This is a genomic window from Reyranella sp., from assembly GCF_052439685.1.
Taxonomy (GTDB): Bacteria; Pseudomonadota; Alphaproteobacteria; order Reyranellales; family Reyranellaceae; genus Reyranella.
The window spans coordinates 1-53,457 of the sequence record NZ_JBQVQG010000009.1 but is presented as its reverse complement, the minus strand read 5'-3'; the positions used below and the strand labels follow the sequence as shown (position 1 = coordinate 53,457).

At 66.3% G+C, this 53,457-nt stretch carries 56 protein-coding genes, 1 tRNA gene and 1 pseudogene (1 of these 58 only partly in view); 27 read left to right on the top strand and 31 right to left on the bottom strand.

Going from position 1 to position 53,457, the window contains the following annotated elements; translation table 11 throughout:
* The 3 genes from mrdA to ACT6UX_RS13905 all read left to right on the top strand — a co-directional run.
* Positions 1–1,342, top strand: the 3' portion of a protein-coding gene (mrdA, locus tag ACT6UX_RS13915; RefSeq protein WP_444775753.1) for a penicillin-binding protein 2. It extends 554 nt beyond the left edge of the window; the window shows 1,342 of its 1,896 coding nt (coding positions 555–1,896); its start codon lies beyond the left edge, outside the window; it ends in the stop codon at positions 1,340–1,342.
* Positions 1,339–2,493, top strand: coding sequence for a rod shape-determining protein RodA (rodA, locus tag ACT6UX_RS13910; protein ID WP_444775752.1), 1,155 nt, complete (start codon positions 1,339–1,341; stop codon positions 2,491–2,493). The genes mrdA and rodA overlap by 4 nt, the downstream gene beginning before the upstream one ends.
* Before the next feature lie 97 nt (positions 2,494–2,590).
* Positions 2,591–2,666 (top strand) — tRNA-Lys (locus ACT6UX_RS13905).
* A 45-nt stretch (positions 2,667–2,711) separates the two neighbouring features.
* Here ACT6UX_RS13905 and ACT6UX_RS13900 read toward each other — a convergent pair.
* The gene (locus tag ACT6UX_RS13900) at positions 2,712–3,359 is read right to left on the bottom strand and encodes a TetR/AcrR family transcriptional regulator (protein WP_444775751.1); all 648 of its coding nucleotides are present in this window, start codon (positions 3,357–3,359) and stop codon (positions 2,712–2,714) included.
* A gap of 79 nt (positions 3,360–3,438) precedes the next feature.
* Here ACT6UX_RS13900 and ACT6UX_RS13895 point away from each other — a divergent pair, with 79 nt between their 5' ends.
* Together ACT6UX_RS13895 and ACT6UX_RS13890 are read left to right on the top strand one after the other, a co-directional pair.
* Positions 3,439–5,232 (top strand): sulfatase-like hydrolase/transferase, encoded by a 1,794-nt coding sequence (locus ACT6UX_RS13895; protein WP_444775750.1) that lies wholly within the window; start codon positions 3,439–3,441, stop codon positions 5,230–5,232.
* A 103-nt stretch (positions 5,233–5,335) separates the two neighbouring features.
* On the top strand, positions 5,336–6,910 hold the full coding sequence (locus ACT6UX_RS13890) for a metallophosphoesterase (RefSeq protein ID WP_444775749.1): 1,575 nt from the start codon (positions 5,336–5,338) through the stop codon (positions 6,908–6,910).
* On the opposite strand, the gene ACT6UX_RS13885 is transcribed toward ACT6UX_RS13890, so the two are convergent.
* Together ACT6UX_RS13885 and ACT6UX_RS13880 are read right to left on the bottom strand one after the other, a co-directional pair.
* Entirely contained in the window at positions 6,911–7,276 is a 366-nt protein-coding gene (locus ACT6UX_RS13885) for a hypothetical protein (protein ID WP_444775748.1), read from the bottom strand. It abuts the gene before it with no gap.
* A gap of 8 nt (positions 7,277–7,284) precedes the next feature.
* Complete coding sequence (locus ACT6UX_RS13880) at positions 7,285–7,797, bottom strand: DinB family protein (protein ID WP_444775747.1); 513 nt, start codon at positions 7,795–7,797, stop codon at positions 7,285–7,287.
* An 86-nt stretch (positions 7,798–7,883) separates the two neighbouring features.
* Here ACT6UX_RS13880 and ACT6UX_RS13875 point away from each other — a divergent pair, with 86 nt between their 5' ends.
* Positions 7,884–8,957, top strand: coding sequence for an ATP-dependent 6-phosphofructokinase (locus ACT6UX_RS13875; RefSeq protein WP_444775746.1), 1,074 nt, complete (start codon positions 7,884–7,886; stop codon positions 8,955–8,957).
* 141 nt (positions 8,958–9,098) lie between these two features.
* Here ACT6UX_RS13875 and prmB read toward each other — a convergent pair whose 3' ends face one another.
* Complete coding sequence (gene prmB, locus ACT6UX_RS13870) at positions 9,099–9,980, bottom strand: 50S ribosomal protein L3 N(5)-glutamine methyltransferase (RefSeq protein ID WP_444775745.1); 882 nt, start codon at positions 9,978–9,980, stop codon at positions 9,099–9,101.
* A 20-nt stretch (positions 9,981–10,000) separates the two neighbouring features.
* Here prmB and ACT6UX_RS13865 point away from each other — a divergent pair, with 20 nt between their 5' ends.
* Both ACT6UX_RS13865 and ACT6UX_RS13860 read left to right on the top strand, forming a co-directional pair.
* Positions 10,001–10,393 (top strand): hypothetical protein, encoded by a 393-nt coding sequence (locus ACT6UX_RS13865; RefSeq protein WP_444775744.1) that lies wholly within the window; start codon positions 10,001–10,003, stop codon positions 10,391–10,393.
* A 5-nt stretch (positions 10,394–10,398) separates the two neighbouring features.
* A complete protein-coding gene (locus ACT6UX_RS13860) occupies positions 10,399–11,538 on the top strand; it encodes a CaiB/BaiF CoA transferase family protein (RefSeq protein WP_444775743.1) in 1,140 nt (379 codons plus the stop codon).
* A gap of 27 nt (positions 11,539–11,565) precedes the next feature.
* Here the strand turns inward: ACT6UX_RS13860 and ACT6UX_RS13855 are convergent, their stop codons facing one another.
* The 4 genes from ACT6UX_RS13855 to ACT6UX_RS13840 form a co-directional block, all read right to left on the bottom strand.
* Complete coding sequence (locus tag ACT6UX_RS13855) at positions 11,566–11,922, bottom strand: thrombospondin type 3 repeat-containing protein (protein ID WP_444775742.1); 357 nt, start codon at positions 11,920–11,922, stop codon at positions 11,566–11,568.
* Positions 11,923–12,108: 186 nt separating this feature from the next.
* Positions 12,109–12,447, bottom strand: a complete 339-nt coding sequence (locus tag ACT6UX_RS13850; RefSeq protein ID WP_444775741.1) for a hypothetical protein — start codon at positions 12,445–12,447, stop codon at positions 12,109–12,111.
* A 164-nt stretch (positions 12,448–12,611) separates the two neighbouring features.
* A complete protein-coding gene (locus ACT6UX_RS13845; protein WP_444775740.1) occupies positions 12,612–14,135 on the bottom strand; it encodes an amidase in 1,524 nt (507 codons plus the stop codon).
* 22 nt (positions 14,136–14,157) lie between these two features.
* A complete protein-coding gene (locus ACT6UX_RS13840; protein ID WP_444775739.1) occupies positions 14,158–15,399 on the bottom strand; it encodes an amidohydrolase family protein in 1,242 nt (413 codons plus the stop codon).
* Between the two features lie 93 nt (positions 15,400–15,492).
* On the opposite strand from ACT6UX_RS13840, the gene ACT6UX_RS13835 reads away from it, so the two are divergent.
* The 4 genes from ACT6UX_RS13835 to ACT6UX_RS13820 are packed head-to-tail and all read left to right on the top strand — an operon-like array spanning position 15,493 to position 19,118.
* Positions 15,493–16,476: a Bug family tripartite tricarboxylate transporter substrate binding protein gene (locus ACT6UX_RS13835; protein ID WP_444775738.1), complete on the top strand. Its 984-nt coding sequence runs from the start codon at positions 15,493–15,495 to the stop codon at positions 16,474–16,476.
* A gap of 48 nt (positions 16,477–16,524) precedes the next feature.
* Entirely contained in the window at positions 16,525–17,685 is a 1,161-nt protein-coding gene (locus ACT6UX_RS13830) for a thiolase family protein (RefSeq protein ID WP_444775737.1), read from the top strand.
* Positions 17,682–18,116, top strand: coding sequence for a Zn-ribbon domain-containing OB-fold protein (locus ACT6UX_RS13825; protein ID WP_444775736.1), 435 nt, complete (start codon positions 17,682–17,684; stop codon positions 18,114–18,116). The genes ACT6UX_RS13830 and ACT6UX_RS13825 overlap by 4 nt, the downstream gene beginning before the upstream one ends.
* Positions 18,117–18,146: 30 nt before the next feature.
* The gene (locus ACT6UX_RS13820) at positions 18,147–19,118 is read left to right on the top strand and encodes a Bug family tripartite tricarboxylate transporter substrate binding protein (RefSeq protein ID WP_444775735.1); all 972 of its coding nucleotides are present in this window, start codon (positions 18,147–18,149) and stop codon (positions 19,116–19,118) included.
* Between the two features lie 85 nt (positions 19,119–19,203).
* On the opposite strand, the gene alkB is transcribed toward ACT6UX_RS13820, so the two are convergent.
* Positions 19,204–19,845 (bottom strand): DNA oxidative demethylase AlkB, encoded by a 642-nt coding sequence (gene alkB / locus ACT6UX_RS13815; protein WP_444775893.1) that lies wholly within the window; start codon positions 19,843–19,845, stop codon positions 19,204–19,206.
* Positions 19,846–19,892: 47 nt separating this feature from the next.
* Between alkB and ACT6UX_RS13810 the strand changes: the two genes are divergently transcribed.
* Positions 19,893–20,282: a c-type cytochrome gene (locus tag ACT6UX_RS13810; RefSeq protein ID WP_444775734.1), complete on the top strand. Its 390-nt coding sequence runs from the start codon at positions 19,893–19,895 to the stop codon at positions 20,280–20,282.
* 6 nt (positions 20,283–20,288) lie between these two features.
* On the opposite strand, the gene ACT6UX_RS13805 is transcribed toward ACT6UX_RS13810, so the two are convergent.
* From ACT6UX_RS13805 to ACT6UX_RS13790, 4 genes are all read right to left on the bottom strand, one after another.
* A complete protein-coding gene (locus tag ACT6UX_RS13805; protein WP_444775733.1) occupies positions 20,289–21,494 on the bottom strand; it encodes an MFS transporter in 1,206 nt (401 codons plus the stop codon).
* Between the two features lie 162 nt (positions 21,495–21,656).
* Positions 21,657–22,088 carry an ester cyclase gene (locus ACT6UX_RS13800; protein WP_444775732.1) on the bottom strand — a complete coding sequence of 144 codons (432 nt, stop codon included), beginning with the start codon at positions 22,086–22,088 and terminating at the stop codon, positions 21,657–21,659.
* Positions 22,085–22,813, bottom strand: a complete 729-nt coding sequence (locus tag ACT6UX_RS13795; protein ID WP_444775731.1) for a class I SAM-dependent methyltransferase — start codon at positions 22,811–22,813, stop codon at positions 22,085–22,087. The genes ACT6UX_RS13800 and ACT6UX_RS13795 overlap by 4 nt, the downstream gene beginning before the upstream one ends.
* A 4-nt stretch (positions 22,814–22,817) precedes the next feature.
* Positions 22,818–23,387: an NADPH-dependent FMN reductase gene (locus ACT6UX_RS13790; RefSeq protein ID WP_444775730.1), complete on the bottom strand. Its 570-nt coding sequence runs from the start codon at positions 23,385–23,387 to the stop codon at positions 22,818–22,820.
* An 85-nt stretch (positions 23,388–23,472) separates the two neighbouring features.
* Here ACT6UX_RS13790 and ACT6UX_RS13785 point away from each other — a divergent pair, with 85 nt between their 5' ends.
* A complete protein-coding gene (locus tag ACT6UX_RS13785; RefSeq protein ID WP_444775729.1) occupies positions 23,473–23,946 on the top strand; it encodes a hypothetical protein in 474 nt (157 codons plus the stop codon).
* An 11-nt stretch (positions 23,947–23,957) separates the two neighbouring features.
* Here ACT6UX_RS13785 and ACT6UX_RS13780 read toward each other — a convergent pair whose 3' ends face one another.
* The 7 genes from ACT6UX_RS13780 to ACT6UX_RS13750 form a co-directional block, all read right to left on the bottom strand.
* Positions 23,958–25,058: an ABC transporter permease gene (locus ACT6UX_RS13780; RefSeq protein ID WP_444775728.1), complete on the bottom strand. Its 1,101-nt coding sequence runs from the start codon at positions 25,056–25,058 to the stop codon at positions 23,958–23,960.
* Positions 25,059–25,063: 5 nt separating this feature from the next.
* Positions 25,064–26,197 carry an ABC transporter permease gene (locus ACT6UX_RS13775; protein ID WP_444775727.1) on the bottom strand — a complete coding sequence of 378 codons (1,134 nt, stop codon included), beginning with the start codon at positions 26,195–26,197 and terminating at the stop codon, positions 25,064–25,066.
* Entirely contained in the window at positions 26,194–27,921 is a 1,728-nt protein-coding gene (locus ACT6UX_RS13770) for an ATP-binding cassette domain-containing protein (RefSeq protein WP_444775726.1), read from the bottom strand. The genes ACT6UX_RS13775 and ACT6UX_RS13770 overlap by 4 nt, the downstream gene beginning before the upstream one ends.
* 7 nt (positions 27,922–27,928) lie before the next feature.
* Positions 27,929–28,933, bottom strand: a complete 1,005-nt coding sequence (locus ACT6UX_RS13765; RefSeq protein ID WP_444775725.1) for an efflux RND transporter periplasmic adaptor subunit — start codon at positions 28,931–28,933, stop codon at positions 27,929–27,931.
* Between the two features lie 69 nt (positions 28,934–29,002).
* The gene (locus ACT6UX_RS13760; RefSeq protein WP_444775724.1) at positions 29,003–29,404 is read right to left on the bottom strand and encodes a GNAT family N-acetyltransferase; all 402 of its coding nucleotides are present in this window, start codon (positions 29,402–29,404) and stop codon (positions 29,003–29,005) included.
* Positions 29,401–30,099: an alpha/beta fold hydrolase gene (locus tag ACT6UX_RS13755; RefSeq protein WP_444775723.1), complete on the bottom strand. Its 699-nt coding sequence runs from the start codon at positions 30,097–30,099 to the stop codon at positions 29,401–29,403. The genes ACT6UX_RS13760 and ACT6UX_RS13755 overlap by 4 nt, the downstream gene beginning before the upstream one ends.
* 11 nt (positions 30,100–30,110) lie before the next feature.
* On the bottom strand, positions 30,111–32,039 hold the full coding sequence (locus ACT6UX_RS13750; protein WP_444775722.1) for a potassium transporter Kup: 1,929 nt from the start codon (positions 32,037–32,039) through the stop codon (positions 30,111–30,113).
* A gap of 156 nt (positions 32,040–32,195) precedes the next feature.
* Between ACT6UX_RS13750 and ACT6UX_RS13745 the strand changes: the two genes are divergently transcribed.
* Positions 32,196–33,395, top strand: coding sequence for a cytochrome P450 (locus ACT6UX_RS13745; RefSeq protein WP_444775721.1), 1,200 nt, complete (start codon positions 32,196–32,198; stop codon positions 33,393–33,395).
* Here the strand turns inward: ACT6UX_RS13745 and ACT6UX_RS13740 are convergent.
* Complete coding sequence (locus tag ACT6UX_RS13740; RefSeq protein WP_444775720.1) at positions 33,379–34,158, bottom strand: HpcH/HpaI aldolase family protein; 780 nt, start codon at positions 34,156–34,158, stop codon at positions 33,379–33,381. The genes ACT6UX_RS13745 and ACT6UX_RS13740 overlap by 17 nt on opposite strands.
* 73 nt (positions 34,159–34,231) lie before the next feature.
* Between ACT6UX_RS13740 and ACT6UX_RS13735 the strand changes: the two genes are divergently transcribed.
* Positions 34,232–34,858 carry a glutathione S-transferase family protein gene (locus tag ACT6UX_RS13735; protein ID WP_444775719.1) on the top strand — a complete coding sequence of 209 codons (627 nt, stop codon included), beginning with the start codon at positions 34,232–34,234 and terminating at the stop codon, positions 34,856–34,858.
* Positions 34,859–34,947: 89 nt separating this feature from the next.
* Positions 34,948–35,922 (top strand): NAD(P)H-dependent flavin oxidoreductase, encoded by a 975-nt coding sequence (locus ACT6UX_RS13730; protein ID WP_444775718.1) that lies wholly within the window; start codon positions 34,948–34,950, stop codon positions 35,920–35,922.
* Here ACT6UX_RS13730 and ACT6UX_RS13725 read toward each other — a convergent pair.
* Positions 35,905–36,171: an usg protein gene (locus tag ACT6UX_RS13725; protein ID WP_444775717.1), complete on the bottom strand. Its 267-nt coding sequence runs from the start codon at positions 36,169–36,171 to the stop codon at positions 35,905–35,907. The genes ACT6UX_RS13730 and ACT6UX_RS13725 overlap by 18 nt on opposite strands.
* Positions 36,172–36,453: 282 nt before the next feature.
* Here ACT6UX_RS13725 and groES point away from each other — a divergent pair, with 282 nt between their 5' ends.
* From groES to ACT6UX_RS13710, 3 genes are all read left to right on the top strand, one after another.
* Positions 36,454–36,768, top strand: a complete 315-nt coding sequence (gene groES / locus ACT6UX_RS13720) for a co-chaperone GroES (RefSeq protein ID WP_296329370.1) — start codon at positions 36,454–36,456, stop codon at positions 36,766–36,768.
* Positions 36,769–36,813: 45 nt separating this feature from the next.
* Positions 36,814–38,454 (top strand): chaperonin GroEL, encoded by a 1,641-nt coding sequence (gene groL / locus ACT6UX_RS13715; RefSeq protein WP_422017293.1) that lies wholly within the window; start codon positions 36,814–36,816, stop codon positions 38,452–38,454.
* A gap of 157 nt (positions 38,455–38,611) precedes the next feature.
* Complete coding sequence (locus ACT6UX_RS13710; RefSeq protein WP_444775716.1) at positions 38,612–39,016, top strand: NUDIX hydrolase; 405 nt, start codon at positions 38,612–38,614, stop codon at positions 39,014–39,016.
* Here the strand turns inward: ACT6UX_RS13710 and ACT6UX_RS13705 are convergent.
* The 4 genes from ACT6UX_RS13705 to ACT6UX_RS13690 form a co-directional block, all read right to left on the bottom strand.
* The gene (locus ACT6UX_RS13705) at positions 38,968–40,026 is read right to left on the bottom strand and encodes a hypothetical protein (RefSeq protein WP_444775715.1); all 1,059 of its coding nucleotides are present in this window, start codon (positions 40,024–40,026) and stop codon (positions 38,968–38,970) included. The two genes, ACT6UX_RS13710 and ACT6UX_RS13705, sit on opposite strands and share 49 nt — an antisense overlap.
* Positions 40,019–40,312 (bottom strand): DUF1330 domain-containing protein, encoded by a 294-nt coding sequence (locus ACT6UX_RS13700; RefSeq protein WP_444775714.1) that lies wholly within the window; start codon positions 40,310–40,312, stop codon positions 40,019–40,021. Before ACT6UX_RS13700 ends, ACT6UX_RS13705 begins: the two co-directional genes overlap by 8 nt.
* Positions 40,313–40,326: 14 nt before the next feature.
* A complete protein-coding gene (locus tag ACT6UX_RS13695; protein ID WP_444775713.1) occupies positions 40,327–41,190 on the bottom strand; it encodes a sulfurtransferase in 864 nt (287 codons plus the stop codon).
* Between the two features lie 62 nt (positions 41,191–41,252).
* Positions 41,253–41,603: a hypothetical protein gene (locus ACT6UX_RS13690; RefSeq protein WP_444775712.1), complete on the bottom strand. Its 351-nt coding sequence runs from the start codon at positions 41,601–41,603 to the stop codon at positions 41,253–41,255.
* Positions 41,604–41,730: 127 nt separating this feature from the next.
* Between ACT6UX_RS13690 and ACT6UX_RS13685 the strand changes: the two genes are divergently transcribed.
* A complete protein-coding gene (locus ACT6UX_RS13685) occupies positions 41,731–42,669 on the top strand; it encodes an AEC family transporter (RefSeq protein WP_444775711.1) in 939 nt (312 codons plus the stop codon).
* A gap of 20 nt (positions 42,670–42,689) precedes the next feature.
* Positions 42,690–43,112, top strand: a complete 423-nt coding sequence (mscL, locus tag ACT6UX_RS13680) for a large conductance mechanosensitive channel protein MscL (RefSeq protein WP_444775710.1) — start codon at positions 42,690–42,692, stop codon at positions 43,110–43,112.
* On the opposite strand, the gene dapA is transcribed toward mscL, so the two are convergent.
* On the bottom strand, positions 43,109–43,996 hold the full coding sequence (gene dapA / locus ACT6UX_RS13675) for a 4-hydroxy-tetrahydrodipicolinate synthase (RefSeq protein WP_444775709.1): 888 nt from the start codon (positions 43,994–43,996) through the stop codon (positions 43,109–43,111). The genes mscL and dapA overlap by 4 nt on opposite strands.
* A gap of 72 nt (positions 43,997–44,068) precedes the next feature.
* Between dapA and ACT6UX_RS13670 the strand changes: the two genes are divergently transcribed.
* Together ACT6UX_RS13670 and ACT6UX_RS13665 are read left to right on the top strand one after the other, a co-directional pair.
* Complete coding sequence (locus ACT6UX_RS13670; protein ID WP_444775708.1) at positions 44,069–44,950, top strand: LysR family transcriptional regulator; 882 nt, start codon at positions 44,069–44,071, stop codon at positions 44,948–44,950.
* Between the two features lie 212 nt (positions 44,951–45,162).
* Complete coding sequence (locus tag ACT6UX_RS13665; RefSeq protein ID WP_444775707.1) at positions 45,163–45,747, top strand: GNAT family N-acetyltransferase; 585 nt, start codon at positions 45,163–45,165, stop codon at positions 45,745–45,747.
* Here ACT6UX_RS13665 and ACT6UX_RS13660 read toward each other — a convergent pair.
* From ACT6UX_RS13660 to ACT6UX_RS13645, 4 genes are all read right to left on the bottom strand, one after another.
* Positions 45,729–48,065 carry an Orn/Lys/Arg decarboxylase N-terminal domain-containing protein gene (locus tag ACT6UX_RS13660; RefSeq protein WP_444775706.1) on the bottom strand — a complete coding sequence of 779 codons (2,337 nt, stop codon included), beginning with the start codon at positions 48,063–48,065 and terminating at the stop codon, positions 45,729–45,731. The two genes, ACT6UX_RS13665 and ACT6UX_RS13660, sit on opposite strands and share 19 nt — an antisense overlap.
* Positions 48,065–48,988 (bottom strand): polyphosphate kinase 2, encoded by a 924-nt coding sequence (gene ppk2 / locus ACT6UX_RS13655; protein WP_444775705.1) that lies wholly within the window; start codon positions 48,986–48,988, stop codon positions 48,065–48,067. Before ppk2 ends, ACT6UX_RS13660 begins: the two co-directional genes overlap by 1 nt.
* A 94-nt stretch (positions 48,989–49,082) precedes the next feature.
* Positions 49,083–50,177 carry an NAD-dependent epimerase/dehydratase family protein gene (locus ACT6UX_RS13650; RefSeq protein WP_444775704.1) on the bottom strand — a complete coding sequence of 365 codons (1,095 nt, stop codon included), beginning with the start codon at positions 50,175–50,177 and terminating at the stop codon, positions 49,083–49,085.
* 30 nt (positions 50,178–50,207) lie between these two features.
* On the bottom strand, positions 50,208–51,203 hold the full coding sequence (locus ACT6UX_RS13645) for a Bug family tripartite tricarboxylate transporter substrate binding protein (RefSeq protein WP_444775703.1): 996 nt from the start codon (positions 51,201–51,203) through the stop codon (positions 50,208–50,210).
* 143 nt (positions 51,204–51,346) lie between these two features.
* On the opposite strand from ACT6UX_RS13645, the gene ACT6UX_RS13640 reads away from it, so the two are divergent.
* From ACT6UX_RS13640 to ACT6UX_RS13630, 3 genes and pseudogenes are all read left to right on the top strand, one after another.
* Positions 51,347–52,093 carry an SDR family NAD(P)-dependent oxidoreductase gene (locus ACT6UX_RS13640; protein ID WP_444775702.1) on the top strand — a complete coding sequence of 249 codons (747 nt, stop codon included), beginning with the start codon at positions 51,347–51,349 and terminating at the stop codon, positions 52,091–52,093.
* Positions 52,094–52,098: 5 nt separating this feature from the next.
* A complete protein-coding gene (locus ACT6UX_RS13635; protein ID WP_444775701.1) occupies positions 52,099–53,064 on the top strand; it encodes a D-2-hydroxyacid dehydrogenase in 966 nt (321 codons plus the stop codon).
* 111 nt (positions 53,065–53,175) lie between these two features.
* A pseudogene (locus ACT6UX_RS13630) lies at positions 53,176–53,457 on the top strand (caspase family protein); the annotation flags it as partial.

The window sequence follows — 53,457 nt, the reverse complement described above, 5'->3', positions numbered from 1 at the left end:
CGCCGGCCGGGACGATCCGGTGCTGCAGCTCGCGACCATGCGGTTCGGCAAGAAGGGCGTCGAGCGCTCGCTCGAAGACGAGCTGCGCGGCCGGGCCGGCGCCGTTCAGGTCGAGGTCAATGCCGTGGGGCGCGTCGTGCGCGAGCTCGACCGTACCGAGGGCCAGCCGGGCGCCAACGCGCTGCTCACGATCGATCTCGATATCCAGCGCTTCGCGGCCGAGAAGATGAAGGAGCACCAGAGCGGCTCGGTGGTGGTGCTCGATGTCATCACCGGCGATGTGATCGCCATGGTCTCGACACCCGGCTTCGATCCCTCGACCTTCGCCCGCGGCATCACGCAGGCGGAGTGGCGCGACCTGCTCGACGATCCCCAAAGGCCGCTGCACAACAAGGCGATCGCCGGCGTCTATCCGCCGGGCTCGACCTATAAGATGGTGACAGCGCTGGCTGCGCTCGAGGCCAAGGTGATCGACCCCTGGTCGCGGTTGCCGTGCCCCGGCTACCTCGAGCTGGGCAAGATCAAGTTCCATTGCTGGCTGAAGGGCGGCCACGGCTCGACCAACGTCTCCGAGGCGATTGCCATGTCGTGCGACTGCTTCTTTTATGAGGCGGCGCGGCGGGCCGGCATCGATCGCGTGAGCGACATGGCCCAGCGGCTCGGCTTCGGCAAGGTGAGCGAGCTCGGCTTGCCCGGCGAATCTGCCGCCAACCAGCCGACCCGCACCTGGAAGCAGGAGAAGATCGGCAAGGCCTGGCAGCACGGCGACACCTTCAACCTCGGCATCGGCCAGGGTTACATGACCGCAACGCCGCTGCAGCTCGCCATCATGACCGCGCGTCTGGCCAACGGCGGCTACGAGGTCCAGCCCAACGTGCTGCTGGCCAAGGCCACGTCACGCGAGGAGCTGGCGCCACCGGCACCGCGCACCAAGCCGACCGCACCGTCCCTGCGCCTGAACCCGCAGCATCTCGCGGTGATCCGACAGGGCATGTCGGATGTGGTCAACGCCGGCCATGGCACGGCCAATGCCCTGCGGGCCAAGCAGCCGGAGTTCACCTTCGCCGGCAAGACCGGCACCGCTCAGGTCAAGCGCATCACCGAGCGCGAGCGCGAGATGGGTATCACCCAGGCCTCGCTGCCGTGGCACCTGCGCCACCATGCGCTGTTCGTCTGCTACGGGCCGGTCGACAATCCGCGCTACGCCTGCGCGGTGATCGTCGAGCACGGACAAGCGGGCGGCGCCACCGCGGGTCCGATCGGCCGCGACGTCCTGATCGAGACGATGAAGCGCGATCCGTCGCGCCGCACCGACCGCTTCAAGAAGATGGCGTCGCGATGAGTCTCGCCTCGATGGGTAGCCCGGCGTCGCTCGACGCGCCGGCACCGATCGGCTTCGCCGAGAAGATCTGGCGCATAAACTGGGGCCTGGTGCTAGTCCTGACGGCGATTGCCGGCGTCGGCGTGCTGGCGCTCTATTCTGCGGCCGGCGGTCGCTTCGAGCCGTGGGCGGCGCGCCACGCGGTCCGCTACGGGTCGGCTCTGGCACTCATGCTGGTGGTGGCGCTTGTCCATCCAAAGGTCTGGCTGACGCTCGCCTGGCCGATCTACATCGTGTCCGTACTGATGTTGGTGGCCGTCGATGTGATCGGCAAGATCGGCATGGGCGCCCAGCGCTGGCTGGTCATCGGCCCGCTGCAGATCCAGCCCTCGGAGATCGCCAAGGTCGCGGTGATCCTGATGATCGCCCGCTACTATCACGGCCTGCGGCGCGAGCAGGCCGGGCAGTTCCTCTACACGCTGCCGCCGCTCGCCATGATCCTGGTCGTCGTCGGACTCGTCATGGTCCAGCCCGACCTCGGCACAGCCATGATGGTGCTGATGGGCGGCGCCGCCCTTCTGTTCGTGGCCGGCGTGCGGATCTGGATGTTCCTGGCGGCCGGCGTCAGCGCCGTGGCCTGCCTGCCGATCGCCTGGTCGTTGATGCATGAATACCAGAAGAAGCGGGTACTGACCTTCCTCGATCCCGACCGCGATCCGCTGGGCGCCGGTTATCACATCACCCAGTCCAAGATCGCCATCGGCTCGGGCGGCATGTTCGGCAAGGGCTTCCTGAAGGGGACGCAGTCGTCCCTGAACTTCCTGCCCGAGAAGCAGACCGACTTCATTTTCACGACCTTTGTCGAGGAGTGGGGCATGGCCGGCGCCCTCGTGCTGCTCGGCCTGTTTGCGCTGGTCGTTGTCTGGGGCTTTTCCATCGCCCTGCGCAGCCAGCATCATTTCGGTCGCCTGCTGGCGCTCGGCGTCACGGCGATGCTGTTCTTCTACATGTTCATCAACACCGCCATGGTGATGGGCATGCTGCCGGTCGTCGGCGTGCCGCTGCCGCTGGTCAGCAACGGCGGCACCGCACTCGTGTCGGTCATGTTCGCATGCGGCCTGCTGATCGGGGTCAACGTCTATCGCGATGCGCAACTGCCCCGGACCCGCTAGGCGGCCTGAAAAAATTCTCTCGAACGAGGCTATCGACAAGGCGGAACAGCCTTGGTATAGCCGCCGCCTTCCGGGCAATGACCCTGCTAGGCAGTGGGGGCGCATAGCTCAGTTGGTAGAGCAGCTGACTCTTAATCAGCTTGTCCCAGGTTCGAGCCCTGGTGCGCCCACCAATGCCCGTGAGTTCCCAAACCAGCGATCCCAGCCGGCTCCGCGCCTCAGAAGAGCGGCAGGGGGCCTGAGGCCGCGCCCCTCGCCTCTGCGGCGGGAACGCCCAGGGCCCGCAGGATCACCTCGGTCACCCGGGCCGCGTGGCCCTTGCGGGCCGTGCCGAGGGCAATGTTGCGCATCCCCTCCATGCAGGCGCCGATCACCAGGTCGAGCGCTGCCGCCGCATCGTCTACGGTGAATTCCCCTGACCGCAGGCCCTTGCGCAACTCCGTCGCCACGAAGCCCGTGATCGTTTTGCGAAAGCCGGGATCGATCGAGGCGACGTCGAGGATGAGCAGCGCCCAGCGCGGCGTGGTCTCGGCCAGCCCGAGATAGCGCCGGCAGCCTGCCGCCATCTGCTCCGTGGCGGTCTTGAGCTGGGCCCGGCCGGGCGCGCTGCGGGCGCGGATGGTTTCTGCCAGCGCAACGGCCACCGCGCTCACCAGGTCGGCCTTGCTGTGGAAATGATTGTACACGGTGCCGATGGTCACGCCGGCGGCCGCGGCGATCTCCGGCAGGGAGGTGCCGGCTACGCCGCGCAGCGAGAACGCCCCGATCGCCGAAGCGATCAGCAGCCGGCGCGTGCGCTCCCGCTTGGGAAGCCGCGTTCCCGGTGGCGCGGGCTGCAGGAGGTCGGGGAGGGGCTCTAGCTTCATTGAATTAATGTCACTTGTCGTTAAATTTTGGATGGGTCATACAATTTCGGGGGAGTTCCTTTCAGTATCAGGCGTAACCATGACATCTCACAAGGAACACAAGCCGGATCCGGCCCGCCGGGCTTTCCTCGCCGCCGCCTCCGGCGTCGCCGCGGCCTCTGTCCTGGGCCCGGCCCTGGCGGGCGTGGCACGGGCGCAGGGACACCCGGCCGCGCCGGCCGTCGTTCCCGCCTCGGGCAGCCGGAGCACCCGGCCCAACATCCTCTTCGTCTTCACGGATCAGGAGCGCTATCACGCCAAGTGGCCTCAGGGCCTGTCGCTGCCGGGGCATGACCGTCTCCAGAGCAAGGGAGTCACGTTCACGAACCACCAGTGCCCGGCGACGATGTGTACGTCGTCGCGCTCGGTGATGATGACGGGGCTGCAGACTCCGGACAATGGCATGTTCGAGAATCTCGACGTGCCCTGGATGCGGGATCTGCCGCTCTCGAATCCGACCCTGGGGCACATGCTGCGCAAGGCCGGCTACTACACCGCCTACAAGGGTAAGTGGCATCTCAGCAAGGCCACCGACACGCGCGAGATCGGCTCGTTCATGACGGCGGAGATGGAAAAGTACGGCTTCGCCGACAACTTCTCGCCCGGCGACCTGATCGGCCATACGCTGGGCGGCTACGGCTTCGACCATCTCACCGCCGGCAGCGCCATCAACTGGCTGCGCACCTCGGGCCGGCCGCTGTCGGATCAGGGCAAGCCGTGGTGCATGACGGTGAGCTTCGTCAATCCGCACGACGTCATGTACTTCAACACCGACGCGCCCGGCGAAAGCGTGCAGGACAGCGGCAAGCTGCGCCTGCATGCCGCCCGCGCGCCCGAGCATGCGCTCTACAAGAACAGCTGGGACGTGCCGGTGCCCGCGACCCTGCGCCAGCCGTTCGACGCGCCGGGACGGCCGGCGGCGCACCGCGAGTTCGATCGCGTCTGGGATTACATCCTGGGCGATATCCCGCTCGAGGACGTGCGCTGGAAGCGGTTCAACGACTACTACATCAACTGCATCCGCAACGTGGACCGGTCGATGACGGCGCTGTTCGCCGAACTCGACGCGCTGGGCCTGGCCGATTCCACCATCATCGTCTTCACCGCCGACCACGGCGAGATGGCCGGCGCACACGGGCTGCGCGGCAAGGGACCGTTTGCCTATCGCGAGACCAACCACCTGCCGTTTCAGATCGTCCATCCCGACGTGAAGGGCGGCCAGTCGTGCCAGGTGCTGTCGAGCCACATCGACATCGTGCCGACGCTTCTGTCGATGGCCGGGGTCAAGCCAGGCCAGGTGGGGGAACTGGCCGGCCGGGAGCTGCCGGGCCGCGACCTGTCCGCCGCGCTCGCCAATCCCGGCAGCCAGGCCGTGGATGCCGTGCGGCCGGCGACGCTGTTCACCTACAGCGGCCTCGCCAGCAACGATGCCGCCGTCTTCGACTTCGCGGCCAAGGCGGTGATGGCGGGCAAGGACCCGAAGGAAGAGGCCAAGCGCGAGGGCTTCAAGCCCGACCTCCGCAAGCGCGGTCACGTGCGGTCCACCTTCGACGGCCGCTACCGGTTCACGCGCTACTTCTCGCCGCTCGACCACAATAGTCCGAAGACCCTGGACGAGCTGTTCAAGTGGAACGACGTCGAACTGTTCGACCTGACGAGCGATCCGGCCGAGATGAACAATCTCGCGGTCGCCCGTACGGCCAATGCGAACCTGCTCGCGACCATGAACGGCAAGCTCGAGGCGGTCATCAAGCTCGAGATCGGCAAGGACGATGGCCGCGAGCTGCCCAACATCGCGGGCATCGACTGGGGAGTCGACAAGATCGATCTCTAGGGGTCGACGGTCGACACGGGAAAGGCCCCGCTCGGGAAGGCGGGGCTTTTTCTTGCTGCCGATCCACCCGGTAGGCTTGCTACAATGGGTCTCCGGAGCCCGTATGCGAATCGTTCAGCTTCTCCTCGCCCTCACGTTCGTCTGCTTCGGCGCCCAGGCACAGACTGCGGCGCCCGATTTTTTCGCTTTCGTGCTGCTCGCCGAGGGAAGCGATGGCCAGCCCCTACCGATGGTGCGCAGCGTCGCCGAACGCGCGATTGCCTGTCCAATGCTGCACACGGCGGCGGGCGCGACGATCCCCATGATGCCGCGGCGACGGCCACCGGGCGGTCATTTCGACGAGGTGACGGTCTGCGAGGCGCTTTACCCGGTGGGCCAGACCGCAAGCGTCCTGCTCGGCGATCGTCGAATCGATTTGCCGAAGGTCTCGCTCGGCACGCCCCGCCGGGTGGTTCTGATCGGCGACAGCGGCTGTCGGGGACCGGCCAAGGACAAGCCGCAGGAGTGCGACGGTGACGGCTTCGCCAAGGTCTGGCCCTTCGGGGTGTTGTCGGACGAGGAGGCAGACAAGCGTCCCGACCTGATCGTGCATGTCGGCGACTACAATTATCGCGGCACCGAGCGCGGCCTGGTGCTGCCCCCCAGCCTCACGGGCTATGCGGCCCCGCTCAGCGTCAACGTCTACGATACCGGCGATCTCGACGACGAGGACATCGCCAGCCTGCCGATCGGTGCGGCCTATTGGAGCCAGAACATCGAAGGCAGCCCGAACCCGGACAAATGGACGAACTGGCGCGACGATTTCTTCAGGCCAGGAGCCAAGCTGCTGGTTGCGGCGCCCTGGCTGATGAGCCGCGGCAACCACGAACTCTGCAGCCGCGGCGGTCCCGGCTGGTTCTACCTGCTCGATGCCGGTTCGACGCTGCTGGGGCCGGGCCACAAGCAGACGGAGTGCCCGACGCAGCTGCCGCCGGACTGGCGCCCCGGCGCGTGGCCCAAGCCGCCGGCACAGCCCTTCGCCGGCTTGCCCTTCCCGACCTACACGTCGGCACCGTTTCGCCTGAAGCTGGGCCGCCTCAACATCATCGCCGTCGATTCGGCGAACGCCGCGGACGCCGTGCTGTTCAATCTCGACACCTACATTTCGCAGTATCGCGAAGTGGCAAGGATGCTGGCCGAGGATTCGACTCCAACCTGGGTGGTGACCCACCGGCCGATCTGGGCGGTGGTGAAACGCGACAAGGGCGGCCCGATCGGGCTCACCGCCTACGGCTTCATCAACGAGACCCAGCGCGAGGCCATCGATCGCGTTTTCGGCCGCGGCCTGCCGCCTCACGTCACCTCCGTCATCGTGGGGCACATGCATCGCTTCCAGGCCATCGGCTTCGAGGGACCGCGGCCCCCTCATCTGGCCGTCGGTACCGGCGGCATGGAGCTGTCGCACGTGCAGCCGCCGCCTTCGCCGGACGATCCCAAGGCCCCCATTCGCGTCGAAGGACTGGACAGGAGCCCGGCCTGGGTCGTCGGCCTGCGCGACTTCGCGGCGATGATCGTGCGGCCCGTCGACGACGGAACCTGGACCAGCGTCCTCTACGGCACCGAAGGCGAGACGCTGGCGATCTGCGATTCGCGGTGGCCGGGTCCCGGCCGCAGGCGTTCGGTCTGTGAACTCAGATAGTCAGGGACAGTCGAAGCCCGTCCAGCGGTAGCCGGTGGCTGTGCCGTCCCTGACAGTCCATTCAACGACGCAGCCTCCCACGATTCCGAACGGCGAGTCGGCGATCGGCCGCGTCGTGCCGCCGGCGTACTGGTAGGGCAATAGCGCATTCGGCACGGCGTAGTTCATGTCGCGGCGCCATCGAAGCAGGCGGGCGCCGTCGTCGGTCCGCAGCTCGCCCGCATCCGGCGGCCGGCCCATGCCGGCGATGAGGGAGGCTTCGCCGCCGCCCACCAGCGGAGTCAGCCTGTCGTCGCTGGTCCGGGACGGGCCGGCGCAAGCGGCCAGCGCAACGAAGAGGGCGAAGGCGGCGACTCTGGAGATCATGCAAGTCCTCACGCGTGTCCGGCAGCGGCCTCCCGTTGATAGAAAAGCAGATCCAGTTCCGGCGCAACCTTGCCGAGGCCGGTCAGGATCATATGGGCGTGACCGCGATGATGGGTCTGGTGGTTGAACCAGTGATCCAGCGCCGGCATCAGCTCCTGCACGAACTCATCGGGACTCGAGACGCGGCGGTAGCGGATGACGCCGGCGAGGCCGCCGTCGTCGAGACTGTCGATCCAGGCCACGATGCGCCGGTCTTCCGCTTCGCGCGCCGTGCGCAATTCGGTGAATCCTTCATGCACGATCGCGTCGAGCCGGTCCGGCGCATCGCCTGCGCCGGTGAAGCGTTTCATCCAGATGCGATCGGTCGCCAGCAGATGATTGAGCGTGCCGTGCATCGACTTGAAGAAGGCGCCGCGATCGGCGCGATACTCGGCGTCGCGAAGGGTGGCCGCCGCGGCGTCGTAGAGCCGGCGGTTGGCCCAGGCGTTGTAGCTGGCGAAGGTGTGGTAGTGCTTCTTCATGTCGGCATCCTGCACCGGTCGCGTCGGTCTTCAAGATTGACCGGTTCTTTCAACCTGTCGTCCGCACGGCAGCCAGGAGTCTCCAGATGACGAAACGCATCGGTATTCTCACCAGCGGCGGCGATTGTGCCGGCCTGAACGCCACGATCCGCGCGGTGGCGCTGCGGGCGCATCATGGCCATGGCTGGACGACGATCGGGCTGCGCTACGGCACGCTGGGTCTGCTCGAACGCCCCGTGGAGGCCGTCACCCTCGATCCCGACCGGTTGAGCGCCGCACTGGCGCGCCAAGGCGGCACGTTCCTCGGCAGCACCAATCGCGGCGATCCCTTCGCCTTTCCGATGCCCGACGGCAGCCGCAAGGATCGTTCCGGCGAAATGGTCGAGGGGCTGAAGCAGCTAGGCCTCGACGGTCTGATCGGAGTCGGCGGCGACGGCAGCCTCGCCATCCTGCGCAAGCTGCTGGGTCCGTCGGGCATTCCCTTCGTCGGCATCCCCAAGACCATCGACAACGATGTCGGCTGCACCGAGCGCGCCATCGGCTATTCGACGGCGGTCGCCATCGCCACCGAAGCGCTCGACCGCCTGCAGCCCACCGGCACCAGCCACGAGCGCACGATGGTGCTGGAAGTGATGGGCCGCGATGCCGGCCACATCGCAATCGCCGCGGCCATCGCGGGCGGCGCCGACGTCGTTCTCATTCCCGAAGTTCGCTGGCGACTGGAGAACGTCGTCCGGCACATCGCCGGGCTGCGGGCGGTCGGGCGCACCTCGGCGCTGGTCGTCGTGGCCGAGGCCGCCGGCCAGTCGGACGAGGCGGTGGATCCTGCCACAGATGCGCCCGATCACGGCGTCGGCGACTGGCTGGCCAAGCGGCTGGCCAAGGCCACGGGGGCGGAAGCGCGGGCGACGGTGCTGGGGCACGTGCAGCGCGGCGCCATGCCGACGGCAGAGGACCGGCTGCTGGCCTCGGCGCTGGGCGTGCGGGCAATCGACCTGCTGGCGGAAGGAAAGGGCGACCACATGGTGGCCTGGTGGAACCGCCAGGTGATCGACGTGCCGCTGTCGCAGGTGGTCGGCCGGTCACGTACCGTCGATGCCGACGGCACCCTCATCCGCACCGCCCGCGCGCTGGGAATCTGCCTGGGCGACGCCGTCTAGCCGGCCGCGGAATTAGTCGGAGTCGGGCAAATAAACGAAACAAACGAAATAAACGAAACAATCGAAGCGAGAGTCGCACCCCTCCCCGATCCGGGGACTTGGCGGCCATATAATTTCGGAAAAGCCTTTTAAAACAATCCGCTAAGCGAGATCGCTGCGCGACAGCCAGAAGACCTCGCCTTCGCTCAGCTCGGTATCGAGCCAGATGAAAGGAAGCCGCGGATAGGCGGCTTCGAGCGGCGGGCGGCCGCGGCCGATCTCGCACACCAGGCCGCCGCTCTTCGTCAGATGGTTCGGCGCGTCGGCCAGGATGCGATGGAGGAGCTCCAGCCCATCGTCACCCGCTGCCAGCGCCATGCGCGGCTCGTGCCGGAATTCGGGTGGCAGCTTCGCCATGCCGCCGGCATCGACATAGGGCGGGTTGCTGATGATCAGGTCGTAGCGCTGGCCCTGCAGCGGCTTGAACAGATCGCCGCGATGCAGGGTGATGCGATCGCCGAGACGGTGCGTCGCCACGTTGCGCCGGGCCAGCGACAGCGCGCCGGCGGAGAGGTCGACGGCATCGATCTTCGCGCGCGGAAAGGCGAGCGCCGCGAGGATGGCGAGACAGCCCGACCCGCAGCAGAGATCGAGGATGCGGCGCGGCTTGGCGGTCGGCAGGGCACCGCCCGCCAGAAGATCGCCGATGAAGGAGCGCGGGATCAGCGCCCTTCGGTCGATGTGGAACCGCACGCCGTGCATGTAGGCGGCTTCCAAGAGATAAGGCGCCGGCATGCGCAGCCCGATCCGTGCCTCGATCAGGGTCATGAGGCGCGCCTTCTCGGGTGCCGTCGGCACGAGGTCGAGCCATGGATCGATCCGATGGATCGGCAGGCGCAGCGCCTCGAGCACCATGAAGGCGGCCTCGTCGACGGCATTGGTCGTGCCGTGGCCATAGGCCAGCCGCGCGGCGCGGAAGCGCGCGACGGCGAAATGGAAGAAATCACCCAGGGTGACGAGAGAGGATTTGGTCGCGCGTGCCATGCGGGCCTACATTAGCGGATATGAATCGCCGTGCGCTTCTTTTCGCCGGACTCGCTGTCGCGGCGGCCGCCGGCGCTCCGGCACGCGCGGTCCCGGCCGAGATCAGGGTGATCCTGATCGGCGGCCCGGACTGTCCGCCCTGCGTGCGCTGGAAGCGCGAGTATCGTGCCGCCTGGATCGCCTCGCCCGAGTTCCGTCAGGTCATCTGGGAGGAGGTTGAGGCGGCGCGTTTCCGCGAGGCCTACCAGGAGCGCTATTGGCCGGGCGACCTCGCGCCCATCCTGGCGCAGATCCCGCGAAAAAGCGGTGCGCCGCGCTTCCTGGTCATCCAGGCGGGCCGCATCGTGTCCAACCATCTCGGCGTCAGTAAATGGGCCAGCACGCTCGACGATCTCCGCAAACTTCTCGGGTAGGAAACATGGCAGGCGCGCTCGACGGTCTGGTCGTCCTCGACCTCACGACCCATCTCTCCGGTCCCTTCTGCGGCATGCAGCTCGCCGACATGGGCGCCGACGTCATCAAGATCGAAAGCCCGCAGGGGGATTCGATGCGCGGCGCGCCGCCGTTCCTCGAGGGCGAGTCGGCGCCCTTCATGTTGTGGAACAGGAACAAGCGCGGCCTCAAGCTCGACCTCAAGAACGAGGACGACCTCGCGGTCTTCTGGGAGCTGGTCGACGGCGCCGACGTGGTGCTGGAGAACTTCCGGCCCGGCGTCATGAAGCGGCTGGGTCTCGGCTGGGACGCACTGCACGCGCGCAACAAGCGGCTGGTGCTGGGCTCGATCTCGGGGTTCGGCCAGACCGGTCCCTATGCCGGACGCGGCGGCTTCGACCTCATGATCCAGGCGATGTCGGGGCTGATGTCGGTGACGGGCCCGAAGGACGGCCCGCCCTATCGCATACCGCTCGCCATCTCCGATGTGGGCGCCGGCCTCTATCTCGCGATCGGTGTGCTGAGCGCCCTGCAGGCGCGGCACAAGACCGGCGAGGGCCAGTGGGTCGAGACCTCGCTGCTCGAGGCCACCGTGTCGTTGGGCGTCTATGAGGCGGCCAATTATTTCGCCAACGGCCTGCGGCCGGAGAAACTCGGCCAGGCCCATCGCGGCTCCTCGCCCTACCAGGTGTTCCAGACGGCCGACGGTTGGCTGACCATCGGCGGGGCGCAGCAGAACTTCTTCCGCAGGCTCTGCGCCCTGATCGGCAGGCCTGAACTGCCCGAGGATCCGCGCTTCAAAGCCAACGCCGACCGGGTGAAGAACAACGAGGCGATCGTCGCCATCCTGCAGGGCGAGATCGCCAAGCGCACGACCGACGACTGGATGGCGACCTTGGAGAAGGAAGGCATCCCGGCCGGGCCGGTGCTGCATCACGACGAGGTCTTCGCCGACCCGCAGATCCTGGCGCGCGGCATGGTTGCCGAAGTCGAGCACGCCAAGGCCGGCACACAGAAGACGCTGGGCGTGCCGCTCAAGCTTTCGGCGACGCCGGGCGGTGTTCGCCGTCCGGCGCCGACGCTCGGCCAGCACGATGCTGAAATCCGCGGGGTCAAGCGCCGTTGAGGTTGCCGAGCTTTGCTCGGCCCATCATCACCAGCGTGAGCGCTGGTACTTGTCGGGAACGCCGTCGCCGTTGCGGTCGCGGTCGTAGCGGTCGGGGATGCCGTCCCGGTCGCTGTCCCTCATGCGCCGATAGGGCGGCGGCGAAACCGGCACCGGCACGTAACGCGTCTGGGTGATCACCTGCGGCGGCCGGGGCGGCGGCGGTGCGTAGTAGGTCGGGGCCGGCCGGTAGTAGCTCGGCTGGCTGACATAGTTGTTGGAATAGCCGTAGTTCGATCCGTAGCCGGGGCTATAGCCATAAGTCGTCGGATAGCCCGACTGTTCAACGCACCCCGCCGTCACCACCACAAGGCTCGCGGCGGCGAGCCAACTGACGCAGCGCATTCTTTCCCTCCAAGAGGAACACCCAATGTCGAACGGGACGTTCCCATGCACGGAGATTCGCGAGCGACGGCGGCGGCGTGGGGACTCAAAGGCGTTTTATTGAAGGCGAGCCGTGATCGAGTAGTGACCGGACGCAGAAACGGCTCCCGGATTTCTCCGGGAGCCGCTGACGGTGGTCGCAGGACGTTAACGCTGGAAGGCGTCGGGGATGTGATCGCCGTTGGCGTCGATGTCGCGCCGGTTGGGAACGCCGTCGCGATCATAGTCGCCGTTCGGGCCTCGCGGATTGGGGGCGCGCGCATAGCGGGCGTTGTTGTTGTAGTAGCCGTTGTTCTGCGCGTAGTAGCTGTTGCTGTAGGCCGGTCGCGGCGCGGCGTAGTAGCCGTTGCTGTTGTAGCCATTGTTGTAAGCCGGCCGGGTATTGTAGCCGCTGTTGTAGGCATACGAGTTGTCGTAGCCGGTCTGGGTACAGGCGGCCGTCGCGGCCACAAGGCCCGCCGCCATCACGAACTTGAGCTTGTTCATCGCTACCTCCGTTGGGGTCGAACCCTGTCTCGCGACTGGGATATCCCTCTAGAACGAGGTATGGCGCCCGAAGTGGCATCGCTCGGGCGAAAAGTTGAAGTTTTGTAAAGACGATCGCCCGGCAACCGCTGAGGGCTGCCGGACGTTGGCGACTTCTCTTTCGCTTAAAGCGCGCCCGGCGCCGGGCCGCGCGCCACCTTGGCGTTGAGCTTCGGCGGATGGGTCACGATCGACTTCAGCGCCGGCACCGGCTTGCGAAGCTTGGCGATGTTGGGCAGCGGCCGGGCGAGCAACGGGTTGGTCTTGAACGCCTGCTCCATCGCGTGGGCCGCGCCCAGCACCTCGCCGTCGCCGCGGAAGCGGCCGACCACCTGCAGGCCGAACGGCATCTTCTTGTCGTCGACGCCACAGGGGAGCGAGACGGCGGGGTTCGACGTCAGCGTGACGAAGTACTTGGTCGCCATCCAGTGGTAGTAGGTGCCGAGCTTCTTGCCGTCCATCTCTTCGATGTAGAGCTGCTTCCACGGGAAGGGCGAGAAGCCGACGGTCGGTCCGATGACCAGGTCGTACTCCTTGTAGATCTGCTGGAAGGCCCGGAAGATCCGCGTCTGCTCACCATGCGCCCAGGCGAAGTCGGCCAGGCTGAGCTTCGCGCCGAGTTCGTAGTTGGCGATGATGTTCGGCCCCAGCATCTCGCGATTGTTGGTGTAGGAGTCGTGGTATCGTGACAGGAAGCTCACCGCGCGGATCACGTCGAAGCAGCGGTCGGCGTCGCCATAGTCGACCTCCACCTTGTCGAGGCTGCGGAAGAACGGCTTCATCGCCTTGATCTTCTCGCGGAAGGTCTGGCGGATCGATTTATCGACCGGCGCGCCCCCGAAATCCTCGGTGTAGGCGACCCGCAGGCTGCCAAGATCGACCGGCCACGGTTCGGCATAGGCTTCCGGCTCTAGCGGGAAGGACAGGGGATCGCTGTCATGCTGGCCGACCTGCGTGGCGAACAGCAGGCAGACATCGGCGACGCTGCGGCCCATCGGGCCCAGCACCGAGATCGGCGTCCAGCCCATGGCGCGCCGCTCGACCGCGACCATGCCCGGCGACGGACGGAAGCCCACGACGCCGCAGAAAGCCGCGGGGTTGCGCAGGCTGCCGCCGGTGTCCGAGCCGGTGCAGACCGGCAGCATGTCGGTGGCGAGCGCGGCGGCCGAACCGCCCGAAGAGCCGCCGGCGTTCAGCATCGGATTGAAGGGATTGCCGGTAGCGCCCCACACCGGGTTGCGACTGTTCGAGCCCGCGCCGAACTCCGGCACGTTGGTCTTGCCGACGACGATGCCTCCCGCGGCACGCACGCGGCCGACCATGACGTTGTCATAGCCCGGCACATAGTCGCGGTAGAGCGGCGAGCCGTAAGTGGTGAGGAGGTCCTTGGTCTCCTCGAGATCCTTGATGCCGGTCGGCAGGCCGTGCAGGAGCGGCAGGTCCTCGCCGCGGCGCACGGCAGCCTCGGCGGCCTTTGCTTCCTTGCGGGCACGGTCGACGCACATCGCGGTCACGGCATTGACGGCGGGGTTCACCTCCTCGATGCGTTCGAGACAGGCGTCGAGCAATTCGACCGGCGAGATTTCCTTGGTGCCGATGCGACGGCGCAATTCGACCGACGACAGGGTAACGAGTTCTTCTTTCGACATTTCTTCCTCTTCTTGAAATCGATTACGGCCGGTGCAGCTGGACGGGTTCGCGCGTGACGGTGCGGCGACCGCGCTTATAGGCGGCCAGGACCGGCGCGATGGTCCTGAGGGCCATGACGGAATCCGGGGCGTCGAGCACGACGAGATCGGCGGGACCGCCGACGGCGATGCCGTAATCGTCCTTGCGCATCAGCTTGGCGGCCGTCTTGGTCGTCATGTCCCAGAGCGCCTTCACCTCGTCGTCGTTGGCGCGCTGGGTGACGATCGCGTGCATGTTCACCTGGCGCAGCAGCTGGCCGTCGCCGAACGGCGTGAACGGATTGAGGATGTTGTTGGACGCGACCGAGCAGGTGACGCCGCGCTCGGTCAGGAAGTTCAGGTCGAGGACGTTGCGCGGCACGTTGTGGTCGGTGTGCCGGCCGCCGAGATAGAGATCGGTCGCGGTCAGCACCGTGGCGGCGACGCCGGCGTCGGCCATGCGGCGCGCGACCTTGTCGAGGTCCTTGAACGGCATGGTCGCGAGCTTGCCGACGTGGCCAACGGCGACCCGGCCGCCCCATTTGTATTTTTCGGCGAGATCGCAGACCAGCAGCGTGTCGAGATGCTCGGCCGTGGGGCCGCTGTCGACATGCATGTCGATATCGGCATCGAACTCGCGTGCCATCTCGAAGACGCGATGGATCTGGGCGGCGCTGTCGCTGTCGTAGCTGGGCGCCGCGCCGACGACCCTCGCGCCGTTCTTCAGCGCCTCGACCATCAGCTCGTCGGTGCCGGGATTATTGGTCAAGCCTTCCTGCGGCATGACGCAGAGCTCGATGTCGATCGCCCACTTGTACTTGTCGACCAGCGCCTTGACGCCCTCGAAACCGCGCATCCCGATCCTGGGGTCGACCTCGCAATGGGGGCGCATGCGGGTGGCACCGTGGCTGATGCATTTCTCGATGGTCGCCGACGCACGCTCGATCACATCCTCGACCGTCATCGTGTGCTTCACCGCCGACACGCGCTCCATGGCGAGGTGCGGCATGCGCTTGGTGTTGTGCTCGCAGCGGCCGAGGATGCAGGCCTTGTCGAGGTGGATGTGGGTATCGACGAAGCCCGAACAGACCAGCCGGCCATGACCCTTGTATTCTTCCCGGGCGCTGCCGCCGAGCTTCGGGGCGATGGCGGCGATGCGGCCCTGAATAACGCCAATGTCAGTCGTCGGTTGATCGGGCGTACTGTCGGCGAGCCGCACATCGCGCAAGACAAGGTCGAAATCCATCATCACTCCAGTCGCCGGCGGCGGCCGGCACGCATGTTGCACCATGCCGCCGGTCATTAACAGCCCGACGGCCCCGGAGGCTCAGCAAGAACCATGCTTTCTCGACGTCATCTCTTGATCGCCGGCACCGCTGCCGCCGCCGCCGTTTCTCCGGGCATCGCCGCGGCGCAGACTGCCGCCTGGCCGACCAAGCCGATCCGCTGGATCGTCAATTTCCCGCCCGCGGGCGCGGCCGACATCATGTCGAGGGCACTGGCGGAGTATTTCGGCACGAAACTCGGCCAGCCCATCATCGTCGAGAACAAGCCCGGCGCCGGTGGCATGCTGGGGGCGGACATCGTCGCGAAGGCCCGCGGCGACGCGCATATCGTCATGATCTCCAGCGCGGCGTCGCACGGCATCGGGCCGGTCCTCTACAAGGACGTGCCCTACGATCCGCTGGCCGACTTCACGCATATCCACCTGGTCGGCACCTTCCCGAGCGTACTGGCGGTGAACGGCACCTCGCCGATCGGCTCGGTGAAGGAGCTGATCGAGATGGCGCGAGCCAAGCCGGGCGAGGTGACTTACGGCTCGGGCGGCAACGGCACGATGAACCATCTGGTCGGCCAGCTGCTGGCCCTCTCGACCAAGACGCAGCTCACCCACATTCCTTATCGCGGCTCGGCGCCGGCGATGAACGACTTGATGGGTGGGCAGATCACCGCGCTGATGGAGAGCCTGCCGACGGCGAGCGGCTACTTCACCTCCAAGCGCATGAAGCCGCTGGCGGTGAGCGAGGATCAGCGTGCGCCGACCCTGCCGGACGTGCCGACCTTTCGCGAGGCGGGATTTCCCGAAGTCGTGGCGACCAACTGGTTCGGCTTTTCCGCGCCGGCCGGAATCCCGCCCGAGATCGCCAAGCGATGGGAGGTGGAGATCGCTGCCGCCCTGCAAAGCGCCGAGATCAAGCAGCGGTTCGACAAGCTCGGCATCCGGCCCGGCACTTTGGGCTCGGCGGGCTACACCGCGCTGATCGCCAAGGAACTGCCGCGCTGGCGCGAGGTGATCAAGGCGGGAAATATCCGCGCAGACTGATTGCCTGATGCGCCGCTTCCGGCACAATGCGTGCCGGAGGAAATCAAGATGGTGCATCCGCTTCGCGACAAGGCGGCGGTGAGCGGCATTGGCGAGACCGCGTACACGCGCGGCACGACCAAGAGCGGGCTCGCGCTGCAGCTCGAGGCCAGTCTCAAGGCGCTCGACGATGCCGGGATCGATCCGCGCGACGTCGACGGCGTGATCCCGTACTTTCCGGGTGGCGCCATCGCCGAGGACTTCATCGCCAATCTCGGCCTGAAGGATCTCACGCTCTCGGCCTTCATTCCGATGGGCGGTGCCACCTGTGTCGCCGCCATCCAGATGGCGGCGATGGCGGTGACGACCGGCGTCTGCAAACACGTGCTGATCTCGGTCGGCCGCACGGGATATTCCGGCTCACGCGTGTCCACGCGCCTGCAGCAGTTCCCGGTGTTCGCACAGGCGGCCGAGTTCGAGGCACCGATCGGCATGTTCGCGCCGGCCCAGCTCTACGCCCAGGGCGCGCGCCGCCACATGGAGCTCTACGGCACGACGGCGCGGCAGTTCGCCGAAGTCGCCGTCGTCACGCGCCAGCATGCGATCCTCAACGGCAACGTCGTGATGAACAAGCCGCTGACGGTCGAGGATCATCACGCCTCGCGCATGATCTCCGACCCGTTCCGTCTGTTCGACTGCAGCCTGGAGAGCGACGGCGGCGCGGCGGTCATCATTAGCGCCACCGATCGCGCGAAGGACCTCAGGAAGCCGCTCGTCACCATCGCCGGCACGGCCGAAGGGCATCCCGATTCGCCCGCGTCGATCGCCCAGCGTCCCGACCTGCTGGAGTTCGGCCTGGTGAAATCCGCGCCGCGGGCCTTCGCCATGGCGGGCGTCGGTCCGAAGGATATCGACGTCGCCGAGATCTACGACTGCTTCACCTTCACGGTGATCCGCCAGCTCGAGATCCTGGGCTTCTGCAAGACCGGCGAGGGTGGGCCGTTCGTCATGGACGGCCGCATCGCGCTGGGCGGCGAACTTCCCATCAACACGCATGGCGGGCTGCTGAGCCAGGGCCATGTGGTCGGACTCAACCATGTGATCGAACTCACGCGCCAGCTTCGTCGCGAGGCTGGCCGCGCGCAGGTGAAGGATGCCGAGCTGGGCCTCGTCACCGGCTATGGCGACATGGGCGACGGGTCGATCGCCATCCTCAGGAGAGCGGCATGAGCCAGGCTCCTGCACTGGCCGCTCCACCGGCCCCCGAACGTCCGCTGCCGACTCCGACGCGCGAGAGCCAGCCCTACTGGGACGGCATGCGCGAGGGCCGCTTCCTGCTGCAATACTGCTCGTCCTGCGGCAAGGTCCGGCACTATCCGCGGCCGGTCTGCCCGCACTGTTTCTCGATGGAGAGCGAATTCAAGGAGGCGCCGCTGGGCGGTAGCCTGCACAGCTGGACGGTCTGCCACCATCCGTTCAACTTCTTCTTCAAGGCCTCGGCGCCCTACATCGTGGCGCTGGTCGACATGGATGCCGGCGTCCGCGTCAATGCGCAGCTGCACGGTGTTCCCGAGGCCGGGCTGAAGATCGGCCGGCGCGTGAAGCTCGGCTTCGAGCCGGTCAACAAAGAGGTGACGCTGCCCGTCTTCGTTGCCGAATAGATAAGACAGAGAAATCCCGGGAGGAAAATCATGAAGCGTTCCGTATTCGTAGCGTCGGCCCTTGCCGCGCTGCTATTGCCGTTTGCCGCCTCGGCGCAGACCGACTGGCCGACCAAGCCCGTCTCGCTGGTCGTGCCCTATCCGCCGGGCGGCGTGAACGACGCCGTGGCCCGCGTCTATGCCGAGAAGCTCTCGGCGGAACTCGGCAAGCCGTTCATCGTCGACAATCGCGCCGGCGCGGCCACCACCGTCGCGTCCAACTTCGTCGCCAAGGCCGCGCCCGACGGCTACACGATCTATGCCGCTGGCACGTCGCTGATCATCAACCCGACGCTCACGGGCCAGGTCCAGTACGACCCGAACAAGAGCTTCGAGCTCGTGTCGCTGATGTCGTTCACGCCCTTCATCCTGCATGTGAACGCCGATTTCCCCGCCAAGAACATGGCCGAGCTGATCGCCTACGTGAAAGCCAATCCCGGCAAGTTCAACATCGCGAGTTCGGGCATCGGTGCCACCAACCATCTGGCGGCCGAACTGCTGAAGGCGCAGGCCAAGCTCGACATCACGCACGTTCCCTACAAGGGCGGCGCGCAGGCCGGGCAGGACGTGGCCTCGGGGCAGGCACAGATGATGTTCTCGGCGGCGCTCGAGGCGAAGCCGATCCTGGCGACGGGCCGCACCCGGGCCATCGCCATCTCAAGCCTCAAGCGCTCGCCCGCCTTCCCCGACATCCCGACCGTGGTCGAGTCGGCGGGCCTGCCCGACTTCGAGGCGGTGTTCTGGCAGGGCATGGTGGTGCCGGCCGGCACGCCCAAGGCGATCGTCGACAAGCTGCAGAAGGCGATCGCCAAGATCGCGGCCGAGCCCGAGATGATTGAGCGCTTCAAGCCGCAGGGCGTGGAGATCCGCGCCTCGACACCGGCCGAGTTCAAGACCTTCCTCGAGAAGGAAGAGAAGCGCTGGACGACGCTGATCAAGGAACAGAACATCAAGCCGGAGTAGGCGATCTGGCCATTTGGAAAGTCCTCACCCTGAGGGGCGCCCACCGGGCGCGTGTCGAAGGGTGAGGTGGTGAGGTGGAGGCGGCCTATAGCGCCTTGCGCAATGTGAGATTGAAGCGGCGGCGTCCGGTCAACGGATGCTCGCCGCTTTTCAATGTCAGGACGCCGTGATGGAAGAGGCGTGACGGTCCGCCCCACACCACGACGTCGCCATGCTCCAGCGTGACCTTCCGGACGGGATCGGCGCGTTTGGGCCCACCGAACTGGAAGGTGGCGGGCAGGCCGAGCGACACCGACACGATGGGATGGGCATAGTCGGCTTCGTCCTTGTCCTGATGAAGCGACAGCTTCGCGCCGAGCTCGTAGCGGTTGATCAGGCAGGCGTCGGGCGCGAAGGTCGGGAACCCCGCCGCGGTCGCGGCGTCGTCGGCCAGCGCGAGGAAGGTGGGCGGCATCGCGGGCCATGGCGCACCGCTTTGCGGGTCGTCCGTCCGATAGCGGTAGCCGGTTCGATCCGTGACCCAGCCGGCCGTACCGCAGTTGGTCATCGCCACCGACATCTCGAAGCCGCCAGGCGTCACCATGCGCCGGAAGGGCGCCTGGGCCGCGATCGCCTCGATCGCCGCCAGCAGCGCGACATCACGCTTTCGTGCGAATCCGCGCAAGACCGTGGCGCCGGGCGCCAGCGCCTCCCTTCCGCCATCTGCGTCGAACAGGCTTTGCTGCATCTCATCGATATAGGGCATCTTCCGCCGGAAGCATCAGGAGTAGCGTGATGAACAACTGGATCACTGCCGCCGCTGTGATCGTCGCCGGGATGGCGACCGCGGGCGGCCCCGCCGCCGCGCAATCGGGAGAGGCCTCGAAGGGCCAGCGCGTCTTCAATACCCAATGCAAGTCCTGCCACACTCTGGAGAAGGACGGCACGCAGGTGACGGGTCCCAACCTGCACGGCTTGTTCGGGCGCAAGGCCGGCACCGGCGCGGGCTACGCCTATTCCGATGCGATGAAGAATTCGGGCATCGTCTGGGACGAGGCGACACTCGCCGAATACAATCGTGATCCCAAGGGCAAGGTGCCCGGCACCAAGATGCTCTACAATGGCGTGAAGAACGCCGGCCAGCTCGCCGACCTCGTCGCCTATCTCAAGGAAGCGACGAAGTAGTCTCCCTCACACCGTAAAGCTGTCGCGCGCCCGCACATAGGCGAACGAGCCCAGCACGATCCCGGCGGCGAGCACGCCGAACACCCAACGATAGGCCGTGTCGCCGGCGCCGAAGGCTTCGACGATGTAGCCGGCGCCGGCCGGCAGCACGGCGAGCCCCAGGCATTGCGCCATGTTCACGGTGGTGACGCCGCGGCCGGCCAGCCGGTCGGGAAACAGCGTGCGACCCTGGGCCACGATCACGGTGCCGTAGGCGCAGAAGAAGCAGAAGGCGATCAGCAGCGAGACGGCGAGCCAGAGCGGCGGGCTGGGGAGCGCCGCCAGGATCGCCAGCAGCACCGTGGAGATCGCTGCGCCGCCGAACACCACCCGTTTGCGCGAACGCAGCACGCGATCCATCGGTCCATAGGCCAGGATGCCCAGGATCTGCGCCACGCCCATGGCCAGCAGCACGTTGCCGCGGGCGACGCCGTCGAGTTTGTACACGTCGTAGAGATAGGGACCGCCCCACACGCCCAATACCGTCAGCATCGTCGCGTAGGCGAAGAAATGCATCGAGAGCACGGGCCCGAGGCCGGGGGTGCGCCAGACTTCCCAAAGACCGCGCAGGATCTGGCGCGGCGATTCACGCCCGGGCTCGGGTCCGCGATATTCTGGCGGCCGGTCGCGCACGAAGACCAGGAAGCCCACGGCGACCATCAGTGTGACGACGGCGAGGCCCACGAAGCCGCTGCGCCAGCCGACCGTGGCCGCGATCCAGGCGAGCGGCGTGGCGGCCGCGAGCGTGCCGATGTTCGAGGCCGCGAACACCCAGGAGAGCCGCGTCGCGAGCTTGGCCGGCTCGAACCAGCGCGAGCACAGGAACACCACGGACATGAAGGAGGCGGCGCAGCCCACGCCGACGATGGTGCGCCCGGCGATCAGGTCCGCCGCATCGCTGGCATTGGCGATCCACAGCGAGCCCAGCATCGCGAGCAGGGACAGCGCGGCGACCGTCCGGCGCGCCCCGAACCGGTCGAACCACATGCCGACGGGGATCTGCACCGCGAACAGGGCGAAGAAGAAGGCACTGCCCGCCCAGCCGAGCTGGCGCGCGCTAAGATCGAGATCGCGCACGAGCTCCGGCGCGATCACGCTGTTCGACACGCGATAGAACTGGCTGAGGCAGGTGACGGCGATCAGCAGGATGAGGAGGAGCGGTCTCGACGCCATGGCCCGGCTTGCTACCACGGATGCGGCGCACATTCCTTCGGTCTGTGCCGAAGGATGGTGGTGCAATCGCGATCCAATAGACCCGTCGTCTCGACCGGAGCAGCCCCTTCGGAAGCCCTCGGGGCAGGCTCCGGCGCGAAGTGGGGAGACGACGGGTATTATCTACTCGAGACTCTTGCCGTCGATCTGCTTGTCGAAGGCGAGGTCGTCGTTGAGGCACCACTGCTCGGCGACGCGACCGTTCTCGATGCGGAAGATCGAGATCTCGTCGACATTGATCGCGCGGCCGGTCGGCGTGCGTTTGCCGAAGGGGCCGAGATGGGTTCCCGTCGAGTGATAGCGCACGGCGACCCGGTCGCCATCGATGATCATGTCGTCGATGTGTTCGCACCAGTCGGGAAAGCCGGCACGGATGCGTTCGATGGCTCGGCGGATGCCCTCGTGCCCGTCGCGACTTTCGCCTTTACCCCAGCCCTTGGGCATGTGCGCCACGAAGTCGGCGGCATAGATTTCCGGGATTGCGTCGAGTTCGCCGGTACCCCAGATCTCGTGCAGGCGCTCGATCAGCGCGCGGACTTGTTCGCGGGTTGTCATCGGTGCGCTGCCATCAGAAGGAACGACGGTCTCTCGTCCGCCCCGGCCCAGTCGGGGTGGGCGGCGACATCAGTGGCGCTCGCGGACCACTCTTCCAACCTCGCCAAGGTGAAGCCGCTCTCGATCAGCAGATTGACGTAGCTGGCGAGGGTGCGGTGCTGCTTGATCACGCCCTTGGCCAGCCAGTCGGTCGAACGGGCACCTTCTTCGCTGTAGCGGTTCACCGGCCAGGTGAGGCGGCCGTCGTGATCGTGCGTCCAACCGGGCTTGGCAGGTGCGGTGTACATCGGATGCTCGACCGAGAAGACGAAGCGGCCGCCGGGCGCGAGGCCGCAGTGCACGCGCTCGAACAGGCCGCGCAGGTTCTCGATGTAGTGCAGCGCCAGCGAGCTGTAGACGAGATCGAATGCACCCTCGGCGAGGTCGAGCCGTTCGAGATCGGCGCGGGCATAGATGATCGCCGAATCGGAGGTCGTCTCGCGCGCCCGCGCCAGCATATTCTCCGACACGTCGAGGCCCTGAACGGAGGCCGCTCCGGCCTCCCGCGCCCAGCGGCAGAACCAGCCGAAGCCGCAGCCCAGGTCGACGACGCGACGACCCTGCAGGTCGGTAAGCATCGACTGCAGGGTCGGCCATTCCGGCGCGGCCGCCAGTCCGTCCACGGAACGCGGAAGGCGGCTGTAGCCCGCGAAGAACTCGGCGGTGTCGTAGATATTCTGCGTCATCGTCCTATTTGACGGAAGCGGCCGCCCTGGCCTGGCGGCAGGCGAGTGCCAGCGCGGCGCCGAGATCGCCGAGCAACTTGCCCGTCATCTCGTCGGTGAGTTTGCCGTCGGCGAACTTGTTCTGCGCCTGGGCGATCATGACCTCGGGCTTGTTGACCGGGCGCCCGTCGAGGAACACCAGCGTCTGGCGAAGCTGATACTGCGCACGCGCCGTCCCGAGGACGCCCATCGAGGCGCCGAACAGGGCGACCGGCTTTGCGGCGAAGGGCTGCGGGGTCATGCGCGAGAGCCAGTCGATGGCGTTCTTCAGCACGCCCGAGATGCCGTAATTATATTCAGGACTGACGAGGACGATGCCATCGGCCTCGAGCATGGCCTTCTGTGCGGCCTGCACCTTGTCGGGAAAGCCCTTGGCCTGGAGGTCGGCATCGTAGAGCGGCCAGTCGCCGATCTCGATCGTCTCGCACGTGGCGCCGGCCGGCAGCCGCTCGACGAAGGCCTGCAGCGACAGGCGGTTGAACGACGCCTTGCGCAGGCTGCCGCAGAAAGCGACGAGTTTCAGGCTCTCGGACATGCGAAGGGTTCCTTTGTCAGCGTGGGCGCAGGCGGCTACATAGGTGGCGCTTGGAAAGTTGGCAAACCTGGGAGCAAAGCGAAAGATGATGCGATCCGTATTCGTGGCCGCCGGCGTCGCGGCCGCCGCATTGACCCTTTCGCAGCCGGCCTCCGCGCAGGACCAGCCGCCCGACAAGTGGGTCATGTTCTGCTCCTCGGAGGGCGGCCGGGATTGCGGCGTGCAGGCGACGATCGACGGCAACAGCCTGCTCGGACAGTTCCTCGTCGTGCGCTACTCGGCGGCTTACAACAAGATCTCGGTGGTCGGCGACGGCCAGGGCGTGCAGGCCAGCATACAGGTCGATTCCAACCCCTTCATCTCGACCAGCATCTGTGGACAGGGGATCTGCCAGTACGACACGGCCAAGTCGGCCGAGTTGCTGCCGCAGCTCCGCTCCGGTTCGCAGATCCAGGTCCAGCTCCAGCTGCAGGGCACGATGGCCGGGCCCTTCATTCAGTCGCTCAGGGGCTTCGACCGCGAGCTGCAGAGGGCGATCCAGGCGCAGAAGGGCGGCTAAGCGCGCGCCGGCTATTCCAGCCGGCGCGAGAACAGCCAGGTCGCGAAGCCCAGCGTGACGCATCCGATCAGCGCCATCGGCCAGAGCTGAGGCCAGGCGAGAGCCCACGGGAGATCCTGCAGGAAGATCCCGCGGCTCAGGGTCACCATGTAGCGGATGGGATTGAGGTGGGTGAGGGCCTGCGCCCAGTCGGGCATGTTGGCGATCGGGGTCGTGAAGCCGGACAGCACCGCGGCCGGCGACAGGAAGAGAAAGACCCCCAGGATCGCCTGCTGCTGTGTCTTTGCGATCGATGAGATGACCAGGCCGATGCCCACCGCCGACAGCACGAAGACCGCGATGGCGACGTTGAACAGGACAGCACTGCCGACGAACGGCACGCCATAGGCAAAGCAGGCCAGCGCGGCGATGACGTTTGCCTCGACGAAACCGATGCAGAGCGCCGGGACGGTCTTTCCCACCAGGATCTCCATCGGACGCAATGGTGTGACGAGAAGCTGCTCGAACGTGCCGAGCTCGCGTTCGCGGGCGACCGAGAGGGCGGTGATCAGCAGGATCGCCACGATGGTGAGCAGAACCGTCAGGCCGGGCAGGATGAACCAGCGGCTGTCGAAATTGGGATTGAACCAGGCCCGCGACTGGATGTTCAGCTCGGCGATGGCCTGGCCTGCCCGCGCGAGATTGTAGCTTTCGACGATGCCCAGCGCGTAGCTCTGCAGGATGAGGGCGGCGTTCGATTTGCGGCCGTCGAGCAGCAGCTGGACTCGAGCCGGCCGGCCGGCCGCGGCGTCCGCCGAGAAGGTCTGGCCGACATGCAGTACCGCCTTCACTTTTTGCGAGTCGAGCGCGTCCTGGACGGCCTGCGGATTGTCGAAGCGCGCGACGACGTGGAAGGCCGGTGAGGCCTCGAAGCGGCTGACCAGTTCCTGCGCCGGATTCGCACGGTCCTCGATCCAGAGGCCGAGTGCGGCATCCGTGACCTCGAACGTTGCGGCGCTGGCGAACAGGACGAGCTGAACCAGCGGCGGGACCACGAGAACCATGCGGCTCTTGCGGTCCTTCCACAGCATCTTGAATTCCTTGAGGATCAGCGCGGCGATACGCCCCCACATGACGGCTACTCCAGGCTGCGGTGGGTGCGGGCGATGGCCAGCGCGAGAAACAGGACGGCGAAGCCCATCAGCATCGCGAGGTTGGGCAGCAGGACGGGCCACACCGTGCCGGCGAGGAACAGGGTCTGCAGGCTCGACACGAAGTAGCGGGCCGGAAAGACCGTCGTTACGGCCTGTACCCAGCGCGGCATGCTCTCGATGTCGAACATGAGGCCCGACAGGATCAGCGCCGGCATGAAGGTCACGAGGAAGGCGAGCTGGGCGGCGACGAACTGGCTGCGAGCGACGGTGGAGATCAGCAGGCCCATCGCGAGAGAGACGATGAGGAACACCGAAGAAATCGCAATAAGCACTTCGGCGGATCCCCGGAACGGCACTTCGAACACGACCAGCCCGATGAACACGGAGACGGCGAGGCCGCCCAACCCGAGCACGAAATAGGCGACCAGCTTGCCGAGCAGGATTTCGGTCATGCTGGCCGGCGAGGCGAGCATGGCCTCCATGGTGCCGCGCTCCCATTCGCGCGCGACCACCAGTGCGGTCAGCAGGGCGCCGATCATGGTCATGACCATCGCGATCAGGCCCGGCACGATGAAGTTGGTGCTGCGAATCTCGGGATTGAACCAGTAGCGGTTCTCGACCGTGACGGGGGACACAGCCGGCTGGGCGCGGTCCCGCCGGTGACCCAGCAGCCACGTCGCCACGACACCCTGGGCATAGCCGGTGACGATGCGGGCGTTGTTGGCGTCGACTCCGTTGACCACGATGGCGATGTCGGCCGCGCGGATGGGATCGGCCACGCGCCGGGAGAAATCGCTGCGCAGCACCACGAAGCCCTCGATGTCGCCACGCATCAGCGCGGCTTCGGCGGCCTTCGATGTGAGGAAAGAGAAGGGCCTGAAGTAGGGCGTGTTGGCGAAGGCCTGGAACAGGCCCGCCGTTTCGACGCTGCGGTTCTCGTCGACGATCCCGAAGCGCACGTTGCGGGCATCGAGCGAGATGCCGAAGCCGATCAGCAGGAGCAGGACGACCGGCATCACGAGAGCGATCGCGATCGACGAGGGATCGCGCACGATCTGCACGAACTCCTTGTGCAGCAACCCGCCGAAGCGTCGGAAGAAGGTGCGGGCCGAGGTCATGCGGCGGCCGCGTCCTGACCGCCTGCGTCATGTTCGCGGATCAGCCCCACGAATGCGTCTTCGAGCGTCGGCTCGGGCAGCTCCGCCGTGACGAAGCGCTGCTTCATCGCGTCCGGGCTGCCTGAGGCGATCATCCGTCCCGCATAGACGATGCCCAGCCGGTCGCAATACTCGGCCTCCTCCATGAAGTGCGAGGTCACCAGCACCGTGACGCCGCCCTCGGCGAGCCCGCCGATGCGAGACCAGAATTCACGCCGCATCAGCGGATCGACGCCCGATGTCGGCTCGTCGAGGAACAGGACCTGCGGTTCGTGCAGCAGCGCGCATCCCAGTGCCAGGCGCTGCTTGAAGCCGAGCGGCAGGCTGCCGGCCTCCAGGTTCACGACGGATTCAAGGTCGAAGCTCTCGATCGTCCAGGCGATACGGCTCGAGCGGCGACGGCCGGCCAGGCCGTAGACGCCGCTGAAGAAGTCGAGATTGTCGCGCACCGACAGATTGCCGTAGAGCGAGAATTTCTGGGACATGTAGCCGATGCGTTCGCGTGCGGTGGCGCGGGCACGGCCGAGATCGACCCCGGCGACATGCGCCGAACCCGCGCTCGGCGCCAGCAGACCGCAGAGCATGCGGAAGGTCGTGGACTTGCCCGCACCGTTGGGACCGAGCAGCCCGAAGATCTCGCCGGGCTTGACCGAGAAGCTCACTTTGTCGACGGCTCGGAATCTTCCGAAGTCGCGCGTGAGGTCACGGGCCTCGATCGCGATGCCGTCGGCGGAACGCGTGAGGGCCTCCTGAACCGGCGGCGCCGCGATGGGCGGCCGGTCGGCCTGGAGCAGGCTGACGAACGCATCCTCGAAGCGCGGCCGCGTCGGACGTGTCGTTGCATTGTTGCCCATCACATCCGTCAGGTCGGGGAGGGCGGATTGCGCCTTCAGCACGAGCCGTAGGCTGCGGCCCTGGATCGTGGCGTCCGCAATGGGCGGCAAGGCGGCCACGCCACGCTGGATGCGATGGCGCTGTCCCTCGGGCAGCTCAGCCAGAAAGGTTCTTCCTTCCAGTTGCCGCGTGAAGTCCGACGGACTGCCGGAGGCGAGGAGGCGGCCGCGATCGAGCAGGAGAAAGCTGTCGCACCGTTCGGCCTCGTCGAGATAGGCGGTGCTCCAGACGATCGCGACGCCGGTCCCCGCCATCGTCCGCACGATACGCCAGAGTTCCCGCCGGGAGGCGGGATCGACGCCAGCGCTCGGTTCGTCGAGCAGCATCAGCTTCGGCCGCGGCAGCAGGGCACAGGCGAGCCCGAGCTTCTGTTTCATGCCGCCGGAGAGCTGCCCTGCCAGCCGACCGGTGAAGGGCGCGAGGCCGGTGAATTGCAGCAGGGTCTCGAAACGCTCGCGCCGCGTCGCCCTGTCCAGATCGTGCAGGTCGGCCTGGAGATCGAGATTCTCCTGGACCGTCAGATCCTCGTAGAGGCCGAAGCGCTGCGGCATGTACCCGATCTCGCCACGCACCGCGTCGCGATTCTCCGCCGCATGGCCCAGCACCTCCAGCGTTCCCGAGTCTGGCGTGAGCAGGCCGGCGATCAAGCGCAGCAGCGTCGTCTTTCCCGCACCATCCGGACCGACCAGACCGGTGATCTGGCCGGCCGCGAGGGTGGCCGTTACGCCCGACAGGGCGGCCATGGTCCCGAAATTCTTGCCGAGGCCGGTGAGAGTGACGGTCGCAGGCATGGCCGGCCTAGCGGGCGCCGAGCGGGACGCGGACCGTGACCGGCATGCCCTGGCGCAGGCCATCGTCGGGAGTCTTGATGAACACGCGCAGGCGATAGACGAGCTGGGTGCGCAGCTCGGTCGTTTCCACGGTCTTCGGCGTGAACTCGGCCGTGGGCGAGATGAAGCCGATCCAGCCCTCGTAGGGGCGGGTCGGATCCGTGTCGGTGACGACCGTTACCGCCATCCCCGGCCGGATACGGCCGAGATCGGGCTCGGAGACGTAGGTGCGGACCCAGACCTTGTCGGTGAGGGACACGGTGAAGATCGGATTGGCGGGACTGACCATCGCGCCAGGCTCGACGATGCGGCTGAGTACGATCCCCTCGGCCGGCGATTTCAGCACCGTGTCGGCAAGCCGCCGCTCCGCCAGCGAAAGAAGCGACTCTTCCGACCGCAGCAGGGCCTTTGCCTGCTCGATGTCCTCTCGGCGGGGGCCGAGCTCGGTCAGTCGCGAAACCTGCTGGGAGTTGTCGAGACGGGCCCGTGCGGAATCGTAGGCGTTCTTCGCCTCGTCGTAGAGCTGGCGCGAGACGTTGCCGCCGGCCAGCAGTTCCGTCCGTCGCTTGAGGAGGAGTTCGGCGTCGATGACGGCGGCCTTGTTCGCATCGACCTGGGCGCGGTCCCGGGCGATCTCCTCGGGACGGCTGCCGGTTTCGAGCCGTTCGACCGCCGCGCGTTGTGCCTCGACCCTGGCGCGGGCCAGGGAAGCGGCGTCGCGATAGGTGTCGGCTTCCATCGCCGCCACCGTCTCGCCTTCCTTCACCGCGTCGCCTTCCTCCTTGCGCAGCTGCTGGAGACGGCCGGTGGCGTTGAAGGCGAGGTCGACCTGGCGGATGTCGACATTGCCGTACAGGGTGAGGAAGGCCGGCTGGGCCCGCGGCCAGTAGCGGTAGGCGGCGCCACCGCCGGCGGCCAGCGCCACGACGAGCAGCGCGACCAGGGTCGGCCAGCGGCGGCGAGACTTGGGCATTCCGTACTCCACGCTTCGATTGCTGCGTGGAGACCTAGAACCATTCGGCGTTCCGCCCCTTGATGTCGGTCAAGCCTGCCGGCGATAGAGGAAGCAGTTGTCGGCCTTGGGCATCTTGATGCCTTCGTAGAAGGTCATGGCTGTCGGTGCCGAAAGCAGCAGGGTGGTCGTCCGCGGCCCGCCGGCTGCAACGCGCGTCTCCTCGATCAGGCGGCGGCCGATCCCCTGGCCCTGGCAGGCCTTGTCGACCGCAAGGTCGGAGAGATAGCAGCAGAAGCAGAAGTCGGTGAGCGAGCGGGCGAAGCCCACCAGCTTACCATCCTGGCGTGCAGTCAGGATCAGGTTGGCCTGCTTCAGCATCTGCTCGATGCGCGCACGATCGGTGATGGGGCGGTTGAGGCCCGACTTGGCGACCACGTCGATATATTCGTCGGCACCGAGATCGTCCTCGCGGGCGTAGATCGTGTTCATTGCGTCAGCCATCTCCTCAGGGCGGCCGAGACCTCGGCCGGTTTCTCCAGGGGGGTCATGTGTCCGGAATCGTCGATGACCTCGAGGCGGGCGTTGGCGATGTCGCTGGCCATCTGCTGGGCCCGCTCGGGCGGCGTCACCCGGTCATGGCGGCCCACGATCACGAGGGTCGGCATCTCGATCTCGACCAGGAGCGGACGGCTGTCGGCGCGACCGAGGATCGCCTGCTGCTGGCGCACGAAGCCGTCGCCGCCGATCTCGCAGGCCATGTCGAAGAGAGGCTGCGTGATGCTCTCGTCGTCAACCCGCGAGGGATGGACGAGTTGCGGCAGCAGGGTCGGATGGATGCCATGGAACCGGCCGATCCGCGTCTGCTCGATGAACCCCCGCCGCCGCGCGGCTGTCTCCGGCGAATCGGGGGCCGCTTGCGTGTCGATCAAGGCGATACGCTCGACCCGCTCCGGGGCGCGGCGGAAGATTTCGAAGGCGACGTAGCCGCCCATCGAGAAGCCGCACAGGGCGAAGGTCGCAGGCGCCCTGGCGAGAACGGCGTCGGCCATGGCCGCCATCGTGTCGTGGTGCCAGAGCTCGGGAATGGTGAAATCGGCAATGTCCGCCAGAGCCTCGACCTGCGGGTCGAAGACGCGGCGCGTGTTGAGCAGGCCCGGCAGCAGCACGAGCGGAGAACGCGACATGGCGAACGGCCTCAGATCTGGATCTGGTTGCCGAGTTCGATAGCGCGGTTGGGCGGGATACGGAAGAAGGTCTTGGTGGCCGAGGCCGAATGGGAGAGCGAGATGAACCAGTCGCGGCGCCAGCGGCCGAGCCGGGAATGCTGCGACGGCACCAGGGTCTCGCGGCCGAGGAAGAACGAGGTCTCCATCTCGTCGTAGGCGATGCCGTGCGGACGGCAGGCGCGCAATGCCTCGGGAATGTCGGGCTGTTCGGTGAAGCCGTAGTGGGCGACCACCGTATGGAAACCCTTGCCCAGCCGCTCGACTTCGACCCTGCTGGCATCGGAAACGACCGGCACGTCCATCGTGTCGACCTGCAGGATGATGATGCGCTCGTGCAGCACCTTGTTGTGTTTGAGATTGTGCAGGAATGCGGCGGGGGTATGGGTGGCGTCCGCCGTCAGGAAGACGGCGGTGCCCGCGACGCGGTCCGGCGCGCGCTCCATGCGCTCGAGGAACTGCTTGAGCGGCAGCGAACCCTCACTCAGTTCCGACGCCACGATCTTGCGGCCGCGCCGCCAGGTGGTGATCGTGAAATAGATCAGGAAGGCCACGATCAACGGCAGCCAGCCGCCGTCGGGGATCTTGAGCGCGTTGGCGATGAAGAAGGCGAGGTCGGGGATGGCGAGGAAGCCGAACACCGCGGCCGCCAACGGCCAGGCCCAGCGCCAGACCAGGATGGCGACGGCCATGGCGAGTGCCGCATCGACCAGCATCGCGCCGGTCACGGCGAGACCGTAGGCGCCGGCCAGTGCGCCGGACGATCCGAAGCCCACCACGAGGGCGATGATGCAGGACATCAGCAGCCAGTTGACCCGCGGGATGTAGATCTGCCCGATCGCCGTCTCGGACGTGTGATGGATCTCCATGCGCGGCAGGTAGCCGAGCTGGATGGCCTGCCGGGTCAGCGAGAACACGCCGGTGATCACCGCCTGCGAGGCAATCACGGTCGCCAGCGCGGAGAGGATGACCAGGAAGATGATATAGTCGGCCGGCACCAGCTCGAAGAAGACCTGATGGATTATGGCCGGGTTCTCGATGATGAGCGCTCCCTGGCCGAAATAGTTCAGCAGGAGGCCCGGCATGACGATGCCGAACCAGCCGATCCGGATTGGCTGGCGGCCGAAATGGCCCATGTCGGCATAGAGCGCCTCCGCACCGGTGACGGCCAGCACGATCGAACCGAAGGCCCAGAAGATGCCGAATCCCTGATCCGTGATCAGATAGTAGGCATAGATCGGATTGATCGCTTCCAGCACCACCGGATTCTTCGCGATCTGCCACGCCCCGAGCACGCCCAGGACCAGGAACCAGACGAACATGACCGGCCCGAACAGGCGGCCGACATCGGCGGTGCCACGGGCCTGCAGCAGGAACAGGCCGACGAGGATGACGAGGGAGAGGGGAATGACGAACGGCGTGAAGGCCGGCGTCACGGCGGAGAGACCCTCGACGGCGCTCATCACCGAGATCGCCGGCGTGATCATCGCATCGCCGTAGAAAAGGGCGAGGCCGATCACGGCCAGGATGATGATGCCGATTCGGACCCTCGGGGCCCTCCCGTTCAGCCCCCGGGACGCCAGGGTGGCCAGTGCCAGCACGCCGCCTTCGCCCTTGTTGTCGGCCCGCATGATGAGCGCGACATACTTGATGGTGACGGTAAGCGTCACCGCCCAGAACAGCATCGAGAGGACACCGAACACATGATCGGGCGTCGGCGCCATGCCGGTGCCGTGCAGGAAGGTTTCGCGCAGCGCGTAGAGCGGACTGGTGCCGATGTCGCCGAAGACGACGCCCAGGGCGCCGACGACGAGCGCCGCCCCCGCCGGGTGGTGCGGGGAGCTCGGTGCCGGCGCGGTCTCGGCGCTGGTCTGGGTTTGGGACGGTTCGGCTGGGGCCATGATGTACGAACGCCGCCTGTGGGAGGCGGCGCGGCGAGGGTTTGCGCCGACGCACCGGCAGTGTCAACGCGCCAAATCGGAGAACCGGCGACTAATCCGCTTGACTCGCACGCGGCATGCAGGCCGCTTGAGGAAAACAAGGGAAGAAGCGCGACCATGCACATCGACGTCAGTCAGCCGCGCCTGTATCGCGAGGACAGCTGGGGCCCGCACTTCGCCCGGCTGCGGCGCGAAGATCCGGTTCACCGTCATGCCGAGAGTCCGTTTGGGCCCTATTGGTCGGTCACGCGCCATGCCGACATCATGAAGGTCGAGCTGGATCCGGCGACCTATTCTTCGGCCTCCGAACTGGGCGGAATCCAGATCACCGACCAGCCCCAGGGCGAGGAACTGCCCAACTTCATCCGCATGGACCCGCCGCGCCATACCGCGCAGCGCAGGACCGTGGCGCCCATCGTGGCTCCGTCCAACCTGGCCAACATGGAGGGGCTGATCCGCGAGCGCACAGCTCATGTGCTCGACGGCCTGCCGAGGGGGGAGACGTTCGACTGGGCCGATCGGGTCTCGACCGAGCTCACCGCCATGATGCTGGCGACCCTGTTCGACTTCCCGCAGGCGGACCGCCGCAAGCTCACTTATTGGTCGGACGTCGCGATCTGCAACGTGGACGCCGAGGACGCGGTCGTGAAGACCAACGAGGAGCGGATGGCCGAGCTGCGGCATATGGCCGAGACCATGGCGGCGCTGTGGCAGGAGCGCGCGGCGCGACCGCCGACTTTCGACCTGATCTCGATGATGGCGCACAGCGAGGCCACGAAGAACATGCCGACGCGCGAGTTCATCGGGAACTTCGCGCTGCTGATCGTGGGCGGCAACGATACGACGCGCAATTCGATGAGCGCCGGCCTGATGGCGATGCTCGACAATCCGAGCGAGGTCGACAAAGTGAAGGTCGATCCCGCGCTGATGCCGAATCTCGTGTCTGAAACGATCCGGTGGGCGACGCCGGTGATCCACATGCGGCGCACCGCCCGCACGGATTGCGAACTGGGCGGCAAGCAGATCCGCGCCGGCGACAAGGTGGTGATGTGGTACGTCTCGGGGAATCGCGACGAGGCGGCGATCGACGAGCCCGAACGTTTCATCGTCGGCCGGCCGAAGGCGCGCCAGCATCTTTCCTTCGGCGCCGGCATCCATCGCTGCGTCGGCGACCGTCTGGCCGAGATGCAGATCCGGATCCTGTGGGAGGAGCTGCTGAAGCGCGACCTCGTGATCGAGGTCGTCGCGCCCCCGGTGCGGCTCTACTCCAACTTCATCCGCGGCATCCGCTCGCTGCCGGTCAGGATTCGCGCCTGATCGTCGCGACGCCGGCGGCGAAGGCCTGCTGCAGCAACCAGACGTCGCCGGCGATCGAGACGAAGTCGTAGCCGAGCTTCACGAACTGAGCGGCCTGCTTCGCGTCGACGGCGAGGCGGCCGGCGGATTTGCCGTGCTTCTTCGCCGCCGCGATCGTGGCCTTCTCGGCATTGAGGAAGTCGGGATGGTCGAAGGCGCCGGGCTCGCCCATGGCGACGGTGAAGTCATTGTGGCCGAGCCACAGCATGTCGACGCCGGGCAGGGCGGCGATCTCTTCGGCCGCGGCGGCGCCGCGTGGATCCTCGACCTGCAGGATGATGGCGGTGCGCGCATTCTGTTCGGCGAAGCGCGGCAGCAGCGGCTCGGAGCGCATGGCAAAGCGCTCATGGGCGAGGCCCAGCGCCACGCCGCGCGTTCCGTCGGGCCAGTATTTGGCGGCGTCGAGCACTGCCTTGGCCTGCTCGACCGACGAGACGATCGGTACCATCACGCCATCGGCGCCGGTATCGAGCGCGCGCGAGATGTGGTGGCGCGACTGCGAGGGCACGCGCACGACCAGCGGCAGGTTCGCCGCCTGCATGTAGCGCACGACCTGGCGCACGGTATCGAAGCCGAAACCCGTATGCTCCATGTCGAGCACTGCGAACTCGGCGTCCGCCGCCTTCAGGATCTGGCCGATTCCCGGTGTGGCGAATTCGAACAGGAAGGTGCCGATCTTCGTCGGGGCGGTGCCCACGAGTGCGCGAAGTCCATTGCTTGTCATTGTCGTTCCCCCTTTTGAGGGGCGATGCTAGCGTGGACCGTCCCCACGACACACCTGCTTTAGGGAGAGAACCATGAAGCTCTATTACATGCCTGGCGCCTGCTCGATCGGCATCCACGTTCTGCTCGAGGAGATCGGCAAGCCCTACGACGTGCACAAGGTCGATGGTGCCAAGCAGGAACAGTACGGGCCGGACTTCGTGGCGCTCAATCCGAAGTCGAAGGTGCCGACCCTGCAGCGCGACGACGGTTCCGCGCTGACCGAGTTCCCCGCGATCGCCGTGTGGCTCGCGCGCAAGAATCCGGAGAGCGGCTTGCTGCCGTCCGATGCCGACGGCGAAGCGCGCGCGCTGGAGGCGATGGACTACGCGGTGTCGACCATGCACATGCAGGGCTTCAGCCGCATGTTCCGCCCCGGCAACTTCGCCTACACCGAAGCCGATCACGATAAGGTCAAGGCGCGCGGCAAGGAGATCATGGAGAAGGGCCTCGCTGTCATGGACAAGGCGCTGGAAGGCAAGGAATACCTCGCCGGCAAATTCTCGGTCGCCGATGCCGCGCTCTTCTATGTTTCCTTCTGGGCGGCCGGGCGCATGAAGATGCCGCTGCCCAAGAACGTCGCCGCCCACTACGAGCGCATGAAGGCCCGTCCGGCCGTGCAGCGCGTGCTCGAAAAGGAAGGCCTGTCGGCCGCGGCCTGATCCAGATTGCGATCGACGGACCGCCGCGTTCGCGTGGCGGTCCGACCGCGCACCTTCGGTGTCGCGCCGCGCTGGGCTAAGCTCGCGCCATGTCCTTGCCTGTTTTCCTGCGCAATCGCCTCCGCCTGCCGCTGATTGCGGCGCCGATGTTTCTCGTCTCCGGGCCGGCCCTCGTGACGGCGGCCTGCCGTGCCGGCGTCGTCGGCTCTTTCCCGACCGCCAACTGCCGCACCGTCGAGGAACTCGATGCCTGGCTGGCCGGCATGGCCGACGATGCGAAGCGTGCCGCCGATACGGAGGGCCGTGCGCCCGCGCCGTGGTGTCCCAACCTGATCGTGCATCGCTCCAATCCGCGCGTGCCCGAGGATCTGGCTGCCGTGCTGCGTCACAAGGCGGAGATCGTGATCACGTCGGTCGGCTCGCCCGAGCCGGTGATGAAGCCGCTCAAGGACGCGGGCTGCCTCGTCCTGGCCGACGTGGCGTCGGTCCGTCATGCCGAGAAGGCGGTGGCGGCGGGCGTCGATGGGCTGGTGCTGCTGACGGCGGGCGCCGGCGGGCAGACCGGCTGGGCCAATCCCTTTGCCTTCGTGCGGGCGGTGCGGACTTTCTGGGACGGGATGGTCGTGATGGCGGGCGGCATGGCGGACGGTCACGCCGTCGCGGCGGCCCAGGCTCTGGGCTGCGACCTTGCCTATATGGGCACGAAGTTCATCGCCACGCGCGAGAGCCTGGCCAAGGACGCTTACAAGCAGATGCTGGTGTCGAGCAGGCTCGACGACGTGCTGCTGACCCGGGCCTTCACCGGCCTCGAAACCAATATGCTGCGCCCGTCGATCGAAGCGGCGGGCCTCGATCCCGACAACCTCCCGGTGCGCGGCAAGATCGATATTTCGAAGGACATCAACGCTACCGAGCGCGAACGGCCGGATGCCAAACGCTGGAAAGACATCTGGAGCGCCGGTCATTCGGTCTCGGGCGTGGCGGATGTCCCGACGGTTGCCGACCTGATCGAGCGGACGTCGGTCGAATACGATGAGGCGTGCCGATCAATGCAGCGCGTATAGCCCGCAGGAGAAGCGGAATTCGGCGGGCTTCACGAGCTGGGCATTGGCCACGCGCACCCGATGGACTTTGCCGTCGAGATTGTGCTCCCAGAAATCGAGGAACTTGCTGAGGGCGGGGAAACGAGGGGCCAGATCGAGATTCTGCCAGAGGAAACTCTGCAGAACATGCTGGTGATCGGGCATCCAGTAGAGGATTTCGGCGGTCGTGATGCGATAATCGTTGAGCTGCGCAACAAAATTACGATCCATTTAGACCCTCCTTGACTTGGTGCGCGTCGGGGAATAGTCACGCACCCTTCAAGAAAAATCAGCAAAAATCGTTCCAGAACAAATACTTAGCAGCAGTCTGGGGCGATTGCTGCAGGTGCGAACCTACTTTCTAGAACCTTTTGCCCTCTGCCTTGACTCAAGCAGCAGGTAACCCTAAATGCCGTGCGCCATTGGCACTCACTGTCTGAGAGTGCTGACAGCGCTTTAATTCACCGCGGCCACCAGGTCGCGCAGGGTCAATTGCTTACTGGAGGAAGAACCATGAAGTTCCGTCCGCTTCACGACCGGGTCGTGGTCAAGCGCGTCGAGGAAGAAGGCAAGACCAAGGGCGGGATCATCATCCCCGACACCGCCAAGGAAAAGCCGATGGAAGGCGAGATCGTGGCCGTCGGTCCGGGCGCCCGCGACGAGAAGGGCAACCTGGTTGCGCTCGACGTCAAGAAAGGCGATCGCGTCCTGTTCGGCAAGTGGTCGGGCACCGAGATCAAGATCGATGGCCAGGATCTCCTGATCATGAAGGAATCCGACATCATGGGCATCATCGAAGGCTCCGCCTCGATGAAGAAGGCCGCCTGAGCTTCGCTCGGCTTCACCGAAATCAACATTCAAGAGGAATAGAAAATGGCAGCCAAGGAAGTCCGCTTTAGCGCCGACGCCCGCGAGCGCATGCTGCGCGGCGTCGACATTCTCGCCAACGCCGTCAAGGTGACGCTGGGTCCGAAGGGCCGTAACGTCGTCATCGACAAGTCGTTCGGCGCGCCGCGCATCACCAAGGACGGCGTTACCGTCGCCAAGGAGATCGAGCTCGCCGACAAGTTCGAGAACATGGGCGCCCAGATGGTGCGCGAAGTGGCCTCGAAGACCAACGACATCGCCGGCGACGGCACGACGACGGCGACCGTTCTCGCCCAGGCGATCGTGCGCGAAGGCGTGAAGTCGGTCGCGGCCGGCATGAACCCGATGGACCTCAAGCGCGGCATCGACCTCGCGGTCGAGGCGGCCGTCGAGGACATCAAGGCGCGCGCCAAGAAGATCACGGGCACGGACGAAGTCGCCCAGGTCGGCACGATCTCGGCCAACGGCGACAAGTCGATCGGCAAGATGATCGCCGAAGCCATGAAGAAGGTCGGCAACGAGGGCGTCATCACGGTGGAAGAGGCCAAGAGCCTTGACACCGAGCTGGACGTTGTCGAGGGCATGCAGTTCGATCGCGGCTATCTCTCGCCGTACTTCATCACCAACGCTGACAAGATGATCGCCGAGCTCGACTCGCCGTACATCCTGCTGTTCGAGAAGAAGCTGTCGGGTCTGCAGGCGATGCTGCCGGTGCTTGAGGCGGTCGTGCAGTCGGGCAAGCCGCTGCTGATCATCGCCGAGGACGTCGAGGGCGAGGCCCTGGCGACCCTGGTCGTGAACAAGCTGCGTGGTGGCCTGAAGATCGCCGCCGTCAAGGCGCCGGGCTTCGGTGACCGTCGCAAGGCGATGCTCGAGGACATGGCGATCCTGACCGGCGGTCAGCTGATCTCCGAGGACCTCGGCATCAAGCTCGAGAACGTCACGCTCGACATGCTCGGCAAGGCCAAGAAGGTCATCGTCGAGAAGGAAAACACCACGATCGTCGACGGCTCGGGCAAGAAGGCGGACCTCCAGGCCCGCATCAGCCAGATCCGCGCCCAGATCGAGGAGACCACTTCGGACTACGACCGCGAGAAGCTCCAGGAGCGCCTGGCCAAGCTCGCCGGCGGTGTTGCGATCATCAAGGTCGGCGGCGCCACCGAAGTCGAAGTGAAGGAAAAGAAGGACCGCGTTGACGACGCCATGCACGCCACCAAGGCTGCGGTGGAAGAGGGTGTCGTTGCCGGCGGCGGTTCGGCCCTGCTCTACGCGCTCCGCGCGCTGGACAAGGTCCGCACCTCCAACGACGACCAGAAGGTCGGTATCGAGATCGTGCGTCGTGCGCTGCAGGCGCCCGTCCGCCAGATCGCCGAGAACGCCGGCTACGACGGCGCCGTCGTCGCGGGCAAGATGCTCGAGCAGAAGGACACGAACTTCGGCTTCGACGCCCAGAAGGGCGACTATGTCGACATGATCAAGTCCGGCATCATCGATCCGGTGAAGGTCGTTCGTACGGCCCTGCAGGACGCCGCCTCGGTGGCCGGCCTGCTGGTCACGACGGAAGCCATGATCGCCGAGAAGCCGGAGAAGAAGGCCCCGATGATGCCGCCGGGTGGCGACGGCGGCATGGGCGGCATGGACTTCTAAGTCCATTCTTCTCAAAGAATGCGGAAAGGCCGGGGAGAGATCCCCGGCCTTTTCTTTTGGCTCGCACGCCGTCACCGTGGCTTTCCCCCTCCGTCCTTCGGGGACACCTCCCCGGTCTGACGGGGGAGGCTGGGAGGGGGAAGGCAGGGGACGGGGTTTGAACTACCCGACATCGATCAAAGGCGTGTTGATTCACGACCGCCGCGTCCTGCTGCTTTTGAACGAGCGCGACGAGTGGGACCTTCCCGGCGGGCGTCCCGATCCCGGCGAAGATCATCGTGCGGCGCTGGTCCGCGAGGTGCGCGAGGAAACGGGGCTTGCCGTCGAGGTCGGCGCCCTCGTCGACGAGCATCTGTTCCAGGTGTTGCCGCAGCGCTTCGTGTGGATCGTGGCCTATGCCTGCGCGGTGCGAGCCGAGGGCGCGATCGCCCTCAGTCACGAGCATCGCGAAGCGTGCTGGGTCGAACTCGCCGCGGTTGCCGAATGGGTCGCCGGCTTTCCGCTGCCCTCGGGCTATCTCGGCGCGATTCGCCAGGCTGCCCGCCAGCTTCCGTCGTCGTAGCTGCGGCTTGTCTTCACGTCGAGGAAGCGGTCGTGGGCGCCTGCAGCGCCGAGCCACAGCTCGTTCCAGGCGTCGAAGCCTGCCAACGGGTCGGCGAGCGGGAGGTCCCGCGCGAGCTTCCACCCGTCCATGCGAACCACGACGGCACCGTCCTTCTCCTCGGTGGTGATCGCCTCTCCCTCGGCGGACAGAAGGGCCGTCAGCCAGCGCGCGAACAGGCAAGCGCTTTCGAGGTCGCCCCTTTCCACGTCGGTCGGCAGGTCGAGGTCGCGCGCTGTCTCCTCGTGGAACTGCAGCCCGACGAGACGCGCCACGCGGCCCATCTCGAGCTGGGCGTCCTTCGGTCCCAGGAGGTCCTGCAGCACCGGCAGCATGGTCTGCACATAGCCCATCGCATAGGACCGGTAGGTACGCAGCCGCCGTTCCTCGGGCCAATTCTCCGTCGCGAGCTTCGGCTGGGTCTTCCAGTCGATACGCGGCATCTCCTGGTCGTAGGCGAAGCGCACGCGCTCCTCCTCCTTCAGGGGGCGGCCATAGTCGTAATAGTAGCCCTCGAGGCCGGGCTTGCCGTCGACCGTCATGCCCGTACAGACGAAGCCGAGGCCCGGGTTCTTCAAGGAGATGCCGTTGTGGCCGTGCCAGCCGTGCAGGAAGGCGGCCGACACTTCGTGCGGTACCGCCGCGATGGCGGTGCCCTTCCACATCCAGCGTGGCGGCGGATAGCGTACCCAGGCCTTGCTGTCGCTCTCGCGCAGATAGCCCGTCTTGACGCCGCCCAGCGCGTTGGAATGGTAATGATAGAGCGCGCAGGCCGGCGCATCCTTCTCAGCCGTGAGGCCGAGTTTCTGCAGGCCAGGCAGGAATTTCTCGAGATGCTGGCGGCGGAAGTGGCGAAAGATGTATTCCCGCGCCGTATCGCTGCCGCGTCGCGAGACGAGGCCTATGACCAGCGCCGTCATCAGCGCATTGTAGAGCGTGCCAACCGCCCTGTAGGCGGCTTCGCTAGCCATGATGGCCGTCGATCAGGATCGCCTTGGAGTGGCCCGCTTTCAGCCGCATCGCGAGGACGGGCTTGTACTCCTCCGAATGATAGAAGCGCTCGGCCTTGGCGCGGTCGGGGAACTCCAGCACGACCACACGCGCCGGCGTCCAGCCGCCTTCAAGGCTGGTGCACTCTCCGCCGCGCACGATGAACTTGCCGCCGAACTTGGAGACGAGGCCCGGCGTGTGCTTGCGGTACTCGTTCATCAACTCTTCGTCCTTGGTGTCGATCTCGACGATGATATAGGCCGTCACGTCTTTCTCCCTCGTCAGCCAGTTTCCATGGGCAGGGCCGGATCGTTGGCCCATTCCTGCATGGAATTGTCGTACACCGAGACGTTCCTGTGACCCAAGAGGGCCGTGAGGACGAAAGCGTCGAGCGTGGCCGCTATGCCGCCGCCGCAATAGACCAGCACGCGCTTGTCCGGGGCGGCGCCGACCCCTTCGAAGGCGGCGCGCAGCTCGGCGATCGACTTCAGCGCCTTGTTCGGCCCGAACAGGCTGGCGGCCGGCACGCAGGACGAGCCGGCGATGCGGCCGGCGCGGCCATAGACCACGCCGCCCGCGCCGCTGTGCTGGTCCTGACTGAGCGCGTTGAGGGTCAGCGTCGAGGGATCGCCGATCGCGCCCTTGATCGCGTCCTTGCCGACGAAGATCTCCGGCCGGCCGCGCAGCGACAACGTCGCCCGCGGATGGGTGACAGGCTCGGTCGACAGCGGGCGGCCTTCGGCCTTCCATTTGTCGAGGCCGCCGTCGAGGATCGCGACCTCGTCGAAGCCCACCGCGCGCAGCATCCACCAGATGCGGCTCGCCCACACGGGCGACGCATGGCTGTAGAGGACCACGAAGGTGCCGTGGCCGACACCCTTGGCCGCAAAGGCCCGGGTGAGCTCTTCGAGCGAGGGCAGGGTGAAGCGGAGTGGCGAGGTCTTGTCGGAAAGGTCGGCCTGAAGGTCGAGATAGGCCGTGCCTGGGATGTGTCCCTTGTCGTAGTTCTCGCGCCCGCTTTCGGCGACGTAGCGACCATCGGGGCCGGGCTTCAGGTAGGTGGTGCAGTCGAAGACGCGAAGCGCCGGCGCGCCGAGCTGGCGCGCGAGTTCGTCTGTCGTGATCAGGTTGGCCGAATGGGCCATGTCGCTCTCCCGGGGTTGGGGAGAGCGGAGACTAGCGCGGTTCGGACGAACCGTGCCTCAAGTTAAATCGTCTTCGACGGCAGCGGCGGAACGCTGACCGGGCCGGATGACGGCGAGGCGGCGGTCGGTGCCGGTGCCGAGGCCGGCGGCAGCTGGCCCATCTCGGGCGACTTCGGGGCGGCCGGCGTGGTCGTGGTCTTCTTCGTCTTCTTGGACGGTGCCTTCGCGACCTGGACCTTCTTCAGACAGGCGCTGCGCTGCGAGCTGCTCTTGATCTTGTTGCAGGAGGCGGTCGTCGGCGCCTTCGGCTTGGCGGTGGGCGCCGGGGTCGGCATGGTCTCGTCCTGGGCGAAAGACGGGGCGGCGAAGGCGACCGCAGCCAAGGCGGCCATGCTGGCGATCAAAAGACGCATGAGAATCTCCCGGGCCGCTTGCGATGAGGGGACGGATGCGGCCTCGCTATATCGTTAAAATGCTATGTGATTTATAGCATTTATGTCAAATTCTTAATAGGTTAGAGCAACTGCAATCGGAAAGCCCGTGCAGGCCATTCTCAACGTCGCCTTTCCGATCTTCGGCGTCATCCTCGCGGGTTATCTGGCTGGTCGCTGGCGTATCCTGGGGCCCGAGGCGACCACGGCGCTGAACGCCTTTGTGAGCTACTTCGCGTTGCCGGTGCTGTTCTTCGGGACCCTGGCGCGCACGCCGGTGACTGCCGTTCTGGATCCCAGCCTGATGGCGGGCTTCGGAATCGCCGTGGTCGCGACCTTCGGTGTCGGCATGGCCACGACACGGTTGGTTTCGCGGGGCGGTCTGGCGGCCATGAGTCTCCAGGGAATCGCGGCCTCGTGGGGCAATGTCGGATACATGGGCGTCCCACTCTGCCTCGCAGCTTTCGGCGAGCAGGGCCTTCCGCCGGCCATGCTCACGGTGATCGTGACGGCCGTCGTCTCCATGGTGTTTGGCGTCATGCTGATCGAGCTCGAGGTCGCGGCGGGCCACGGTCCCCTGCGAACCTTCCTGCGCGCCGCCTTCAACGTGGCGCGCAATCCGCTGCCGGTCTCGATTGCGCTCGGCATCGTGGCCTCCTGGGCGGGACTCCCGATTCCCGTGCCGGTCGAGAAATGGCTCGATCTCATGGGGGCCGCCGCCGCGCCCTGTGCGCTGTTCGCCATCGGCCTTTTCCTGTCGGACAAGTCGATCAAGAGCGGTCTTGCCGAAGCCGGCCTCGCCACCCTGATCAAGCTCCTGCTGCAGCCGCTGGCGGCGCTGCTGATCCTGCCTTTCTTCGTGCCCATCGATTCGATTGCGGGCAAGGTGGCGCTGCTGATGGCCGCGCTGCCGACCGCCGCCAATGCCTTCGTGCTGGCCAAGCAGTTCGATGTGTCGGTCGAGCAGAACACCGCCTCCGTTCTGCTGTCGACGGCCTTCTCGGTGGTGACGGTTTCTGCTTTGCTGGTCTGGCTGCGCGTGACCTGACGACGAAACGGGAGAACACCATGCTTCAGGAATTCAAGAAGTTCGCGATGCGCGGCAACGTCGTGGATCTCGCCATCGGTGTGATCATCGGCGCGGCCTTCAGCAAGATCATCGACTCGCTGGTCGGTGACATCATCATGCCGATCATCGGCCGTATTGCGGGCGGGCTCGACTTCACCAACTACTTCATCGGCCTCACGCCGGCGGCCAGTCAGGCCGCGACCTACGATGCCGCCAAAAAGGCCGGCGCCACGCTGGGTTACGGCACCTTCCTGACCGTGACGGTGAACTTCCTGATCATCGCCTGGGTCCTCTTCCTGGTGATCAAAGGCATGAACCGCGTGATCAAGCAGGAAGAGAACGCTCCGCCGCCGCCCGCGCCGCCGACCAAGGAGCAGGAGTTGCTGACGGAGATCCGCGATCTCCTGAAGGCGCGCGGCTAGGCCGCCGCCTTCGGCTGGGCGAACACCGCGTCGAGCCGGTGGGCCAGCCCGTCGGAGATCTTCGTGAGCGGCAGGCGGCATTCCGGCGAGGCAATCAGCCCTTGCCGCCACAGCAGATGCTTGATCGGCATCGGGTTGGCCTCGGCGAAGAGCATCGGCACGAAGCCGGCGAGCGGCGCCCACGCCTTCCGCGCGCCGGCGAGATCGTTGGCCCTGAAGCAGCGCTCGACCTCGACGAAGCCCTCCGTTCTCAGGTGGCTCGCCGCCAGGATGCCGCCTTCCGCGCCGTTGGCGCGCATGGTGAAGAACAGCGCATCCTCGCCGGTCAGCACGGCGAAGTCGGCCGGCTTGCGGCGCAACAGTTCGAGCGACTGCTCGACGCTGCCGGAACTGTCCTTGACGCCCACGATGTTCGGCAGCTCGGCCAGTTCGAGCAGCGAGTCGTTGGAGAGGTTCACCGCAGTTCGGTAGGGAATGTTGTAGATCACGACGTTGCGGTCGGTGGCCGCGGCGATGCGACGGAAATGGGCGGTCAGCCCGTCCTGGCTCGGCCGGTTGTAGTAGGGGCACACTGAGAGGATGCCGGCGATCGGCAGATGGCGGAGCCGCTTCAACTCCTTCTCGACCTTTGCCGTGGCGTTGCCGCCGATGCCGGCAAACACAGGCACGCGACCGTCGGCGACCGCCAGCGTGCGCTCGATCACGGCGGCGATTTCGTCTTCGTCGAGCGCCGGCGATTCGCCCGTGGTGCCGAGTGGCAGCAGCCCGTCCACGCCCTTGGCGATGTAGTGATTCACCAGCCGGTCGTAGCTCGCGAAGTCGATGGCGCCGTCCTTGAACGGCGTGATGAGGGGCAGCCAGAGGCCTGAAATCCTGGTGATCATGGGGCGACGCTAGGGCGAAGCCAAAAATAACAGAAACGAATGTTTTGGATGGGATTGTTCGGAAGTGCTTATATGTTCTCCATGCGCAAGGACCTCGATTTGGCGCTGGTGCGCGCCTTTCTGACTGTTGTCGAAGCGGGCGGCGTCACGCGGGCTGCAGCGGCGCTCGGCATGAGCCAGGCGGCGGCCAGCCAGCAGATCAAGCGACTGGAGGAGGCGCTCGACTGCCGGCTCTTCAGCCGCCAGGGGCGCGGACTGGTGCTGGCACCGGCGGGTGAGCGGCTGCTGGAGCAGGCGCGACGGCTGGTGGCGATGAACGACGAAGTCTGGTCCTCGATGCGTGCGCCGCAGTTCGAGGGCGAGGTTCGCTTTGGCGTGCCCTATGACATCATCGGCAGCTTCGTGCCGGCGATCCTGCGGCGCTTCGCCAAGGCACAACCGCGCGTGAGAGTCAGCCTCGTCTGTGAGGATTCACGCGTGATCCGCGAGGAACTGAAGTCGGGCGGCGTCGATCTCGCCATGACGACCGAGACGGAGTGCGGGCGGCACGGCGAGACCTTGCGCACCGACCGCCTCGTCTGGGTCGGCGCGCCGGACGGAGACGCCCACCTCAAGGATCCGCTGCCGGTTTCGCTCGGCGCGCCGACCTGCGTCTTCCGACCCGTCGCGGTCGAGGCACTGGGCAAGGCCGGGCGCGACTGGCGCGCGGTCTGCGAGGTGAGCCGGCTAGAGCCCGTTTATGCCGTGCTGGAGGCGGGCCTCGCGGTCGCACCGCTGCTGCGCTCCTCGGTCCCCGAGCGCTTCGTGATCCTCGGCCGTGAGGCGAAGCTGCCGGCGCTGCCGGAGTTCCGTATCAACCTCTATGCCCCGCCGGGCCTCGGTCCCGCGGCGCGCGATCTGGCCGATCACGTGCGGGCAACTTTTTCCGGACGGTTACGAAACCATAACAATTGATACCAAGCGCCCCCTGTGCCGATGCGGCGCCGGCCCGTATCTTCGCGTGCATGGACGGACGCGGTTCGAGACATCGCCGCACCGGCCAGCGAGTTTAGAGGGGGCGTCTGGGGGCCTGGAGAGTGAACAACTCTCCGGGCCCTCTTTTTGTGCTGACATGAAACGGTCATGGAGGCGTGTTTGATCCGGGCGTCTCGGAGGAGGAGCAGGTGATGTCAGCAACGAGCGAGTCCGTGCTCGAAAAGCCACACGGCGCGGTCGTGGTCCGGCCGTCGACCGAAAACGACGTGCCGGCCATGATCGCGATCTACACGCACCACATCACGCGCGGCGTGGGCGATGTCGATATCGAGCCGACGCAGGCCGACGACATCAAGCGGCGGCGCAAGAACATGCTGCGGCGCCGGCTGCCGCATCTCGCGGCCGAGCGCGACGGCGTGATCGTGGGCTATGCCTATGCGGTGCCGTTTCGAAAGCGTCCGGCCTATCGCTATGCCGTGAAGCATTCGATCTACGTCCATCCCGATCATGTCTCTACCGGGATCGGCCGTCTCCTCCTGCCGGCGCTGATCGAGGCCTGTGCTGGCGCAGGCTATCGCCAGATGTTCGCCTATATCGACGCCGACAATGTCGCGTCGCTCAGCCTGCACGAGACCCACGGCTTCCGGCGGGTCGGCCTGCTGGAGGGCGTCGGCTTCAAGTACGGGAAGTGGGCCGACAGCGTGCTGATGCAGCGCGCCATCGGCGCAGGCATCAGCACGCCGCCGGTAGAAATCGCCTACTCGCGCACCACGTAGGTGTAGAAGCGGACGCGCCCTTCCTTGTCGATCTCGCGATAGATGCCCTGGATCTCGACGTCGAAGCCGGGAAACAGGTTGGCACTCTTCTGGAACATGAGCAGGTAGTCGAGCATCGGCTTGGCTCGTTCGTCGAGCCTTTCGCCGGGCACGATGCTGGCGATGCCCGGCGGATAGACCACGAACATGGTGGTGGCGATACGACCGGCCGCCTCTTCGATCGGCACATAGTCGACATTGTTGCGGACGAGCTGGCGCACCGCCTCGTGTGGCGCCATGGCGGGCTCGGGCAGGTGCTCGGGCATGAACTGCGCGCGCTGCATCAGGCTGACGTTGCTTTCGCGGAAGAAGGCATGCATCTCGGCGCAGAGATCGCGCAGGCGCAGGCCACCATAGCGCGCCGGCCGGCGGCGGACGAATTCGCCAATCACGTCCTCGAGCTTCGCGTTCTCGTCGTGCAGCCGCTTGAAGATCACGAGCGCGCTCAAGAGCGTGCCCGCCTTGCTCGATTCGACGCCGGGCGTCATCAGGAAGAGCAGGGAGTTGAGATCGTTCTTCTCCGGCACGATCTGGTTCTCGCGAAGATACTGCGCGACCACGGGGGCGGGGATGCCGTGGCCGGCATAGCCGCCGTTCTCGCGATCGAAGCCGGGCGTCAAGACAATCAGCTTGTTGGGATCGGTGATCGCATAGCCCGGCGCCACGTGCTTGAAGCCGTGCCAGCGCCTCTCGGGCGCCAGCTCCCAGTAGCGCGCGTGGGTCGCCAGATCATCGGTCGGAACTTCCTCCCAGAGCTGCTCGCGGTCGCCCACCATCACCCGGTTGGGAATGAAGGGCTCGAAGAACCAGCGCCGCGCCGGGTCGCGTTCCTTGTCCTCGAACTCGCGGCGGATGGCGCGCATCTTCTTGCGGATCTCGATGCCGAGCCGGATCGTGTCGTCCCACAGGACCTCGCCCGAACGGCCCTTCATCATCTGCGCGCCGACGTCGAGCGAGGCGAACAGCGGGTAGAAGGGAGAGGTCGAGGCATGCAGCATGAAGAATTCGTTGAACCGGCGATGCTCGATGCGCCGGCGCTGCCCCTTGATGTGCCGATCCCGGATATGGATCTGCGAGGCCTGGCTGAAGCTGGCGAGCTGCTTGTGCGCCGACTGCGTGGCGATGATGCCGGGGCTGTCGGGCCCCAGATTGGTCAGGCCCATGGCGAAGCGGCCGGCATAGAGCGGGTGGAACTTCATGAAGCCGGCCCAGGCCTCGTCGAACAGGATGTAGTCGCAGAGATGGCCGATCTTCTCGACGATCAGGCGTGCGTCGTTGATCGTGCCGTCATAGGTGCACTGCTCGATGACGGCGACGCGGAACGGCCGCTCGCGCTTCCACGCCTCCTTGTCCTGGACCAGCGGGTTGGTGCGTATCTTCTCGCGGATGGCGGTCTCGTCCAGCGCCTCGTGGAAGATCGGCCCGATCAGCCCGTGGGCGTTGCGGTCGGTCTCGAGATAGATGGGGATGCCGTTGCCCAGGAACAGCGCGCCGTGATGGGCGGCCTTGTGGTTGTTGCGGTCGAACAGGACGAGATCGCCCTCCGCGACCAGCGCCTGCAGCACGATCTTGTTCGACGACGAGGTGCCGTTCAGTACGAAGTAGGTCTTCTCCGCGCCGAAGATGACGGCGGCTTCCTTCTGCGCCTTCAGCGCCGGGCCCTCGTGAACCAGCAGGTCGCCGAGATCGAGCACGGAATTGTCGAGGTCGTCGCGAAACACCGCCTCGCCCAGGTGCTCGACGAAGATCCGGCCGATCGGGCTCCTGTTGTAGAAGATGCCGCCATTGTGGCCGGGGCAGGTCCAGAGCTGGTTGCCTTCCTCGGCATAGTCGACCAGCTCGCCGAAGAACGGTGTCTTCAGCGTCTCGGCGTATTGCTTGAGCCGGCTCACCAGGTTCTTGGCAATGAACTCCGGCGTCTCCTCGGAGAGGAAGATGTAGCCGTCGATAAAGTCCATGAGTTCGACCGGGATGTCCTGCAGCCGCTTGCGGCGCACCAGGATCACGATCGGCATCTCCAGCCCGCGCCGCCGCATCATGTTGATCATCGCGGCAGCCTTGCCGTCGAGGCCCTTCTTGCCCCAGTCCACGACCATGCAGCCGATGGCGGCGTCGGTCTGCACCACCATCTCGGCATCCTCGATGCGGCGGGCCCGCACGACCTGGAAGCCCATCTTCTCGATGGAAACCGTGATCTCGCCCAGCCTGTGGCCTTCGAGATCGTCGGCATCGAAGGCCGGAGCGCAGACGAGGAACGTGAAACGCCTGAAGAAATCCATCAGTAGACCGCCGGGACATAGAGTTCGGGAGCGACCGGCGTGCGCGCGTAGTCGGGCTTGTGTTCGCGCTTGGGCAGGACGATCGGTTGGTGTTCAACGTCCTTATACGGGACTTGTTGCAGAAGGTGGTGGATGCAATTGAGCCGGGCGCGGCGCTTGTTGTTGCCCTCGACCACCCACCACGGCGCTTCCGGAATGTGTGTCCGGGCCAGCATCTCCTCCTTGGCCTTGGTGTACTCTTCCCAGCGCCGACGGGATTCGAGGTCCATGGGGGAGAGCTTCCACTGCTTCATCGGATCGTGGATGCGCATCAGGAAGCGCATGTTCTGCTCCTGATCGGTGATCGAGAACCAGTATTTGAGCAGGATGATCCCGGACCGCACGAGCATGCGCTCGAACTCGGGGACGGTCTCGAAGAAGTCCCGCACGTCGCTCTCGGTGCAGAAACCCATGACGCGTTCGACGCCGGCCCGATTGTACCAGCTGCGATCGAACAGCACGATTTCGCCGCCCGCCGGCAGGTGCGAGATATAGCGCTGGAAGTACCATTGGGTGCGTTCGCGCTCGGACGGCGCCGACAGGGCGACGGTGCGGCAAACGCGCGGGTTCAGCCGCTGGGTGACGCGCTTGATCACGCCCCCCTTGCCGGCGGCGTCGCGACCCTCGAACAGGACGACGACCTTTAGCTTCCGGGCGATCACCCAGTCCTGCAGCCTGATCAGCTCGCGCTGCAGCCGCAGCAGCTCGGTGAAGTAGAATTTCCGGTCAATCCCTTCGTTCTGCGGCAGGTCGCCGTCGCCATGCTCGGGCAGGCGGGCCAGCATTTCGTCGCCCAGCTCGAGCTCGAGGTCCTCGTCGATGCTGTCGGCCAGCTCCCGGCGGACGCGATCCTCCAAAGCCTTGCGGTCCCCTTCGTTCTGCATGCCAAGCCCTCCGTCGCCCGTTCAGAATGGCCGGGAAAGTGAGGGGCGCATATGACAATTTGACGACGGTCACGCTACGTCGCGAGTGGCGGCCTCAGGGGCGCGGCAACAGGCCCTTTTCCTGCATTTCCGCGAAGCACTTCCGGAACATCGCCTCGGTATCCATCACCTCGGTGAAGCCGGCCTGCATCAGCTTGATGGTCGAGACGATCGCCGCCGGGCCGGGCTCCGTGCGGCCATGGCCCATCGTATAGTCGGCATATTCGAACGACAGGCCGACGAACTCCTTCAGCGTACCCGACTTCAGGCGATGGGTGGCGCGGATCTCGGCCCAGTCGGCTTCGCGCGGCCGGATCTCGCGGTCGAGCGCCAGGGGCACATGCTCGCCCGGCTCGAAGCCCAGCGCATCGGCGATGGCGGGCCAGACGTTGGGCCACACGAAGACGTCGCCGTTGGTGACGTTGAAGATCTCGTTGCGCGCCGCCCCGGCCTCACCCGACCAGGCGATGGCGCGGGCCAGGAGGTCGGCATCGACCGCCTGCGCCACGCGGCCGACGCCGCCCGGATAGTCGAGCTTCGTCTTGCCGGCCCGGCGCATGAAGGCGGCATAAACGCCGAGCGCCGGGATGACGTTCATGGCGCTGCCCACCGAATCGCCCACGATCAGGACGGGCCGCAGGATCGACCAGCTCCAGTTCGTGCCCGGCTGGCACTCACGCAGGAAGCGCTCCTGGTTCCAGTAGAAGTTCGGCTGCTCGTGCATCTCCGAACGGTTCTCTCGCGCCGGCACGGCGAGCGGGCGGACATGCACGCCATAGGCCTTGGTCCCCTGCAGCAACGCCACATGCCGCAGTCCCGGCGCCGCCCGTTCGAGCGGGGCCATCAGGTTGCGCAGCATCCGGTCGTTGGTGCGGATCTGCTCCTCTTCCTGCCACCCGGCAACCAGCCCCGGCCGTTCGTAGAGGGCGGCATAGACGAGGTGCGTGACGCCCGCGAACTCCGGCGCCATCGCTTCGCAGGCCGCCCGGTCGGTGAGATCGAGCGGCAGCCAGCGCGCCCCGTGAGTCTCGTTCGGCCGGCGGCGCGAGACAGCCACGACTTCGCGGCCTTCGACGGCGGCGAAGTGCTTCATGGCGGCATGGCCGACGAGGCCAGTGGCCCCGGCGACCAGGATTTTCTTCGAAGGCATCGTCACTCCTGGCAGTGCAGGGTGACGAAGCTACTCCACCTTGGCGCCCGACGCCTTGATCACGGGCGCGAGCTTCTTTTCCTCGGCGGCGCGGTAGGCGGCGGTCTCCGTGGGCGTCATCCAGATCTGGGTGGCGCCCTGCTGGTCGAAAGCGGCTTTCACGCTGGGCTTCTGCAGGGCCTGCTTGGTCAACGCCGAGAGCTTTTCGACCATTGCCGGCGGCACGCCGGCCGGCGCGCAGACGCCGCCCCACGAAGTGATCTCGAAGCCCGGCAGGAACTCTGCGAAGGTCGGCTTGTCGGGCACCGCTGGATGGCGCTCCTTGGAGGTCACCGCGAAGCCCTTCACCTTGCCGCCCTTCATCAGGCCAAGTGGCCCGGGAATGTTGTCGAACATCATGTCGACCTGGCCTGCCAGGATGTCCTGATGGGCGGGCGCACTGCCCTTGTAGGGCACGTGCAGCAGGTTGACGCCGGCCATCTGCTTGAACATCTCGCCGGTGAGATGCGGGCTCGTGCCCGCGCCCGACGAAGCGAACGAGAACTTGCCCGGATTGGCTTTCGCCAACGCGATCAACTCGGGAATCGTGTTAGCCGGGAAGTCGAGTCGGGTCATCAGCATGTTGGGCACCGACCACAGCATGGCGACGCCCGTGAAATCCCTACCGGCGTCGAACGGCAGCTTGGCGTAGAGCGTCGGCGCGATGGCATGCGCGGCGATCGTGTAGAGGCCGATCGTGTAGCCGTCGGGCGGTGACTTGGCGATGAAGTCGGCGCCGATGTTGCCGCCGGAGCCCGCACGGTTTTCGATGATGAACTGCTGGCCCGTCAGTTCGGAAAGTTCTTGGCAGACGATGCGCGATAGCGTGTCGGTCGGGCCGCCGGCTGGAAACACCACGATGTATTTCACCGGCCGGTTGGGCCAGTCGTTCTGAGCGCGCGCGATGCCCGAGGCGATCATCGGTGCGGCGAGTGAAACGCCCGAGAGGATGAGCGCGCGCCTGCGCGGAATCCTGATTCTGGTCATTGAACGTAGCCTCCTGTGCTTTCTTTATTGCGACGCAGTCTAGCTGAGTCGTTCCGCTGTTCAATACGGTGCCGGATCGGAGCCTTCGCTTGATTTGACAAGGCCCCGCAGCCACGGTGGCGGCCGAAACAGGAGAAAATTCGATGAAACTCGATTTCACGGGAAAGAAGGCGATCGTCTGCGGCGGCAGCCGGGGCATCGGCAAGGCCATCGCCATGGGCTTCGCGGCCTGCGGTGGCGACGTCTCGATCTGCGCACGCGATTCCAAGACACTCGAAGAGACTCGCGCGGAACTTGCCAAGCACGGACATAAGACGCATGCCGCCAGCGCCGACCTCGGCCAGGGCGAAGCGGTGCGCGGCTATGTGCGTGATGCCATCTCGGCGCTGGGCGGCGTCGATTTCCTGGTAAACAACGCCTCGGCTTTCGGCTCGTCGGACGACGACAAGGGTTGGACCAGCAATCTCGCGGTCGACATGCTCTCGATCGTCCATGCCACGCAGGAAGCCCTGCCCGAGTTGAAGAAGTCGCAGGGCAACGTGGTCAACATCTCCTCGATCTCCGCCCATCATCCCGCGGCGCGCCAGCCGCCCTACGGCGCCATCAAGGCGGCGGTGATCCACTACACAGTCACACAGGCGGCGATGTACGCAAAGGACCGCATCCGCGTGAACTGCATCGCGCCCGGCTCGATCGAGTTTCCCGGCGGCGTTTGGGACAAGCGCAAGACCGACAATCCGGCGCTCTACAACGGCACGCTGGCCTCGATCCCGTTCGGCCGCATGGGCCATGCCGAGGAAGTGGCGAACGTCGCGCTGTTCCTCGCCTCGCCGTTCGCTTCGTGGGTGACCGGCCAGACCATCGCCGTGGCCGGCGGGCAGGGACTGTAAGGCCGATGTCCCCGACCAGCCGATCCCACGTCCTTCTCTGGACGGATTCTCCGACGGCCTATCTCGACGCGATCCAGGCAGCAGGCCTCGCCGACCGTGTCGCGATCGACACGCTGCCGCGCAAGGAGAAGCCGTCTGCCGAGCAGCTCGCCCGGACCGAGGCGATGATGGCGGGGGCGGTGCCGGCCGGGCTGCTCCCCGCGATGCCCCGGCTGCGTTGGGCGCAGGCGATGAGCGCCGGTGTCGACAACTGGCTGGCGCTCCCCGATCTGCCACCGGGCCTCACGCTCACTTGCGCGCGCGGCACGCACACCGAGTCGATGCCGGAGAACATCATCGGCGCGCTGTTCCACGTCGCGAAGCCCTATGCGCTAGCCGCCGAAAACCAGAAGCAGAGCCGGTGGGTCCATACGGTTGCCGAGCCGCTGACGGGCAAGACGCTCGGCATCCTGGGTCTCGGCGTCATCGGTCAGGAGGTGGCGCGCATCGCCGTTGCGCTCGGCATGCACGTGATCGGCACCAAGCGTCGTCCGTCGCGCATCCCGAACGTGGCCGAGGTGCTGCCGCCGGAAGCCACCGATGAGGTGCTGTCGCAGTCCGACTTTGTCCTGCTGCTTCTGCCGGCGACTCCGGACACCGAGAACTTCATTGATGCGAAGCGTCTGGCCAAGATGAAGGCATCAGCCTGGCTGCTGAACTTCGGCCGAGGTCAGATCGTCAACGATGCCGATCTGATGGCAGCGACGAAAGAGAAGAGGATTGCCGGCGCATTGCTCGACGTGTTCCGGCAGGAGCCGTTGCCTTCGAACCACCCGTTCTGGACGGCCGAAGGCATCGTTGTGCTGCCTCATATCGGCGGGCCGCACCCACAGCGCGACCGCTTCGTGGCGCGCCTGTTCGTCGAAAACCTGAGACGCTTCCTGGAGGGCGAGCCGCTGAAGGAAGTGGTCGACCGCAGCGCGGGTTACTAGGGGCCTCAGGCCCATCGCGATGAACGGGATGGCTCTCACCTATCCCTGACACACAACGGCCCGTTCCGGGAAAGGAACGGGCCGCCTCGTGATGGAAGAAGGGGTCAGCGAGTGGTGCCGGTCGCGCCACCCGACACACCGCCGGATCCGGCGGGCGCGGGGGCCATGCCCTGGTTCACCGAACCGCCGCCGGTCGAGCCTGCGCCCACACCCATGGAGCTGGTGCTGCCACCCGGAGCAGGCGCCGTGCCGCTGCCCGTCGTGCCGACACCGGTCCCTGCCGACGTGCCGCCCGGAGACGTCGTCGTCGCGGCGCCGCCCCCGGTGCCCGTGCCGGTCGTGCCGCTGGGACCGGTCGTCGAGGCACCGCCGCCCACCGAAGCGCCACCGCTC

Excerpts from the sequence above, each read along its gene's own strand:
- rodA (WP_444775752.1), top strand. The coding sequence starts at position 1,339 with ATGAGTCTCGCCTCGATGGGTAGCCCGGCGTCGCTCGACGCGCCGGCA.
- ACT6UX_RS13900 (WP_444775751.1), bottom strand. The coding sequence starts at position 3,359 with ATGAAGCTAGAGCCCCTCCCCGACCTCCTGCAGCCCGCGCCACCGGGA.
- ACT6UX_RS13895 (WP_444775750.1), top strand. The coding sequence starts at position 3,439 with ATGACATCTCACAAGGAACACAAGCCGGATCCGGCCCGCCGGGCTTTC.
- ACT6UX_RS13890 (WP_444775749.1), top strand. The coding sequence starts at position 5,336 with ATGCGAATCGTTCAGCTTCTCCTCGCCCTCACGTTCGTCTGCTTCGGC.
- ACT6UX_RS13885 (WP_444775748.1), bottom strand. The coding sequence starts at position 7,276 with ATGATCTCCAGAGTCGCCGCCTTCGCCCTCTTCGTTGCGCTGGCCGCT.
- ACT6UX_RS13880 (WP_444775747.1), bottom strand. The coding sequence starts at position 7,797 with ATGAAGAAGCACTACCACACCTTCGCCAGCTACAACGCCTGGGCCAAC.
- ACT6UX_RS13875 (WP_444775746.1), top strand. The coding sequence starts at position 7,884 with ATGACGAAACGCATCGGTATTCTCACCAGCGGCGGCGATTGTGCCGGC.
- prmB (WP_444775745.1), bottom strand. The coding sequence starts at position 9,980 with ATGGCACGCGCGACCAAATCCTCTCTCGTCACCCTGGGTGATTTCTTC.
- ACT6UX_RS13865 (WP_444775744.1), top strand. The coding sequence starts at position 10,001 with ATGAATCGCCGTGCGCTTCTTTTCGCCGGACTCGCTGTCGCGGCGGCC.
- ACT6UX_RS13860 (WP_444775743.1), top strand. The coding sequence starts at position 10,399 with ATGGCAGGCGCGCTCGACGGTCTGGTCGTCCTCGACCTCACGACCCAT.
- ACT6UX_RS13855 (WP_444775742.1), bottom strand. The coding sequence starts at position 11,922 with ATGCGCTGCGTCAGTTGGCTCGCCGCCGCGAGCCTTGTGGTGGTGACG.
- ACT6UX_RS13850 (WP_444775741.1), bottom strand. The coding sequence starts at position 12,447 with ATGAACAAGCTCAAGTTCGTGATGGCGGCGGGCCTTGTGGCCGCGACG.
- ACT6UX_RS13845 (WP_444775740.1), bottom strand. The coding sequence starts at position 14,135 with ATGTCGAAAGAAGAACTCGTTACCCTGTCGTCGGTCGAATTGCGCCGT.
- ACT6UX_RS13840 (WP_444775739.1), bottom strand. The coding sequence starts at position 15,399 with ATGGATTTCGACCTTGTCTTGCGCGATGTGCGGCTCGCCGACAGTACG.
- ACT6UX_RS13835 (WP_444775738.1), top strand. The coding sequence starts at position 15,493 with ATGCTTTCTCGACGTCATCTCTTGATCGCCGGCACCGCTGCCGCCGCC.
- ACT6UX_RS13830 (WP_444775737.1), top strand. The coding sequence starts at position 16,525 with ATGGTGCATCCGCTTCGCGACAAGGCGGCGGTGAGCGGCATTGGCGAG.
- ACT6UX_RS13825 (WP_444775736.1), top strand. The coding sequence starts at position 17,682 with ATGAGCCAGGCTCCTGCACTGGCCGCTCCACCGGCCCCCGAACGTCCG.
- ACT6UX_RS13820 (WP_444775735.1), top strand. The coding sequence starts at position 18,147 with ATGAAGCGTTCCGTATTCGTAGCGTCGGCCCTTGCCGCGCTGCTATTG.
- alkB (WP_444775893.1), bottom strand. The coding sequence starts at position 19,845 with ATGCAGCAAAGCCTGTTCGACGCAGATGGCGGAAGGGAGGCGCTGGCG.
- ACT6UX_RS13810 (WP_444775734.1), top strand. The coding sequence starts at position 19,893 with ATGAACAACTGGATCACTGCCGCCGCTGTGATCGTCGCCGGGATGGCG.
- ACT6UX_RS13805 (WP_444775733.1), bottom strand. The coding sequence starts at position 21,494 with ATGGCGTCGAGACCGCTCCTCCTCATCCTGCTGATCGCCGTCACCTGC.
- ACT6UX_RS13800 (WP_444775732.1), bottom strand. The coding sequence starts at position 22,088 with ATGACAACCCGCGAACAAGTCCGCGCGCTGATCGAGCGCCTGCACGAG.
- ACT6UX_RS13795 (WP_444775731.1), bottom strand. The coding sequence starts at position 22,813 with ATGACGCAGAATATCTACGACACCGCCGAGTTCTTCGCGGGCTACAGC.
- ACT6UX_RS13790 (WP_444775730.1), bottom strand. The coding sequence starts at position 23,387 with ATGTCCGAGAGCCTGAAACTCGTCGCTTTCTGCGGCAGCCTGCGCAAG.
- ACT6UX_RS13785 (WP_444775729.1), top strand. The coding sequence starts at position 23,473 with ATGATGCGATCCGTATTCGTGGCCGCCGGCGTCGCGGCCGCCGCATTG.
- ACT6UX_RS13780 (WP_444775728.1), bottom strand. The coding sequence starts at position 25,058 with ATGTGGGGGCGTATCGCCGCGCTGATCCTCAAGGAATTCAAGATGCTG.
- ACT6UX_RS13775 (WP_444775727.1), bottom strand. The coding sequence starts at position 26,197 with ATGACCTCGGCCCGCACCTTCTTCCGACGCTTCGGCGGGTTGCTGCAC.
- ACT6UX_RS13770 (WP_444775726.1), bottom strand. The coding sequence starts at position 27,921 with ATGCCTGCGACCGTCACTCTCACCGGCCTCGGCAAGAATTTCGGGACC.
- ACT6UX_RS13765 (WP_444775725.1), bottom strand. The coding sequence starts at position 28,933 with ATGCCCAAGTCTCGCCGCCGCTGGCCGACCCTGGTCGCGCTGCTCGTC.
- ACT6UX_RS13760 (WP_444775724.1), bottom strand. The coding sequence starts at position 29,404 with ATGAACACGATCTACGCCCGCGAGGACGATCTCGGTGCCGACGAATAT.
- ACT6UX_RS13755 (WP_444775723.1), bottom strand. The coding sequence starts at position 30,099 with ATGTCGCGTTCTCCGCTCGTGCTGCTGCCGGGCCTGCTCAACACGCGC.
- ACT6UX_RS13750 (WP_444775722.1), bottom strand. The coding sequence starts at position 32,039 with ATGGCCCCAGCCGAACCGTCCCAAACCCAGACCAGCGCCGAGACCGCG.
- ACT6UX_RS13745 (WP_444775721.1), top strand. The coding sequence starts at position 32,196 with ATGCACATCGACGTCAGTCAGCCGCGCCTGTATCGCGAGGACAGCTGG.
- ACT6UX_RS13740 (WP_444775720.1), bottom strand. The coding sequence starts at position 34,158 with ATGACAAGCAATGGACTTCGCGCACTCGTGGGCACCGCCCCGACGAAG.
- ACT6UX_RS13735 (WP_444775719.1), top strand. The coding sequence starts at position 34,232 with ATGAAGCTCTATTACATGCCTGGCGCCTGCTCGATCGGCATCCACGTT.
- ACT6UX_RS13730 (WP_444775718.1), top strand. The coding sequence starts at position 34,948 with ATGTCCTTGCCTGTTTTCCTGCGCAATCGCCTCCGCCTGCCGCTGATT.
- ACT6UX_RS13725 (WP_444775717.1), bottom strand. The coding sequence starts at position 36,171 with ATGGATCGTAATTTTGTTGCGCAGCTCAACGATTATCGCATCACGACC.
- groES (WP_296329370.1), top strand. The coding sequence starts at position 36,454 with ATGAAGTTCCGTCCGCTTCACGACCGGGTCGTGGTCAAGCGCGTCGAG.
- groL (WP_422017293.1), top strand. The coding sequence starts at position 36,814 with ATGGCAGCCAAGGAAGTCCGCTTTAGCGCCGACGCCCGCGAGCGCATG.
- ACT6UX_RS13705 (WP_444775715.1), bottom strand. The coding sequence starts at position 40,026 with ATGGCTAGCGAAGCCGCCTACAGGGCGGTTGGCACGCTCTACAATGCG.
- ACT6UX_RS13695 (WP_444775713.1), bottom strand. The coding sequence starts at position 41,190 with ATGGCCCATTCGGCCAACCTGATCACGACAGACGAACTCGCGCGCCAG.
- ACT6UX_RS13690 (WP_444775712.1), bottom strand. The coding sequence starts at position 41,603 with ATGCGTCTTTTGATCGCCAGCATGGCCGCCTTGGCTGCGGTCGCCTTC.
- mscL (WP_444775710.1), top strand. The coding sequence starts at position 42,690 with ATGCTTCAGGAATTCAAGAAGTTCGCGATGCGCGGCAACGTCGTGGAT.
- dapA (WP_444775709.1), bottom strand. The coding sequence starts at position 43,996 with ATGATCACCAGGATTTCAGGCCTCTGGCTGCCCCTCATCACGCCGTTC.
- ACT6UX_RS13670 (WP_444775708.1), top strand. The coding sequence starts at position 44,069 with ATGTTCTCCATGCGCAAGGACCTCGATTTGGCGCTGGTGCGCGCCTTT.
- ACT6UX_RS13665 (WP_444775707.1), top strand. The coding sequence starts at position 45,163 with ATGTCAGCAACGAGCGAGTCCGTGCTCGAAAAGCCACACGGCGCGGTC.
- ACT6UX_RS13660 (WP_444775706.1), bottom strand. The coding sequence starts at position 48,065 with ATGGATTTCTTCAGGCGTTTCACGTTCCTCGTCTGCGCTCCGGCCTTC.
- ppk2 (WP_444775705.1), bottom strand. The coding sequence starts at position 48,988 with ATGCAGAACGAAGGGGACCGCAAGGCTTTGGAGGATCGCGTCCGCCGG.
- ACT6UX_RS13650 (WP_444775704.1), bottom strand. The coding sequence starts at position 50,177 with ATGCCTTCGAAGAAAATCCTGGTCGCCGGGGCCACTGGCCTCGTCGGC.
- ACT6UX_RS13645 (WP_444775703.1), bottom strand. The coding sequence starts at position 51,203 with ATGACCAGAATCAGGATTCCGCGCAGGCGCGCGCTCATCCTCTCGGGC.
- ACT6UX_RS13640 (WP_444775702.1), top strand. The coding sequence starts at position 51,347 with ATGAAACTCGATTTCACGGGAAAGAAGGCGATCGTCTGCGGCGGCAGC.
- ACT6UX_RS13635 (WP_444775701.1), top strand. The coding sequence starts at position 52,099 with ATGTCCCCGACCAGCCGATCCCACGTCCTTCTCTGGACGGATTCTCCG.